Origin of the sequence: Rhizobium sp. ARZ01, from assembly GCF_014851675.1 — a bacterium.
Classification (GTDB): Bacteria; Pseudomonadota; Alphaproteobacteria; order Rhizobiales; family Rhizobiaceae; genus Mycoplana.
Window position 1 is genome coordinate 1 of record NZ_JACVAE010000002.1, and the last position, 55,948, is coordinate 55,948.

Here is a 55,948-nt window from a genome sequence, read left to right on the forward strand (position 1 = left end):
GTCAAAACCAGCTTCACTCAATCCGCATCCATTCGGAAACTTCAGAGCGAGTTCGTCAGTCGCTAGCAGCGCCGCCGCCCTCGTTGGTGAGGCGGTTTCTAGGCCCAACACCAAACCAAGTCAACAGACATTTTTCGGAAAAATGATCTTTCTTGTAAGTGATTGAAATAGCAGCGATAAATGTCTTGTTGAGCGTTGGCTGGCGCTGCCTCACAAGCCAGGCGGGAATTACATCGCCAATTCCGGCATTTTCTCATCTTCGACGTGTACGAATGCGAGTTCCCCGTCTCCCCGGGGCATGGCGAACGCATGAAAAAGGCGCCGTCGGAGATCCGCGGCGCCTTGATGGGGTCAGGCATTGAATGGGTTTGCGGCCCTTACGCCTTGATCTTGAGCTGCGCCATGATCTTTTCGAGGTAGCCGAGCAGGAGCGCCGAAATAACGAAGGCGAGGTGCATGAAGGTCAGCCACATCAACTGGGTATTGGTGTATTGCTGCGCATTCAGGAAGACCTGCAGCAGATGGATCGACGAGATCGCCACGATCGAGGAGGCGACCTTGATCTTCAGGCTGCCGGAATCGAGCTTGCCGAGGAATGAGACGTCGGCTTCGGCCACATCGAAACGGCTGACGAAATTCTCGTAGCCTGAGATCATCACCATCAGGATCAGGCTCGCCACAAGAGCTGCGTCGATCAGACCGAGCATCGCAAGGATCATTTCGGCATCGTCGAAAACGAAGACGTTCTTTGCGACTTTGAGGAACTTGTAGGCGAACGACACCGCGTAGACCGCAAGGGCTGCGACCAGGCCTAGATAGAAGGCGACAAGGATCCAGCGGGAAGAAAGGATGATCCGTTCGACCAGGATTTCGAGGGACTTCATGGGGCTGCGCTCCATCAGAATCTGCGGTTTGGTGCGCATTGCTTAATTAACGGCTCTCTCTGGAGCAAGTGTACTCCAAAGAATTCAATCAAGGGCTGCATTCAGCAGGTGGACAAAAGCGTTGCCGGCAATCTCGAGAGTGCCGCTGTTGTCAATGGTGACGGTGTCGAGTGCGACATCCGCGCTGCGGGCCTGGCGTTCGAGGCGCGCGGTGATTGCGGCACCGCTTTCTCGGCCGCGCTTTGCCAGACGCTCGGCCCTCACCTCGGCGTGCGCGGTTATCGTGACGATCTTCACGCGCGGGAACGTCGCCGCAAAGGCGGGCAACGCCTGGCGGCTGCCGTTGATGATCACGATGCTCCCCTGCCCGACAGCGTCACACGCTTCCCGGGGAACGCCGTACGACAGCCCGTGCGCCTCCCAGCAGACGCAGAAGGCTTCTTCGTGCTTCATGCGTGAAAACGTGTTCTCGTCGACACCGATATGCGCTTCGCTGCCGGCATCCGCCGGTCGGGTAATGACACGGCGCGCGAAGACAATCCTGTCCTTTCCGGCAAAATGCCGCGCGGCAAAGGTCATCACACTGTCCTTGCCTGCTCCACTTGGACCTACGACGATGACTGCCGTTCCGATTTCGGCGACAACGGCGGCTGGCTTGGCTGCCTCCGTCATGCAACCCGCCTGCCCTGGCGCCAGACGGAACGGACGATCGGCACGCCTTCCGGACGGCACACGCGGACGAGGTCGGCGCGAAGACCCTTTGCGATACGGCCACGATCATCGAGGCCGACAGTCTTTGCCGGCGTCGCGGAAACCATGGCGATCGCCTGCGGCAGGCTGATCTCCTCGATCTCGTCAGCAAGAATGAAGGGCGCATGCATGAGGCTGAGCGGCACGTAGTCAGAGGAAAGCACGTCGAGAACGCCCATCGCCGCAAGGTCGCGCGCAGCGATGTTGCCGGAGTGGGACATGCCCCTGACGATGTTCGGGGCGCCCATCAGTACGCTCATGCCCGCACCGTGCGAGGCCCTAGCTGCATCGAAGCTCGTGGGGAACTCCGCGAGCTTGGTGCCGTGGCCGATCGCCTCCTCGACATGCGCCAGCGTCGCGTCATCATGACTTGCGACGGTGATGCCACGAGCCGCGCAATGGGCAGCAAGCGCATCGCGATGCGGCCTGGCATAGCGGGCGGACTGGTCCTGCCGGCGCTTGCAGAACGCGTCGAAAGCCTCGTCGCTCAGGCCGCGCTTCGTCTTGTAGTAGAGCGTGTACTGCTCCATGGTCTGGAACTGCCGCTGGCCCGGGGCATGGTCCATCAGCGAAACGAGGCGAACCTGGGGATCGTTCTCGAACTCCTCGAAATGCTCCAGCACGTTGTCCGACGATACCTCGCAGCGCAGATGGAGGAGATGCTCGGCGCGCAGACGGTCCTCCCGGCCTGCGTCGGCGAGCGCATCGGCCATCGCCCGCATTTCGCCTTTCTCGAAGCCGCCGTCTTCATCGGAGCCCATGCGCAGGCAGTCGAAGACGGTGGTAATGCCTGACGTGACGACCTGCGCGTCATGCGCCTGGATCGCCGCCGTCTTGCCCCAACGCACGCCGGGGCGCGGCGAGTAGTGCGCCTCCAGATGGTCAGTATGCAGCTCGACGAGACCGGGCAGCAGATAGTCCCCACCCATGTCTTCTCCCGCCACTGTCGGCGCGCCGGATACGTCGGCGATGAGGCCGTCGCGGATCAGCACCGCACCGTGGACGACCTCGTCCTCCAGCACGATCTTGGCATTGGTGAGCGTCAGTTCGGTCGACATGTCAAGCGATCTTTCTGTTGGCCGTTCCGCCAAGCGGGAACAGCGAGTGTACGGTGAAGGCGGCGCCGCGGGAAGGTTCACGGAAAAGGGCAAGACCGTTGATGGAGAGGGGGCGGCCATGGAAATCGGCAAAATGCCGGATCAGCGCCTGCTCCATGGTGGACACGTGCTCCGCCGGAACACGGCCCGTCAGAGTCATGTGGAAGCGGAATGTGTCGAAGACGTAAGGGTAACCCCATTGAACTAGGTTCTGGCGCTCTTCGCTCGAAAGCTCGTCCCGCTTGCGCCTTGCGATATCGGCGGACGACAGGGGTGCACGGAAGCGATCGAAACGGCGCACCACCTCGCCGGCAAAGGTCTGCAAAGGCTCGCAATCGCTGCCAGGAACCAGGGCGAAGAAGGAGCCTAGCCGTCCAACGACCACCTCGGGAATGTCGAAGGCATCCATCTCACCCGCAAAACGGGCGAGCTCCGCCACAAATTCTGCCTCCGTGCATCCCTCCGCCAGTGCGAACGGTGCCTTCAAGGTCGCATGGAAACCGTAGCGGCGCGGATCGGCCGTCAGGGTAGCCAGAACATCCTCAGGAAACTCGGTGATGCCCGGCTGTTCGAGGGCTGCACCATTGAATGCGTTTCGACCCAGCCAGCGCGCAGCGGCGAGCGCAAGGCTATCGCTGGCGGCAGGTGTGAAATAGAGGGCGTAGCGCAAGTTCGTTGTTCCTATTCAATTCGGGGTGGCCGGGTCACAGTGGCGCAAGCATAAGGGGATTCGTGGCAGTATCATGCCAGCACATTCGACGATTTCCATTCCTCTCAATGGTGGCTTCGCCCGATCAGTCGTGAACGCAGTGCGTTCGAGATGCCGTCGAAGACAAAGACGACGATCAGGATAAGCAGAACCATGTAGGCAACGTTTTCCCAGTCCGAATTGGTGCGCATCGCCTCCCACAGCTTCAGGCCGATGCCGCCGGCGCCGACGGCACCGATAATCGTGGCCGAACGGGTATTGGACTCCCAGAAGTAGAGGGCCTGGGAGGCAAAGACAGGCAAGACCTGCGGCAACACGCCAAACCGCTGGACCGCAACGTTGGGCGCACCGACCGACTTGACCCCTTCACGCTGCTTGTCGTCAATGTTCTCGAGCGCTTCGGAGTAGAGTTTTCCGAGTGTGCCGGTGTCAGTGAAGAAGATCGCCGACATGCCGGCAAGCGGCCCGGGGCCAAAGGCGCGGGTGAAGAACAGCGCCCAGATCAGCATGTCGACGGAGCGCAGGAAATCGAAGAAGCGCTTCGTCAGCTGGTTCGAAAGCCAGTTGCGGGTGATGTTTCGCGCCGCCACGAAGGCGAGCGGAAAGGCGACGAGGGTCGCGAAGACAGTGCCGACGAAGGCCATGACGATCGTCTGCAACAGCTTGGTCCAGACATCGAGATGCTGCCACTCGCTGTTGTAGAGGATGTTGTTCCAGGCAAGCGAAAGGTTGGAGCGCGTGGGATCGATCCGCTCGCCCCCGGCTATCAGCGAGAGCACCTCCGCAGCCGACTTGCCGAAGAAGGGCGACTGGGTGTCGAAGATGAAGTTGGCCCAGCCGAGGAACCGCTTGCGGATGTTTACTTCGTCCGCCTCGATCTCGGCCCAGCCGGAGAGACCGAACGTCAGCATGATCTTCTCGCCCGGGTGCTTCTGAATGGCCCATTGCGGCAGTGTATCGCTGTCGGCTTCAACGGTTTTGCCACCCATGGTCACGCGCAGGCTTTCGCCGCCATGCTGCACGAGCACTTCACCTGGCAATACCTCGATCCGGCTTGAACGGCCCATCAGGATCTCGGCACGAGTGACCACCTCCTCGGTGCGGGTTTCGGTCTTCGTCGCGTTTACCGCTGCGACCGCTCCGGACGAATTGCCGACTGCTGCCCCTGGCGCCAGGAAACTGGTCGCGGACTTCTTTGCGACGGGCTGTGCACCAGTCGACGCCGGAATTTCGATGGTACGCGTGACCGTCTCGCGCGTTGCAATCAGCCAATCGGGATTGGGGTTGTCGCCCAGCGGTGAAAAGCGGGGGTACCGGATCTGCATCGTGCCGTCGGATGCCATGTGGATTTCGGGGCGGACTTCATAGGATACCCAGTCGGCAAGATAGGTGCCGGCAAGCGACCAATTGGCGTTCTGCAGAACCGTGCCGATGGCGAAGAACCACCAGCAGTAAAGCCCGTACAGGAGAGCACCGAAAACGATGATCGGCATGCGGAACCGGGACCAGACGGAGCGCTGGAAAATCTCCGGGTGCCGCGCTGCGATCTGTTCCATCTCGGACATGTGAAGCATGGTCATTTTATTGTTCCTCACTGTGCGAGCCGGAAGGCCTGATCACCGACGAGACGGCGCCGCGCCCAGGCGGACAACTGATCAACGGCGACGATCGTGCCGAAGAGCAGAAGAATGATCGCAAGCGTCTTGGCCTGATGGTTCTGGCCGATCGACAGGCGCAGCAGCTCACCGATGCCGCCGCCGCCGACCGCACCGATGATGGTGGAGGCGCGCACGTTGATTTCGAGGCGCAGCAGGAAGTAGCTGATGAAATTCGGCATGACCTGCGGGACGATGCCGAACCAGACGCGCTCGATCCAGTTGCCGCCGGCAGCGCGTAAGCCCTCTTCCGCCTTCATGTCGGCATTCTCGACCACTTCGAAGAAGAGCTTGCCCAGCGCGCCGACCGTGTGGATCGACACCGCGATCACCGCCGGCAGCGGCCCGACCGACAGAATGGCAAGAAAGAAACCAGCCAGCACGACCTCCGGAAAGGCGCGCAGGACCTCCATCATGCGCCGCACGAAACCGCGCACGAACCGGTTCGGCATCAGGTTGCGCGTTGCAAGGAAGCAAAGGATGAAACCGAAGACGGCGCCGAGGATGGTGGAGAAGATCGCGATGTTGAGCGTCTCCAGCATCTTGTAGAAGTACTCGGGGATGTAGAGGCTCTCAGTGAGATAGAGGCGGCCTTCTGGATAGTTGTACTTGAAGCTGCCGTCGTCATAGGGCGATGGGCGATCAAACAGGGCGCGGAACACCTCGAAACCGTCGCGCGGCACCATGTCGCCGACGAAATCGAAAAGGTGCGGGAGACGATCGAAGAACTTGCCCGCATTGGTGGCATTGGCGAACCACAGCGAGCCGGCGAGCCCAAGGAAGAGTATTCCGAGCCCGAGCCATGTGTAGAGGCGGCGCTTGGCGGAGAGTTCCTGCCAATGGCGCTCGATCAGCGTGCCGCTCTCGCTGAACTCTTTCGGAACGGTACCAATGGCCATCGCGCTGCCTCGCTTCGTGGGGCCGCCGCACCGAAATGCGAGGCATCATTCAAGAATGGCGCCGGCCAACACAGCGGCCGGCACCAAGGTTTGTCCGAGCCGGATCAGCCGCCGATCGTCGCCTTGCGGGCTTCGATGATCGGCTTGTAGAAGTCGGCGTTGACCTCGGTGAAATTGGTGAAATCGCCGCCCATGACGGCGGTGAAGCAGGCAGCGTCGGCCTTCGGCAGATCGAGCATGAACTGCTTGAACTTCGCCTTCATCTCGTCATCCATCGAGGAACGCACGACGATTGGACCGTTCGGGATCAGTGGCGAGCGCCACAGTTCCACGAGATCGTTCATGTCGAGAATACCCTTCTCTACCATCTTGTGCAGGTTGCCCGAGGTATAGCCGTCCTTGAACTCGCCGACACCCGACCCCCACGTCGTGCCAGCGTCGAACGTGCCCTTGACGACTTCGAGAACTAGGTTTTCATGGCCGCCGCCGAAGCCTGTCTCGCCGAAGAATTCCTTGACCGGTCCGCCAATGGACTCCGGCAGGGTGACGAGCGGAACGAGGTAGCCGGAGGTGGAGTCCGGATCGGCGAAGCCGAGCTTCTTGCCCTTCAGGTCTTCCAGCTTGGTGATGCCGCTATCCTTGCGGGCCACCATGATCGAGTAGTAGCCGGTGGATCCATCGGTCTGGACGGTCGTCAGGATCGGCTCGACCGCCTTGGGATCGGCGAGATAGATCTTGGCAAAGCCGGAAGCGCCGAGTTCGGCGTAGTCGAGCGTGCCGCCGAGCAGACCCTGGATGACGCCGTCATAGTCGGCAGCGGGGAAGAAGGAGACCTTCTCAAAGCCGAGGTCAGCCTTCAGCTTGTCGCCGAGGCACTGGAAGTTGCGCAGGCGGTCGGCTTCATTTTCGCCGCCGATGATGCCGACGCGGAATTCCTTCAGGTCTTCCGCCTGCACGTGGCCGACGAGCGCCAAGAGGGCGACGGCGCCGAAAAGAGCTTTCTTCAGCATGGACTTCTCTCCTGTTTGACCGGCCTCGCCGGCTTTGAGAATGGCTATGACCCTTGACGCGGGCCATTCGATCCCGGCAGGCTTCAGATGCCGGCCAGTGCCAGCGGTTGCACGCCAGCGGATTCCTTGATGTTGTCCTGCACGAGCGGCGCACGAACGCCGCTGATGCTCGTCGAGGTCATGGTCTCGTCGATCTCCGCACCGTCAGCGCCCGCGCCGTAGATCGCGCGCACCGCCGCGGCATCCAGTTCGCGCGCAGGGCCGTCGAAGACGATTCGGCCGGCCGACATGCCGATGATGCGTTCGCAGTAGTTCCGGGCCGTATCGAGCGTGTGAAGGTTGGTGATGACGGTGATGCCCTCGCGCTCGTTGATGTCGCGCAGCGCATCCATGACCACCTTTGCGTTGAGCGGGTCGAGTGAGGCGATCGGCTCGTCGGCGAGGATCATCTTCGGCTGCTGCATCAGGGCACGGGCGATCGCCACGCGCTGCTGCTGCCCACCCGATAGCGTGCCCGCCATCTGCAACGCCGTCTGCTCGATGCCGAGGCGCTCGAGCGCCGCAATCGCCATGATGCGCTCCTCGCGGGTGAACATATTGAGGATGCTGAGCGCCGTGGACCGATGGTTCAGGCGACCGAGCAGCACATTGGTCAGAACGTCGAGGCGCGGCACAAGGTTGAACTGCTGGAAGATCATCGCGCAGTCGCGCTGCCAGTTGCGCAAGGCCGCACCGCGCAGAGAGGATACTTCCACGTCGCCGAAGTGGATCGAGCCTTCGCTCGGATCGACCAGCCGGTTGATCATGCGCAGCAGCGTCGACTTGCCCGCCCCCGATCGGCCGATGACGCCGACCATCTGGCCCTGCGGGATGTCGATGTTGACGGCGTTGACCGCGGCATGTCCGCCGAACCGGCGCGTGACGTTCATCAGGCGAAACATGGCATCCCCTTTCGAGGGCTCGTCATTGATCTTGTTGGGGGCTTTACCGACGCCAGATGAAAGCCGAATGTCAGTTTCATGTCGGTTTGGTAACAATCCACAAAGCCCAGATTTCCAGGGCTTTGCGAGATCACGCGCCATAGCGGGCGAGGAAGTTCTCAGCGTCGAGCGCGCGGAAATCGTCGAGTGCAGAACGCAGCCTGGCATGATCCCAGTCCCACCAGGCGAGCTTCTCGAAGCGTTCGGCAACGTGCTTGCCGAAGCGGTCGCGGATCAGTTTCGCCGGCACGCCGCCGACGATGGTGTAGGGGGCGACGTCTTTCGTGACGACGGCGCCAGAGCCGATGACGGCACCGTTGCCGACCGTGACACCGGGAAGGATCGTCGCGCCATGGCCGATCCAGACGTCGTGCCCGATTGACACGCGGTGCGCCCGCCGCCAGGCGAAGAAGCCCTCCTCCTTGTCGGCATCCGGCCAGTAGTCGGCGGCGCGGTAGGTGAAATGGTGCAGCGTCGCCCGCCACATCGGGTGGTTCGTCGCGTTGATCCGCACCGACGAGGCGATATTTGCAAACTTGCCGATCGTGGCGCACCAGACGGAGCCGTCTTCCATGATGTAGGAGTAGTCCCCGAGCTCGGTCTCGCTGATGCGGCAGCGCTCGGCGACTTCAGTGTAGCGGCCAAGCGTGCAGTCGCTCACCCGCGCCGTCGGATCGACCAACGGCGTCTCTGACAGCTTCGTCATGCCGCTGCCCTCCTGGGCGAGAAGGCGGAAACGTCGACGACCCGGTCGGCCACCTTCGTGCGAACATCGTCGTCGTGGAAGATGCCGAGCAGAGCCACCCCTGCCCGCTGCTTCTCCTCGATCATACCGACGACGATCTCTCGGTTCTTCGCGTCGAGAGAGGCGGTCGGTTCGTCGAGCAACAGGATGCGGTGCTCGGTGATGAAGCCGCGCGCGATGTTGACGCGCTGCTGCTCGCCGCCGGAGAAGGTGGCCGGCGGCAGTTGCCAGAGCTCGCACGGCAGGTTGAGACGCGCCAGCATCTCCGCCGCCTTGTCACGGGCTACAGCCGGAAGCTCGCCATCTGCAACGAGAGGATCGGCAACGACATCGATCGCTGCGACGCGCGGCACGACGCGCAGGAACTGGCTGACATAGCCGAGCGTGACGCGGCGAACGGCGAGCACGGTGCGCGGATCGGCGCTGGCGAGGTCGATCACCTTGCCTTCGTGTTCGACGAGGATCTGGCCGCAGTCGACGCCGTAATTGCCGTAGACCATCTTCAACAGCGAGCTCTTGCCGATGCCGGACGGGCCGCCGAGGACGACGCACTCACCGGCCTTGACGGAAAAGTTGACGTCGGAGACGACCGGCAGGCGGATGCCGTCCCTCAGGTGCATGGTGAAGCTTTTTTCGACTTCGGAAACGACGAGTGGGGTCGCCATGTTGTAGTGTCCTTGTTCTGGGTGGGCGCAAGCGCGGCCCACCGGTCAAACCTGCAGGATGGAAGAGACGAGGAGCTGGGTGTAAGCCTCGCGCGGATCGTCGAGGACGCGGTCCGTCAGCCCCTGCTCGATCACATGGCCATCCTTCATCACCATCATCCGGTGCGACAGGAGGCGGGCGACGGCGAGGTCGTGGGTGACGATGATTGCCGAAAGCCCGAGGTCGTGAACGAGATTGCGGACGAGATCGAGCAGCCGCGCCTGCACCGACACGTCGAGGCCGCCGGTCGGCTCGTCCATGAAGACGAGGCGCGGGGACGTGACGAGGTTGCGGGCGATCTGCAGGCGCTGGCGCATGCCACCGGAAAAGGCGCGTGGCTGGTCGTCGATGCGGTCGACGCCGATCTCGACGCGCCGCAGCCAGTCACCGGCTGTGTCGCGGATGTTGCCGTAGTGGCGCTCGCCGACCGCCATCAGCCGCTCGCCGACATTGGCGCCGGCGGAGACCGTCATTCGCAGCCCGTCGGCCGGGTTCTGGTGGACGAAACCCCAGTCGGTGCGCATCAGGAAGCGCCGTTCGGCCTCGCCCATGCGGGCGAGATCCCGCATCTGCCCGTCGCGCATGCGGTATTCGATGGTCCCGGACGTGGCCATCAGCCGGGTGGCAAGGCAGTTGAGCAACGTCGTCTTGCCGGAGCCGGATTCGCCGACGATCGCCAGGACCTCGCCCGGCCAGAGCTCGAAGGAGACATTGCGGCAGCCGATGCGTGCGCCGTAGAACTTCGAGACGTCGCGGACTTTGAGAAGGGGGGCGTCGGTCATCCTGCAGCTTCCTTGTTGTAGGCGAGCATGGTGCCGCAATGGCCATGTTCGCGGCGGTCTTCGCAATGGTCGGTGTCGGAGCAGACGAACATCCGCCCTCCCCTGTCATCGAGCACGACCTCGTCGAGATAGACGTTTTCCGCACCGCAGAGCGCGCAGGGCTTGTCGAAAGCCTGGATCTCGAAGGGATGGTCTTCGAAATCGAGGCTGACCACCTCGGTATAGGGCGGCACCGCATAGATGCGCTTCTCGCGGCCAGCGCCAAACAGCTGGAGTGCTTCCGACATGTGCATCTTCGGATTGTCGAACTTCGGCGTCGGGGACGGGTCCATGACGTAGCGCCCCTCCACCTTCACCGGATAGGCATAGGTCGTGGCGATGTGGCCGTTCTTGGCGATGTCCTCGTAGAGCTTGACGTGCATCAGCCCGTATTCCTCGAGCGCGTGCATCTTGCGGGTCTCCGTCTCGCGCGGCTCCAGGAAGCGAAGCGGTTCTGGGATCGGTACCTGATAGACGAGCGTCTGACCGGCGGTCAGCTTCTCCTCCGGGATGCGGTGGCGCGTCTGGATGATCGTCGCCTCGCGCGTCTTCGTCGTCACCGCCACATTGGCGACCTTCTGGAAGAAGGCGCGGATGGAGACGGCGTTGGTGGTGTCGTCGGCGCCTTGGTCGATGACCTTCAGAACATCCTGCGGCCCGAGGATCGCCGCCGTCACCTGCACGCCGCCGGTACCCCAACCGTAGGGCATCGGCATTTCACGCGAGGCGAAGGGCACCTGGTAGCCGGGAATGGCGATCGCCTTCAGGATCGCCCGGCGGATCATCCGCTTCGTCTGTTCGTCGAGATAGGCGAAGTTGTAGGTCGCCAGTTCGGTCGATACGGCGTTCATTGTGCTGCCTCCAGCGTGTCTTCGCCCGGTTCTTCGCGATTGCGCTCGTCGTATTCGCGCCGCATGCGGCGGACGAGGTCGAGCTCGGCCTGGAAGTCGACGTAGTGCGGCAGCTTCAGGTGCTCGACGAAACCGGTCGCCTGCACGTTGTCCGAATGGGAGATGACGAATTCCTCGTCCTGCGCCGGCGCGACGATGTCCTCGCCGAATTCCTCCGCGCGCAGCGCCCGGTCGACGAGCGACATCGCCATCGCCTTGCGCTCGCTCTGGCCGAAGACCAGGCCATAGCCGCGGGTGAATTGCGGCGGGTTCTTTGCCGATCCCTGGAACTGGGCGATCATTTGGCACTCGGTGATCTGGATGCGGCCGAGCGAAACGGCAAAGCCGAGTTCCGGCAAGTCCAGCTCCACCTCGACCTCGCCGATGCGCACCTCGCCGACGAAGGGATGGGTGCGGGCATAGCCGCGCTGGGTGGAGTAGCCGAGCGAGAGCAGAAAACCCTCGTCGCCACGGGCGAGTGCCTGCAGGCGCAGGTCGCGCGCCATCGGAAACTCCAACGGCTCGCGCGTCAGGTCGCCGGGGACGTGGCCGTCCGGCAGGTCGCCGTCGTCCTCGACCAGCCCCTCGCCCGAAAGAATGTCGGCGACACGCATGACGGGCTCGGCCTCGCCCTCGCGCTGCAGCGCCTCGTCGACCGGTTCGTCGCGTAGCAGCGACGGGTCGAGCAGGCGATGCGTGTAGTCGAAGGTGGGACCGAGCAGTTGTCCGCCCGGCAGGTCCTTGTAGGTCGCCGAGACGCGGCGCTCGACCTGCATCTGCGCCGTCTCGATCGGCACTGAGTAGCCGAAGCGCGGCAGCGTGGTGCGATAGGCGCGCAGGATGAAGATCGCCTCGATCATGTCGCCGCGCGCCTGGCGGATGGCGAGCGCCGCAAGCGCGCGATCGTAGAGCGAGGCTTCCGCCATCACCCGGTCGACCGCGAGCCCGAGTTGGGCGACGATCTGTTCGATGGTGATGGACGGCAGGTTGCGATCGCCGCGTCGGCGGTCGGCAAGCAGGCGATGGGCGTTGGCAATGGCGGCCTCGCCACCCTTGACGGCAACATACATTGGCTCAAGCCTCTCCGTTTCGAATAATTGTGGTGCGCGGCAGGCAGACGACCGCGTCGCCCGCGACAAGGATCAGGTCGACGCCGCGGGGAAAGAGCGCCCGATTTGCCTGCGCCAGCGACAGGAAGGTTTCCGGCAGACCCTGCGGCGCAATCCGCACCTCGTCCCGAATACCTGGACCGGTCAGGACCAGCGGTCTGCCTCCCTCAAAACTCTCGATCTCGGTCACAAGTGTCGTCGAGCGATCCGGATACTCCTGCGTTCCTTGGCAGAACACACCAAAGCCCGGCACGATGGCGCCTTTTTCGATGAAGGCGAAGCGGGCATCTTGCTTCTCCGTCGTGACGGTCGCACCGGTGTGGAACGACAGCCAGCCGGGCAGCTTCGACTTGCCAAGCTGCGGCGTCAGCCAGACCGGCGTATCGTGGTCGCAGAGTGTCAACGCGACGGCACCGGCGGCACCCGACAGTGGTTGCGGCGGCTTTGCGGCGGCTGAAATCCTGCCGATCGTGCCCGGACGCGCCATGCAGTCCATCACCGTGCGGAACACCGCCTGGGCAGCGAACACCGGGGCAGCGAAACTGCCTGAAAAGATCTGCGTATCGGCCATCAGTCGTCTCCGCGAACCAAGGTGAAGAAATCGACGCGGGTGGCGGCCGTCTCGCGCGCCTTCCTTGCGTCATCGACCTCGATGCGGGCGGAAACCGCGCTCAGCAGGCGCTCGACAACGGGGGCATACTCGGGCACCTGCAGCAGCGCGTCGAATACGGCGGCCAGCCGCGCCTTTTCGCCGTCGGTCCCAAGCGTCTGGCCATGCCCGACAACGCCACCGTCGAGGCGCACACTCGCGCGCGTTGCCGTAACCTCCCCCAGGTTGAACGGCGCACCGCCGCCGCCAATGCGGCCGCGCACCATGACGAGCCCGGTCTCGGGGCCGCGCACCGGCGTTGCCACAGGCTTGGTCGCCAGTGCAGCCCAGGCACTCTCAAGTTCGACCCGCGTCGCCTTGGCGAGGATGTCCATCGCCCGCTTGCGCGCAACCGGCTCCGGGCCGGGCGCTGGCTGTTTTCGCAGTGGTGCCATTGCTTCGTCTCCATTCCATTGTTGTCTATTGATCTAGACAACTATACATCTTATGCTTCCCTCATAGTGAAGCAAGGTGACAGGGCTGTGACGGGATGGGTAAAACGATCGACCGCCGATCGGGCGTGGCGCTTTGGCGGCAGATCGCCGACCGGATGCGGCTTGCGATCAACAATGGTGATTTTGACGACAGCGGCATGATGCCATCGGAGACAACGCTCGCCAAGAAGTTCGGGGTCAACCGCCACACGGTACGAAGCGCGCTTGCCTCACTTTCAGATGAAGGAATGGTCCGAGCCGTGCAAGGCGTTGGCACATTGATCGAACGGCGCGACCGGCTCACATTTCCCATCTCCAGGCGAACCCGCTTTTCACAAGGACTCGGCGGCCAGGCGAAAGAGCTCGAGGGGCGGCTGGTGGAGCAGTCGATCGAGGCAGCCGCGCCGGTTGTTGCAAAGGCGTTGGGGCTTGCTGTCGGGGCCGAATGCGTGCGGCTGGAGACTGTGGGAATGGCCGACCGAAAGCCGATCTCGACCGCCACCAGCTTCTTTCCGGCCAATCGCTTCGCCGGGATCGGCGATATCTACGCGCGGACCGGATCCATCACAAAGGCCCTCGCTGAACTGGGTGTGCACGACTATGTGCGCCAATCGACCGAGATATCAGCCCTCCATGCGGAAGGCATCGATCTCAGGCTGCTAAAGCTTTCACCGGGGGCAATCCTGCTCGTCACGACGGCGATTAATGCCGATACTGACAGCCGGCCAATCCAGTATTCGCGGTCACGATTCGCCGCGGACCGAGTGAAGTTCTTTGTCGAAACTTGAAGGGGCGGCACCTCTGGCCGCCCCGATGGTCCGCCATCCTGCTCAAACCCGTCTCGACCATCCAAAGAGCAGTGAAAGAACAAGCAGCACCAGGAACACGAAGAACAGGATCTGGGCGATGCCTGCCGATGCACCGGCAATTCCGCCAAAGCCAAGCACGCCGGCAATGAGCGCAATGACGAGAAATACAAGCGCGTAGTAAAGCATTGTCAAACTCCTCTTTTGCCATCGTGACAAAAAACGGCGAGCTTCCTCGAAAGTTCCCGGAGAAGTTCTCGATCGAAGCTACCGCACAATACAAAACGCCGCCGCGTGCATGCGGCGGCGCTTGGCTGGTTGGCGAATCTGTTAGTGGCGGCGCTGCCATTCATCGATCTGCCGCTCGGCTTCGTCCTTGGCGACACCGTAGCGCTGCTGGATCTTTCCAGCGAGTTCGACCCGACGACCGTTGATCACATCGAGGTCGTCATCCGTCAGCTTGCCCCATTGTGCCTGGGCCTTGCCCTTGTACTCCGTCCATTTGCCTTCGATAATATCCCAGTTCATGGCGTATCCTTTCCTTTGGATTGCGAAGGCGGAACGCTTGCGATGCGAGATCGTTCCGACCGTGGAGCAAGCGACCGCGACAATCTGCAAGCAACCAATTGCCAATGGGAACAAAAGGCATCCGAACGCGTTCACCCAATCGGAAATTGAACCTTTTTCGGGAACGCACGATGCTCAGCACAATCCTGCTAATCATCCTGATCCTGCTCCTCATCGGTGCCCTGCCAAATTGGGGCTATAGCCGCGGTTGGGGATATGGGCCGTCGGGCGGCCTTGGACTTATCATTGTCATTCTGCTTATTCTGCTCCTGATGGGACGCATCTGACCTTTTGAAAGGAAAACAGAAATGAAGAAGTTGATTGTTGCGGCGGCACTCGCGCTCTCGGCGGTCTTGGCCACGGCATGCACTCAGACCGAAAAAGGCGCGGCGATCGGCGCAGCATCCGGTGCCATCATCGGTGGTGCCGTGACCAACAAGGTCGGCGGTGCGGCGGTCGGTGCAGTTGCCGGCGGTGCCATAGGCGCCCTGATCGGCAATGCAAACGAGCCGGGTCGGTGCATTTATCGCGACCGCTATGGGCGTCGCTATGAAGCACCCTGCCGCTAGAGCCATCGGGATTAACGAGAGAAGCGGGCCGCCAGCCCGCTTCTCTTCGTCGTGTTTGCTAGGCGTTTATGGCACCTTATGGCGCCTTCGCATTGCGCTCCGCCTCGTCCAGCCTTTCGAGAAGGTCGAGCAGTGCATCCGGAAGGGGTTCTGCTTCGATCGCATCGTAGAAGGACTTGAGCCTACGGCCGACCACGCTGTTCGGATCCAGCGCACCCCCCTGCTTGCGGCCACTGACAGCCGGCTTGCTCATGCAATATGCTCCTTGCCGCCAAGACGCTTTCCTCGTTTCGCCCCAAAAGCCGCCTATTCAATGGGATTCGAATTCGCACCAAAGTCGTTTCGTTTGCTTAATTTTACAGCAAACGAACCGGTTTCGGAACTTATTCAGGGAGAAGTCCATGCCGCTATCCACCCGAATTGCACCTCACCTGCCCTTGCTGCGAAGATTTTCGCGCGCGGTGACAGGGTCCCAAACCTCCGGCGACGCATATGTGGCAGCGATGCTCGAGGCGCTGATCGACAACATCGCGCTTTATCCGGAGCGCCCCGACGACCGAATCAGCATCTTTCGGCTCTATTGCTCGCTGTTCGACAATCTCCACGTTTCCATACCTCAGCCGCCGCAGTCGCCCTTCGGTTGGGAACGGCAGGCCGCTGCCAATCTTGCCCACGTCGCGCCGCTCGCCCGCAAGGCGTTCCTGCTATGCGCCGTGGAGGGCTTCGAGGTCGCCGAATGTGCCGACATTCTTGATGTTTCCGAGGACAGGGTGAACGGGCTACTGGGTCAGGCCGCCAGCGAAATTTCGCAGCAGGTCGCCACAGATATCCTCATCATCGAGGACGAGCCGCTCATCGCGATGGACATCGAGAACATGGTGACGGAGCTTGGCCATCGCGTGACCGGCATCGCCAGAACGCACGGTGAGGCGATTGAGCACTTTCGCCGTTCACCGCCGGGCATGGTGCTGGCCGATATCCAGCTTGCCGATGGCAGCTCGGGTATCGATGCGGTCAACGACATGCTGAAGAGCAGCAGCATCCCGGTGATCTTCATCACGGCATTTCCGGAGCGGTTGTTGACCGGCGAACGACCGGAACCGGCCTTCCTCGTCACGAAACCATTCAACCCGGACATGGTGAAGGCGCTGATCAGCCAGGCGCTCTTTTTCGATGAGCACGCGCGGCTGGCAAAGAGCGCCTGACCACCCGACAGCACATCAAAGCGGGCCTGCCTGGCAGGCCCGCCTTTTTTTGACAGCGTCAGTTTCAGGCTACTGCGGCCGTGACGATGATCTCGACGAGATATTCCGAGGTCGCCAGCTTGGATTCGCCGGTTGCGCGCGCAGGAGCATGACCGGGGGCGACCCAAGCGTCCCAGACAGCGTTCATCTTCTGGAAGTCGGCCATGTCGGCCATCCAGATCTGGGCGGAGAGGATCCGGGTCTTGTCGGTACCAGCCAGCGCCAGAAGACGATCGATCTCGGCCAGCACCTGCTTCGTCTGGGTGGCGACGTCGGCGCCGGCTTCGCCGACCTGACCAGCGAGATAGACGGTGCCGTTGTGGATGACGGCCTGGCTCATGCGCGCGCCGGTTTCAAAGCGAGTAATGGTCATGGGTGCATTCCTGTCGTTTTGTCGATCAAGCCCTGTGGCCGGCGTCCATCACGGACGCAGCAACCACCCGCCAGCGGGCATCTGGTGCGGCGAATGGTCTATACGATTGCGCCGATCGCTTTGCCAGTGCGGATTGTGAAAGGGTTGCTCATCCGAGCGACACACCGCACTCTTTCAGGCACGCTAGGCTAGGGAAAGTTTCCTGATGCCGTTCTCGACGATGGTTTCGAGAGGCGCGTCGATGCTGACCGTCACCACGCCCCGCTCGCCTGTCGGGTCTTCCAGTGTCGCGAACTGGCTGTCGAGGAGGCTCGCCGGCATGAAATGGTTCCGCCGCGCCTGCATGCGTGCGAGCAGCAGGTCGCGGCTGCCGTCAAGAAACAGAAAACTGAGATTGTCGCCGGCAGCAGCCCGAAGCCGGTTGCGGTAGGCGCGTTTGAGCGCCGAGCAGGACACGACGATCCCCTCCCCGGCTGCGGATGCCGCGTGAAGGCGGTCCCCTATTCGATCGAGCCACGGCCAACGGTCCGTGTCGGTGAGAGGAACACCTTTCGACATCTTCTCGACATTTGCGGGCGGATGCAGTTGGTCGCCTTCAAGGAAGGGCAGCGATAGCCGCTGCGCCAGGGCTTCGGCGACGGATGTCTTCCCCGAGCCGCTGACGCCCATGACGACGATCAAGCGACCCGGCGTTTCCGCCGCGTCGCTCAGATGTTCGCCGCCCGCCGTCATCGCTTAGAGCGGATGGTAGCAGGCGTGGCTGTGGGTTGCATCGCCTTCGACCGGCGGCATCGTCTGTCGGCACTCGTCCGTCGCCCGCCAGCAACGCGGGTTGAACGGGCAGCCCATCGGCGGCTTCAGCGGCGAGGGAAGCTCGCCCTGCAACTGGATGCGCTCGCGCTTGCCTTCCGGGTCGGCAACCGGCGTGGCCGACAGGAGTGCTGCCGTATAGGGATGCTTCGGATGAGCGAAGACACTCTCGGCCTTTCCAGTCTCAACCGGACGGCCCAAATACATGACCATCACGTCATCAGCGATGTGGCGTACGACGGACAGACCGTGCGAGATGAAGAGATAGGCAAGCCCCATCTCCTTCTGCAGGTCCATCAGGAGGTTCAGCACCTGCGCCTGGATCGAAAGATCGAGCGCCGAGACCGGCTCATCCAGCACCAGCACCTTCGGCCGCAGCATCAGCGCGCGCGCAATCGCGATGCGCTGCCGCTGGCCGCCGGAGAACATGTGCGGGTAGCGGTCATAGTGCTCGGGCCGCAGGCCCACCTTGGTCATCATCTCCTCGACCTTGCGACGCCGTGTGGCCGCGTCGTCCTTGGTGTTGATGACAAGGGGCTCCTCGAGAATCGTCCCGACCTTCTGGCGCGGGTTCAGCGAGCCGTAGGGGTTCTGGAAGACGATCTGCACAAGGCTGCGCAGCGACTTGTCGCCGACATGCGCCGGCTTGCCGTCGATGAGCAGCGTACCGGCAGTCGGGTCCTCGATCATGGTGACGAGGCGGGCGAGCGTGGACTTGCCGCAGCCGGATTCACCGACCACCGCGAGCGTCTTGCCGGAGTGCAGCTCGAAGGTAACGCCGTTGAGCGCCTTGACCGTCGCTTCCGGTTTGAACATGCCGCGCTTGACGGAATAGAAGCGGGAAAGATCCTTTCCCTGGAGAACAGGCTGGCTCATCAGGCACGCTCCTCGGCCAGTTCGGCAGTCTTGCCGGGGTGATTCTGCGGGACACCGCCCACGAGCGGGTAGTTGCACAGCGCATTGCCTAATGCCGGCGATTGCAGCGTCACCGACTTGCGGCACTGGTCCGTCGCAAACGTACAGCGTGGAGAGAAGAGGCAGCCGGTCGGACGGTCATGCTGGCCGGGGACCACGCCTGGGATCGACGGCAGACGACCGCCGACGGTGGCGCGCTCCGGCAGCGAGGACAGAAGTGCCGCCGTATAGGGATGGTGCGGGTCGCGAAAGAGCTCCGTGACCGGCTGCTCCTCCACCTTCTGGCCTGCATATTGCACCTGTACGCGCTCGGCGGTTTCCGCAACCACGCCCATGTCGTGCGTGATCAGCACCAGCGCCATGTCGTTCTCCTTCTGCAGGCGAACGAGCAGATCGAGGATCTGCGCCTGGATCGTCACGTCCAGCGCTGTTGTCGGCTCGTCGGCGATGAGCAGTTTCGGATTGCAGGCAAGCGCCATGGCGATCATCACGCGCTGGCTCATGCCACCCGACATCTGGTGCGGGAAGTTCGACAGCCGGTCTTCCGGTGCCGGAATACCCACGAGACGCAAAAGCTCGATAGACCGCTGGCGCCGCTCGGCCCGGTTGAGACCCATGTGGATGCGGAGCGTCTCGCCAAGCTGAAAGCCGACCGTAAAGCACGGATTGAGGCTCGACATCGGCTCCTGGAAGATCATCGCGATATCCTTGCCGATGATCTTGCGCCGCTCGCGGGCCGACATTTTCAGCAAGTCCTTGCCGTCGAAGGCCATGCGGTCGGCGGTGATCTTCGCCGTCCACGGCAGAAGTCCCATGACGGCCAGCATGGAAACGGACTTGCCCGAACCGGACTCGCCAACGATCGAGAGGATTTCACCCTTGTCGCAGGAGAGCGAGACGCCGTCCACGGCCCTAAACAGGCCGGATGACGTCTCGAACTCGACGGTGAGGTTTTTGATTTCGAGAAGGGGCATCGCGATCACGACCTCTTCAGCTTGGGGTCGAGGGCATCGCGCAGGCCGTCACCCATCAGGTTGATGGCAAGCACGGTGATGAGGATGGCAAGGCCGGGGAAGGTCACGACCCACCAGGCGCGCTGGATGAACTCACGCGCTTCAGCGAGCATCGTGCCCCACTCAGGTGTCGGCGGCTGAGCGCCCATGCCGAGGAAGCCGAGCGCAGCAGCGTCCAGGATCGCGGCCGAGAAGGCAAGCGTTGCCTGAACGATCAACGGCGCCAGACAGTTCGGCAGGATCGTCTTGAACATCAAACGCAGCGTACCGGCGCCGGCGACCTGGGATCCGACCACATAGTCCTTCGTTCGTTCCGTCATCACGGACGCCCGCGTCAGGCGGACGAAATGCGGCTGGTTGACGAGCGAGATCGCGATCATGGCGTTGACCAGACCTGGCCCGAGAACAGCCACGAGCACGAGTGCCAGCAGCAGCGACGGGAACGCCAGGATGATGTCCATAATGCGCATGATGAAGGTATCGACCTTGCCGCGGAAATAGCCCGCGACCAGACCGATCAGCACGCCCGAGATCACCGACAGCGTCACGACGACGAGACCGATGAAGAGCGAGAACCGCGCGCCGTAAATCAGGCGCGAGAGGATGTCGCGGCCGACAGCATCCGTGCCGAGCACATGCGCCCAACTGCCGCCCTGTTGCCATGCCGGCGGCAGGAGCAGGAGTTCGCGGTTCTGGGCGCTCGGGCTGTGCGGCGCCACGAACGGCGCGAAGATCGCCACAAACAGGATCACCAGAAAGATGACAAGGCCGATCACAGCGCCCTTGTTGCGGGAGAAGTAGAACCAGAACTCCGACAGCGCGGACGGGTGTGCGGTGGCTTTGGCTTCCACGGCCTTGGGCTCGGCGGCCTTAGTATCAATTGCAGTCATTGCGCCACCTCCTAGTGCCGGATACGCGGGTTAATGAACCCGTAGGTGAGGTCGACGAGCAGGTTGACGAGCATGATCACGCCGGCAATCAGCATAAGCCCGCCCTGTACCACAGCGTAGTCACGCTTGAAGACGGAATCGACCATCCACTTGCCGATGCCCGGCCATGAGAAGATCGTCTCGGTCAGGATTGCGCCCGCAAGCAGCACACCGACCTGAAGGCCGATCGTCGTGATGACCGGGATCATCGCGTTGCGTAGCGCATGCACCCCGACTATCCGGAACGGCGACATGCCCTTGGAACGCGCCGTGCGGACATAGTCCTCGCCCAGCACCTCAAGCATCGCCGAACGGGTCTGACGCGCGATGACGGCAAGCGGAATGGTCGCGAGAACGATGGTCGGCAGGATCAGATAGGTCACGGCCGACTTGAAGGCGCCGGCCTGTCCCGACAGCAGGCTGTCGATCAGCATGAATCCGGTGACGGGGGGGAAGAAGTACATCAGCGAGATGCGGCCCGAGACGGGCGTCCAGCCAAGGTAACCGGAAAAGAAGATGATGAGCAGCAGGCCCCACCAGAAGATCGGCATCGAATAGCCGACGAGGGCACCGCCCATGATGGTCTGGTCGAGCCAGGAGCCGCGCTTGACTGCCGCCAGCACCCCGGCCGGGATACCGAGACAGACCGCGAGGATGATCGCGCAGAGCGACAGCTCGAGCGTTGCCGGGAACAGCTGCAGGAAGTCTTCCAGAACCGGGCGCTTGGTGACGATCGAGCTGCCGAAATCGCCGGTGAGCAGCCCGCCCAGATAGTCGAAGTACTGGATGTACATCGGACGGTCGAGGCCGAGCTGGTTCATCAGTTCGGCGTGGCGTTCGGGCGACATCACGCGCTCGCCGGACATCAGCATGACCGGATCGCCGGGAAGAAGCCGGATGAATGAGAAGGCGATGAGCGATACCCCGATGAAGGTGGGTATCAGGACGGCCAGGCGGCCGAGAATAAAACGTAGCATGGGAGCCAATCCCTTATTGGAAAACCGGCGGCCCGAATGTCTTCGGACCGCCGGCCATTGCACGCTCTTTGCGGCGTAGCGTTCTCGTAACCGATATTACTCGGCGATGTCTACGCCGTCGAAGATGAAGTCGCCAAGCGGCGACTGGACGAAGCCCGAAACCTTCTTGCTCATCGGAACGACGGCAAGCGAGTGGTCCAGCGTGTTCCAGGGCGCCTCGCGCTTGAAGATGACCTGGGCCTCTTCATAGAGCTTCGTGCGCTCGGCAACGTCGGCGGTTGCCTTCGCCTTCGTCATCAGGTCGTCAAACTCCTTGTTGCACCACTGCGCGCGGTTGTTGCCGCCCACGGCATCGCAGCCGAGCAGTGTGTCGAGGAAGTTGTCCGGGTCGCCGTTGTCACCCGTCCAGCCGAGGATGGCCGCACCGTCGCGGTCCTTGGCGGAGGAGAGCTTCAAGTACTCGGCCCACTCGTAGGAGACGATCTCGACCTCGACGCCGATCTTGGCGAGGTCAGCCTGCATCAGTTCTGCTGCACGGCGGGCGTTCAGCATGTACGGACGCGCGACGGGCATAGCCCAGATCTTCATCTTGAGGCCCGAAACACCGGCGTCCTCAAGCATCTTCTTGGCCGCTTCCGGATCGTACTTGTCGTCTACGACGGCGTCGTTATACGACCACATGGTCGGCGGGATCGGGTTCTTGGCGACGGTTGCCGCGCCCTGGAAGACCGCGTCGACGATGGCCTGCCGGTTGATCGCCATGTTGAGGGCCTTGCGGACCTCCACCTTGTCGAACGGCGGAACGAGCGTGTTGTAGGCGAGGTAGGCGACGTTCAGGCCGGCCTGCTCGGAGATGTGCAGGTTCGGATCGGCCTTCAGTTCGGCGACGTCAGCTGCGTTCGGATAGGACATCAGGTGGCATTCGCCGGCCTTCAGCTTCTGGGCGCGAACAGCGGCGTCCGTGGTGATCGCGAAAACGAGGTCGTCGATCTTCTGCTTGTCGCCCCAATAGTCCGGGTTTGCCTTGTAGCGGATCGCGGCATCCGGCTGGTAGGCGACGAAGGTGAAGGGACCGGTGCCGAGCGGCTGCTGGTTCATCAGTTCCATCTTGCCTTCAGCCTGAAGCTTGTCGGCATATTCCTTCGACACGATCGAGATGAAGGGCATACCGAGGTTGGCCAGCAGCGGCGCTTCCGGACGCTTCAGCGTGATCTTGACCGTCAGGTCGTCGACCTTCTCGATCTTTTCGATGACATCGGGCAGGCCCATGCCGGCGAAGTATTCCCAGGATGCACCCGGAACATACTTGTTCCACGGGTTGTCAGCCTTGTACTGGCGCTCGAAGGAGAAGATCACGTCGTCGGCGTTCAGTTCGCGCGTCGGCGTGAAGTAGTCGGTCGTCTGGAACTTCACGCCCGGACGGAGCTTGAAGGTGTAGACGGTGCCGTCTTCCGAAATGTCCCAGCTCTCGGCCAGCGCCGGCTCGACTTCCGTCTTGCCGCGCTTGAATTCCACCAGCCGGTTGTAGACCGTGTGCGCAGCTGCGTCGAAGGTCTGACCACCCGTGTAGAGACCGGGATCGAAGCCTTCCGGCGACGCTTCCGAGCAATACACGAAGGTCTTCGACCAAGCGGCCGTCGCCATCATGGAGGCGAGTGCGGTCGCCGCGAGTAGAGTAGTCAGCTTTTTCATAGCGAGCTTCCCAGGTTTGCTTTTTGTTCTCTCATGTCCGGACACGGGTGCATTGAGGCCCCGGCCTTGCGCGGATGGAACGATATTTGCCGCTGGAATGCAATAAGTCCGCGAATAAATTTATCCAAATGTAGAACAGTAGGGAAAAATCATCTTCTAAGGACCTATTTTGACTTTTTACACACCAATGCCGCGCTGACGCGCGAATCGCACATTTGCGCCAAATGCGGTGTCAATCCCGACGTTGAACGATAGCTCGGGCATTCTCATCTGTGGCAGTTGCCCCCGAGGCAGGAAGGGCTGCATTCCGCCGCGCCCTGTGGCGGCAAGGCGACCGCGTGTTGAGCGCAGCTCTTCCGGCTTCTGCCCTGCCCCTCCCATCGAGCTGAGCAATGCCGGCGACGGAAAAAGCGCTGGCACATCCAAAATGTGGCGGAATTGCCCTTTGCTCGCGACGCATGGAGCGTTAGACTCACTGCATGGCTCGATGGTTGGGGAGGCCACGTGGCCGCACTTTCGCAGCATCATCGCCGGTACGATTTCGAAAGCGATTTGGGAAAGGCTCTCAATCGGGTCGATTTCTTTCGGATGTTTCACGGCACGGCCCTCCGTTACGGATTCGAGCATTTCGGCGTGCTGCAGCTCGCCGCCGAACAGGAGGGCAGCAATCTCTCCAGCAAACTCATTCTGCACGACCTGCCCGCCGGGCTTGCCGAATCCTACGACAAACGCCACCGCTTCAGCGATTCGGATGTGTTCAGGAGTTTGCATCGCTCAGTGATCCCGACCGTGTGGCGCTCCGGAGCCCCGGAACAGGGGGAAGGCGGCAACAACCTGCTTGACCAGCTCGGATTCGGCCTGGCGGCATGTGTGCCGGTCCATGCAACCACGGGCGCACGCTATGCAGTGCTTTTTCTCGGCGACAACGACGACATCGGCCGCCAACAGCACATGGAACTCTGCTACGAGTCAGTCACGGTCTTCGATTGCTTTTACCGGATTGTACTGTCGATCAGGACCGGGATGGGCTTGACGCCTCGCGAGACCGAGATCCTGCGGTGGATATCCCACGGCAAGACGGCCAGCGAGATCGCCCTTATCGTTTCCGTTTCCGAGCACACCGTAAACTCGCACACCGCGACGATCCTGAAGAAACTCGACGTGGTCAATCGCACGCAAATGGTGGCAAAGGCGATCCGCGAACAGATCATCATGTAAGGCGCTGTCGATTTCCTTGGTTAACGTTGCGTTAACTGGCATATTCGCAACCAGAGGGGTTGTGAAGCACTACCGCCTGAACCAGAGTGAGACCGGACAAGACGCCAGCCGTCGAAGCGTTATGCAACATCCACTCGATACATTCTTGGTTCCAAGATCAGCCTGAGATCGCCATGACCGTCACAGTGAATATTCTGCTTGTTGACGACGATCCCGCCGAAAACGTGATCATGCGGGCACTGATGCGCAAGGTGGCCAACGTCGCGATCAAGTTGCACTATGTTGAAACCGTCGAAGCCGCCCTCGAGTTCATCCGCAGCGGCGAACCACGGCTCGACATGATCCTTATGGACAACCGCCTTCACCCGCAGGCCGATTTTCGGGAGACGGTGCCCGAACTGCGCCAGAACGGCTACATCGGGCCGATCGGCGTGATCTCTTCCTCGATCTCGGACGCCTATTTCCAGACGATCGACGACTACGGTGTCGACTTCCGCATAGACAAGACCGAGTTGGATCCAACCGCAATCGGCTTCATCATTCAGGAATTCATCGACAGGGATACAGGAACAGGCAGATAGCCGGCCTTACGGCGTTTGCAAAGGCGCCCGCGATTGTGGCTATAGAAAGGATTCGACGTCTCGCAGCACCCCGCGTCTACCCGCAAGAACGCTACCCCGGCATTCTAGACAAAGCGGCAGGTTTCCGGCACTGATCGGTTCAGGCCGCCGGTTGGCGTTGGCCGCGCGCCTCGTCGATCCCAAGCAAGAAGCTGATCTGCGGGCGGGCCTTGACGAGATCGTCGATCGTGTACTGCTGAAGGACCTCGAAAAAGGCGTTGAGTGCCTTGCGCAAGGCTGCATTGAGGCCACAGCTGTCCACGAGCGGACATTCGATTTCCCCCGCCTCGAAGCACTCTGCCATCGAAAAGGAATCTTCGGTCACACGCACGACATCGAAGAGCGTGATGTCGGAAGCGGGCTTAGGAAGCCGCACGCCGCCATTGCGACCACGCACCGTCTCGACAAGGCCTGCACGCGTCAGAGGCTGCAGGATCTTGAAAAGAAAGAGTTCCGACACCCCGTAGGCCTTGGCAATTTCCGGGACACGGCTCAGCTTCTCACCGTTTGCCGCACAGTACATCAACAGCCGCACGGCATAGTTCGTCTGTTTCGTCAGGCGCATCTCTGGCTCCGAATCCGATCTGGTGGCCTACATATAGGCCGGATCAAAGTTTGGAACAATTCCAAAAAGCGGAAAATCACATTCATGTTATATGCAACATGCCAGTTGACTGTCCGAAAAGCTGCCTTAAAAGATGAGCCGCAGAGTTAAGAATAAGGAGGCAAACCCTTGGCCCATCTCAAAAAGCTCGCACTCGCATTGTCGCTTGCCGCAAGCACCGCAGTTCCCGCACTGGCGGACGGCGAGGTCAACATCTATTCCTATCGCCAGCCAGACCTGATCCAGCCGCTTCTCGATCGCTTCAAGGCCGAGACCGGCATCGCGACCAATGTCCTGTTTCTTGACAAGGGCCTCGTCGAGCGCATCCAGGCAGAAGGCGAGAACTCCCCCGCCGACGTCATCCTGACCGTCGACATCAGCCGCCTCACGGAAGCCAAGGACGCCGGCATCACCCAGCCGATCAAGAGCACAGTGGTCGACACCGACATCCCTGCGCAGTATCGCGATCCGGACGGAGCATGGGTTGGGCTCACCACACGTGGGCGCGTTGTGTATGCCTCGAAGGATCGGGTCGCCCAGAACGACATCACCTACGAGGAACTGGCTGACCCGAAGTGGAAGGGCAAGATCTGCACCCGCGACGGCCAGCACTCCTACAACATCGGCCTCTTCGCCTCGATGATCGCCCACCATGGCGAGGCCGAGACCGAAAAGTGGCTGACTGGCCTGAAAAACAACCTCGCCCGCAAGCCCGATGGCGGCGACCGTGATCAGGCAAAGGCGATCTTCGCCGGCGAATGCGACCTGGCGCTCGGCAACTCCTACTATGTCGGCCTGATGCTGACGAACGAGAAGGAGCCGGCACAGAAGGAATGGGCCAACTCGATCAAGGTGCTGTTCCCGAATGCCGCGGACCGCGGCACGCACGTCAACGTTTCCGGCGTGGCAATGGCCAAGCATGCGCCGAACAAGGACAACGCCCAGAAGCTGATCGACTTCCTGGCTTCCGGCGAAGCCCAGGAAATCTATGCCGAGCAGGTATTCGAATATCCTGTTATGCCGGGCAAGGAGCCCTCCGACGTCGTGAAGTCATTCGGCTCGATCAAGCCGGACGCGCTTCCGCTCGCCGACATCGCCGCCAACCGCAAGAAGGCCTCCGAGCTGGTCGACAAGGTCGGCTATAACGACGGACCGACGAACTGATCCGCGCTCGGCTTCGCGCCATCGCAGCGCGAGCCTGTAGGTAGTTGCTTACCCAATTACCAACCCCGCCAGATGCTGGCGGGTTTTCTTTGTGACCATGCAGCTCCCGCCCCGGCGGAAAGTTCGGCATAACGAAAAAGGGCCCCTTGCGGGGCCCTTTCTAATTTTTTCTGAGCCGATCACTTCATCGTCGGGATGACAAACTCGGCGCCGTCCTTGATGCCCGACGGCCAGCGGCTCGTGACCGTCTTGGTGCGGGTCCAGAACTTAAACGAATCCGTGCCGTGCTGGTTGAGATCGCCGAAGGAGGACGCCTTCCAGCCGCCGAAGGAGTGGTAGGCCAGCGGAACCGGGATCGGCACGTTGATGCCGACCATGCCGATGTTGATGCGCGAGGTGAAGTCGCGGGCCGCATCACCGTCGCGGGTGTAGATCGCAACACCGTTGCCGTATTCGTGCTTCATCGGAAGAGCGAGCGCTTCCTCGTAGTTCTTGGCGCGGACAACTGACAACACCGGCCCGAAGATTTCGGTCTTGTAGATGTCCATGTCCGGCGTGACGTGGTCGAACAGGCAGCCACCGACGAAATAGCCGTCCTCGTAGCCCTGGAGCTTGAAGTTCCGACCATCGACCAGCAGCTTGGCGCCCTGCTCGACGCCGCTGTCGATCAGCCCCTTGATGCGTGCCTGGGCTTCCTTGGTGACAACAGGCCCGAGATCGGCCTTCTCGTCGGAATACGGGCCGATGCGCAGGCTCTCGACCATCGGCACGAGCTTGTCGATCAGGCGGTTGGCGGTGTCCTCGCCGACCGGGACGGCCACCGAGATCGCCATGCAGCGCTCGCCGGCGGAGCCGTAACCGGCGCCGATCAGGGCGTTGGCGGCCTGGTCGAGGTCGGCGTCGGGCATGATGATCATGTGGTTCTTTGCGCCGCCGAAGCACTGGGCGCGCTTGCCGTTCATCGCCGCGGTGCCATAGACATAGCGGGCGATCGGCGTGGAGCCGACGAAGGAAACGGCACCGATATCCGGATGCGTCAGGATCGCGTCAACCGCGCCCTTGTCGCCGTTGACGACGTTGAGGACGCCCGCCGGCAAACCGGCCTCGATCATTAGCTCAGCGAGGCGGATAGGCAGGGAGGGATCACGCTCGGACGGCTTCAGAATGAAGGCGTTACCGCAGGCGATCGCAGGCGCAAACATCCACATCGGAATCATGCCAGGGAAGTTGAACGGCGTGATGCCCGCACCGATGCCGACCGGCTGGCGGATCGAATACATGTCGATGTTCGGGCCGGCGCCTTCGGTGAATTCGCTCTTGGAGAGATGCGGAACGCCGATGACGAACTCGCAAACCTCAAGGCCGCGAATGATGTCGCCCTTGGAATCCTCGATCGTCTTGCCATGCTCCTTGGAGAGCATCTCGGCCAGTTCGTTCATGTTGTCGTTCAGAAGCTGAACGAACTTCATGAAGACGCGGGCGCGGCGCTGCGGGTTGGTCGCTGCCCAGGCGGGCTGGGCAGCCTTGGCGACTTCGACGGCGGCGGCGAGTTCGGCTTCGCTTGCGAGCGCCACCTTGGCCTGCACTTCGCCGGTTGCGGGATTGTAGACGTCGGCCGTGCGGCCGCTCTTGCCGGCCACGTGCTTGCCGCCGATGAAATGTCCGATCTCACGCATGGGGTATCCTCCAGATGTTATGTCAGACATGATCGCACTACAATTTGCTCAACTCAATCGTCTGATGTAAGCAACCGTTGTGCAGAAATTATAGCCCATCAGCCCATCGAAGGCGAAGAAATGAACTGGGACGACGTTCGCATGTTTCTCGCCGTCGCACGAACCGGGCAGCTGCTGGCGGCCTCGCGCCGGCTCGGGGTGAATCATGCCACGCTCAGCCGACGCGTCAGTGCGCTGGAACAGGAGATGAAGACGCGCCTTCTGGTGCGGCGAACCAACGGCTGCGACCTGACGGCCGAGGGCGAAGTTTTTCTGCACGCGGCCGAACGAATGGAGACGGAGATGCTGGCGGCGCAGGCGAAGATCGGCCGGATTGACGCAGCGGTGGCTGGCACCGTGCGGATCGGCGCGCCGGACGGCTTTGGCGTCTCCTTCCTCGCCCCGCGCCTCGGCCGGCTGACGGCGCGCCATCCCGAACTGAAGATCCAACTCGTGCCCGTGCCGCGCTCCTTTTCCCTCTCCCAGCGCGAGGCCGATATCGCCATAACGCTGGAGCGCCCGGAACAGGGCCGCCTGGTCTCCTCCAAGCTGACCGACTACACGCTTGGCCTCTATGCCAGCCGGGCCTATCTCGCCGCCCACGGCGAGCCGCAGGACGTCGAGTCCCTCAAGCATCATCGGCGCATCGGCTACGTGGAGGACCTCCTCTTCACCGCCTCGCTCGATTTTACCGGCGAGGTGATGCGCAGCTGGAATGCCTCGTTCGAGATTTCCAGCGCCACGGGGCAGACGGAAGCCGTCCGCTCCGGGGCCGGCGTCGGCATCCTGCACAACTACATCGCGCGGCTCGACCCGGAGCTGGTACGCATCCTGCCGGAAACGACGATCCGCCGCGCCTACTGGACCACCTATCACGAAAGCGCCCGCGACCTCGCCCGCGTCCGCACCGTCACCGCCTTCGTGCAGGAACTGGTGGAGCAGGAGCAGGGCATCTTTCTCTGAGAAACGGGCAGATGCACGTGTTGCTCTGATGGGCGCGGCGGTGATGCCGATCGCTGAACCAATGGCGAACGTGACATCGTCTTCCATGCTATGTTGACTAAAAGAGGCCACGACCATCGGCGAGGAGGGCGGAGCCATGCGTGAGATCCTGGGAAGTTATCGCGTTGCGGTGGAGACCGCGGCAATCGTCGTGGTCCTCATCGGGGTCCGAGCCTTGCTTTGGGCCATCGGGGTCACCGGCATGTCGACCACTCCGCTGATCTCCAGCGTCATCAGTGGCGGCATATTCGTCATGGGCCTTGTGCTTGCCGGCACACTGGTCGACTACCGCGACGCTGAGCGGGCGCCGACGGATGTCGCCGCCAGCCTCTATGCCTTGCTGCGGGAAACCGAGTCGATGAATCGGATCTGGGGAAAGCCGGATATGGTCGCAGCAAGGGCCCGCCTGATAGCGGTCGTCACGTCGCTGCGGGCCGACATCACCAGCGGCAACACCCGGGAATGCCAGGCGGCAATCGAGGACCTGTCGCAGACACTGGAAGAGCTTGAAGGGTCCGACGTTCCAGCGAACTATATCGTCAGGCTGCGGTCCGAGCAGGCCGCCCTGCGCAAGGCGGCGTTGCGGGTGTACCACATCCAACGCGAGGAATTCTTGCCGTCGGCCAAGGCGATGATCACGAGCGTCGTCGCCGTCATCATGTTGATCCTGCTGTTCACCGACATGGGTGGCCTCTTGGAGTCCCTGGTGACGGTCGGCTTCCTGGCCTTCTTCTTCATCTACCTGCTTCGGCTCCTCGGCGTCATCGACAAGCCGTTCAAGGCTGGTCACGAGCGCACGGACGATGATGTCAGCCTGTTCCTGCTGACGGAGTTCATGGTGCATGCGCAGGCGAAGGGCACTGACGCAATGCCACCAGAGGCCCTCGCGGCCAAGGTCGAAGAGCTTGAGGAGCGGATGGCGGACGTGGAACAGGCTCACTCTGAAGGCGAGTTTGGAGACGCGGCAGTGGCCCTCGAAGAAGTTGCTAGTCCCGTCAAGAAGGACGGCGCGGGGCGAAAGGCGCGCTAAGCGGGGGACACCGTGCAGGCAAACGGCTCCTATGTCGCTTGCCCCATCCGCCGTCGTTCAACTTGAGCGCGGCTGCCGCGGGTGGTAACTTGCGATCATAATATCCCAGTGTGGTTCAATTCTGCATTCTGCGCCTTGGCTGCGGGCTTTGAGCATTGCTCGGCGGCTCGGAAAGGAGCTCGCGAATGAACACGACGGCAACGGCCGCAATAGACGCGGTCGAAATCAAGATTACGATCCGCCCCGACCAGGAGCTTCTCGCGGAACGCGCGATGGAGGTCAACGAGGATACGGCCGAGGTCCGACTCATCTACTTCTACGACACACTCGATCTGCAACTGTTCGATGCAGGTGTTGTTTTACGTGGCAGACTCGTCAAGGGCGACGACGATGATTCCACCGTCAAGATCCGCCCAGTCGACGCGGCGTCAATTTCGGACGATTGGCGGCAATTGGACGATTTCAAACTGGAAGCTGATTGGGTCGGCGACGGCGCCGTCTGCTCGGCGTCGCTTACGGCCCCGCAGAAGCGCGACGAAATCGAGGAAGTTGCAAAAGGAAAACGCGCCATCGGCAAACTGTTCAATGGTGACCAGGAGCGCTTTCTCGGCGCGTTCCACAAGAACCCGGTGAAGTTCGGAGAGCTTCGCGTCCTCGGCCCAATTCGCGTGCTGCGCTGGAAACCCGAGCAAAAGACCTTTCCTCATGAACTGACACTTGAGGAATGGAGACTTCCCAACGGCGACGATCTGGTCGAGGTTTCGATCAAAGCACCGCCGGACGAAGCGGATCAGGCTCGGAAGGATTTCGACACGCATCTGAGGAAACTCGGGCTAGACCCGGAGGGCGCTCAAGAAACCAAGACCCGCGCCGCCCTGGAGTACTTCGCCAAGACTCTCAAGGAGACTGAGGCATAGCGCTCGACCGCCCCATGAGGGCAAACCTGGAAGGACGTCCACCATGGCCGCAATCGTTCCGCGATGGGAATGGCGCACGTTTGGCGCCCATTTCGGGATTGCGGAGACCCGGTTCGCAGCGTTGACGCCGGGAGCAATACAAGAGAGCGACGAGTTGTACTTTCTCGGCGGATCCGGTGCGAACGTGAAAGTGCGCGACGATCTCATGGATATCAAGGTCCTGCGGGAGGTGAACGCCGACGGTCTCGAGCGCTGGGAGCCGGTCATGAAGCAGCCGTTCCCGCTGCCGGCTGCCGAAGCGGCCAAGGTGTTCGAGTCGCTTGGCCTGGCGGCACCCCAGCTTGCCCGGGACGCATACAGCCTCGACGAGTTTGTCGCCGAGGTTGTCGTACCGAGCGGCGCGCTGCGCCCGGTCGGGGTCCACAAGCGCCGGGTGCGCTACACTGTCGGGGGGTGCACCTCGGAACTCACTGACGTCCAGTCGGAAGGCAGGTCTACCCGCACCATCGCGATTGAAGGAGAAGACGCGGCCGCTGTCGTTGCGGCCGTCGAGTCGATCGGCCTCGGCGGTTACTTCAACACCAACTACGCACTGGGCCTGCAGGCGCTGCTCGAGGACACGCCGGAACGGTTCGCGGTGATCGACGTAGGCACGAATTCGGTCAAGCTGCATGTCGGCGAGCGCGACAGCACCGGGTCGTGGCGCACGATCGTCGATCGCGCCGAACTAACGCGTCTGGGCGAAGGTCTCGAGAAGAGCGGCGAGATCGCGCCTGAGGCTGCCGCGCGGACCGCCAGCGCGATTGAAGACATGAGCGACGAGGCGAAGCGCAACGGCGTGCGGGCGATCGCCGCCGTCGGCACGGCCGGCCTGCGGATCGCCCGCAACAGTGCAGCGGTCCTCGACATGATCCGGACCCGGACGGGGATTTCGATTGAGGTGATCCCGGGTGCAGACGAGGGCCGGTTGGCCTATCTTGCTGTGAAGGCGTGGCTGCGCATGCCGGAAGGCGCGCTGGCTGTCTTCGACACCGGCGGCGGCAGCACGCAGTTCACGTTCGGCCAGGGCTCACGCGTCGACGAGCAGTTCAGCGTCAATGTCGGCGCCGTCCGCTACACGGAACGGTTCGGGCTGGCCGGCACGGTCGCCCCCGACGTGCTGCGCGACACGTTCGCCGCGATCACGGCCGATCTGTCACGCATCGAGGGACGCCCGTCGCCGGACGTCCTGGTGGCAATGGGTGGCGCCATCACAAACATCGCAGCGGTGAAGCACAGTCTCGACCGGTACGACGCGGATATCGTTCAGGGCACCGTGCTTGACCGGGCTGAAATCGACCGCCAGATCGAGATGTTTCGCTTGCGCAACGCGGAGGAGCGGCGGACGATCGTCGGCCTGCAGCCAAAGCGCGCGGACGTGATCTTGGCCGGCGCGTGCGTCGTCAGGACGGTGATGGACATGCTGGGGCAGAACTCGCTCACCGTCAGCGACCGCGGCCTCCGTCACGGTGTCCTGGTCGAGCGGTTCGGTGGCTGATCGCACCGGCCGGCCGGCGACCACGCGTCGGCATCTGGCCTTCCGTGGGAAGTGCCTTCCTCCATCACCTCGACTGGAGATTGCGTGCAATCTGAACCAGAGCGACGTCGCTGGCATCTGCCCCCTTCGTCTGTCGTCCGGCCTTCAGCCAGGCTTGGCTCATGGCGCTCAGAATCTGCTCGTCGGACTGAACCACGCCCGCGGCCTCGAAGTCCTTGCGAAGGATCGCAAGCACGTCATTGCATTCCACCTCAAGCGCGCCCCTGGCAAGGCCATCCGAATAGGCCTTGGCGTTTTCGCCGGTGAGCCCCAATTTATCCGCCGCCCACATGCCTACCAGCTTGTTGCGTCGTGCCATTCTCAAGATGTCCGTTTGGAAGCTGTTCATTGGGCTTCTCCATGGCGCCTGGGCGGAACAGTACCAGCAACGCGCCCGAGAGGATATCGCTGTTGCCCGCCGGCGCTCCTGATGCCCTGTGCCACAAGGCCTCTCTTGCCTTGTTCATTGCGGCAGCGGTCCGCCTGCCTGTTCCTGCACCATGAATTCGGCATACCAGGCCGGCCAGTCCGCATCGCGCTGGCCGCCCATCCGCTTCTCATGCTCGCCGTGCGCGGCCTCCGCCCGGCGAAGCGCTGCCGCGAGCTCGGTCGGCGAGGTGAAATTCGTGTCATTCGCGTCCACCCGCCCCGGCAAGCGCGCAGTGATCTCCTGCAGCAGCCAACTGTTGCCGTCCGGATCGCTGAAGGTGGCGTAGGAGAAGTAACTGCGGTGCTCCGGGTCTCGGCCCTTGACCGGCGGCTTTCCTGGACCGGCACGGTGAAACACGTCGCTCACATCGACGCCGCGAGCAATGAGGTCGGCGCGTGCAGCCTCGATGTCGGAGACTACGAGGTAGGTTCCAGTTGCCGAGCCGGGAGCGACAGCCGTAATCCCGGCGCCGAAATGGATCGAGCACCGCGAGCCCGGCGGCGTAAACTGCACAACCCGAAAAGTATCACCGACCGGGAAATCCACGTCGAGCCGCCAGCCCAGCTTGCCGTAAAAGTCCTTGGCACGATCGACGTCCGAAACAGGAATCACGACGACCTCGATCTTCATGTCGCCGTTGGCCTTTGGGGAGGTGACTGCCGCGTCGCTGGTTTTTGCCGATTGGGACATCGTCGTTCCTTTCCTGTCAGGTGCGCTGGTGGGCCGTCGGTTCAGCCAAGCCCCCGCAGCAGCGTCGGGATCACCTCCGAGACCGTTGGATGGATCGGCACCGCCCACTGCAGATCGGTGTAGCGTGTCCCGGCGTTCATGGCATCGATGACGCCGTGAATGGCTTCGTCGCCTTCAATGCCCAGAATCGCGGCACCAAGAATCTCCTTGCTATCGGCATCGGCTATCACCTTCATGAAACCTCTGGTCTCGGCGCGCTCCTTTGCTCGGCCGACCCGCTCCATCGGTCGCCTAGAAACAAGGATCTTGCGGCCCGATGAGGCCGCCTCCCTCTCGGTCATTCCGACGCGGCCGAGCGGCGGATCGATATAGAGGGCGTAGGCCGGGATCCGGCTCGATACCCTGCGGTCCTCGCCGTCGAGAACGTTTGCGGCGACGATCTCGAAATCGTTGTAGGACGTGTGGGTGAAGGCTCCGCGCCCGTTGCAGTCGCCGAGCGCCCAAATCCCCGGCACGTTGGTCGCCAGCCTGTCGTCGACGACAATGTAGCCGCGGGGATCCACGACGACGCCCGCGGCGTCGAGATCCAGGTCATCCGTGTTCGGCTTGCGGCCGGTCGCAACGAGAACGTGGCTGGCATCGATATCGCCCCCATTCAGGGACACATGTATTCCGTGCCCGGCCCGCGAAAACGAAATGCGCTCCACCTGCGTACGGACGTCGATACCCTCAGCCACGAGGATATCCCGGATCGCGTCCGAAACATCTTCGTCCTCGCGTGAGGCAAGGCGGGCGCCGCGCTCGACCACGGTGACGTTTGCGCCGAACCGCCGATACATTTGCGCGAACTCCAATCCGATGTAGCTGCCGCCGATGATCGCAAGGTGGCGGGGCAGCGTGTCGAGCTCAAGGATCGAGGTGCTGGTCAGGTAGTCGATGTCTTCGATACCAGGAAAGTCGGGGATTACCGGGCGGGCGCCGACATTGAGAAATATCCGCGGGGCAGAGAGGGTGTCGCCGTTGACCGTGACCCTGTCGGCCGCAACGAAGCGCGCGTGGCCAAAAATGATGGACACGCCGTCCATGCTGCCTAGCCAGTCCGCCAGTCCGTTGCGGGCGTCCATGGTTATCTGGTGCGCACGCCGGCGAACGACTTTCATGTCGACCGCGACTTCACCGGCAATCTTCACGCCCCAGTCGGCGCCGCGGCGGCCGATATGCGCCGCCCGCGCACTGGCCACCAGCGTCTTGGTCGGCATGCAGCCGGCGTTCACGCAGGTGCCGCCAAGGAACTTTCGTTCGATGATCGCAACCTTCATGCCGCGCTCGGCCATCCGCGCCGCAAGGAAGGGGCCCGCCTGGCCGGCGCCGATGAATATCGCATCGAACTGTCGCATCAGACCGCTCCGAAACGAACTCCGGGCGTTGATCACGATGGGAGCGTCCCGCACCATCCCGCAGTCGCGCGGGCAATATAGCACGTTGGCCTGCCGGAGCGCACTGCCGGAGCGCCGGGCTCGTGACCTTGGCAGAATCGGAAGGGCCCGCACCCTGTGTTCAGCAGGATGCGGGCCCTGTCGTTTACGTCGCTGGCATCGACTCAGAGAGTAGCGCCAACCTTCCGCAGGTCCGCCAGGATCGGTGCCTGCGGCAGCCAGATTTTGTCGTATTCAGCGATGATCTTCTCCGCATCGGCAACCTGCACGTCCTTGATCGGTATCGATGCAGCGGCAAACTGTTCGAGCAGCTTCGGCTCGTTGTCCACCGTCGCGTCGATCTGGGCGTCGAGTGCCGTTTTGGTGACCTTGCTGATCAGTTCGCGGTCGGCTTCCGGCAGGGTCTTCCAGACGCGACCGGAGGCGAGCGCAACGACGGGCATGAAGATCGCATTCATCTTCAGCATGGTCTTGGCAACCTTGTCGAAACGCTGGTTCCACGAGAGGTCCAGGTCGGCCTCGAGACCGTCCACCTGGCCGTTGGACATGGCGTCGAATACTTGCGGGGTCGGGATCGGCGTCGGTGCTGCGCCCAGCAGCTGGTAGAAATCGCGGTAGGCGGGCGTCGTGTTGATGCGCAGCTTCATGCCCTTGAGATCGTCAAGGCCGTTGATCTCCTTGGCCGAGAAGACCACGCGCATGGTGGTGATGCCCCAGGCCAGCCCGATCGTGCCGGTTTCCGCCGGCAGAACGTCGAGCAGCTTCATGGCGATCGGATCACGGACAAGCTTGGCGACCTTGGCAGTGGAATCGACAACCCACGGGGCGTTGATCGCGGCAACCGTGGGAATGCGCGAGCCGAGTTCGGCCGTCATGATCCAGCCGAGGTCGAGGGCGCCGCTCTGCATCTGCTGCAGCATGGCTGCTTCAGTACCCAACTGGTTGGCCGGGAAGACTTCGATTGACAGACGGCCGTTGGTTTCGGCCTTGAGCGCCTCGCCGACTTTCAGAGCGGCATTGTTCCAGGGGTGGCCAGGAGGGGTGGTAATGCCGAGGCGGAGAATGCGCGCCTCCTGGGCGCGCAGCACCGACGGTGCGCCCAGCGTGAAGGCGGCGGCACCGAGTGCGGAATTGCGGATCAAAGTACGGCGTGTAAGCGTCATATCAACTTCCTCTGGTTGGATCGCTTTGATTATCGGGACATGAAGGTCGAGAGTGCCGGGAAGACCGAGAGAAGGACGAGCACCAGGCACGACACGAAGAAAAAGGGCAGCGTGACGATGAACATCTTGCCAGGCTTGGCCCCCGTCACGGCAGCGGCGACGAAGAAGCACAGCCCGACCGGCGGCGACAGGAAGCCGAGCACGAGGTTGATCACCACGACCACGCCGAAATGGATCGGGTCGATACCATAGACCTCGGTGGCAATCGGCAGCAGGATCGGTACCGTCATGATCAGGCCGGGCGCGCCGTCGATGACAGTGCCGATGACCAGCAGGATGACGTTGACCAGCAGCATGAAGGTGATCGGGTCGGATGCAATGGTCTGGACCCAGCCCGCAACCTGCTGCGGCACCATGCCGTAGACGAGCACCCACGAGAACACACTGGCCGCAGCGACGAGGAACAGCACGACAGCGGAGTAGATCCCGGCCCGCAGCAACATGGTCGGGAGTTGAGACAGCTTAAGTTCGCCGATCCAGAAGCGGCCGACCAGCACGGCGGCGACGGCGCCGACGGCGGCAGCCTCGGTGGGATTGGCCAGGCCGCTCAGGATGGAACCGACGATGATCACCGGGATCAGCAGCGTCGGCAGCGCATTGAGAACCGTGCGTGCACGTTCGCGCAAGGTTGCCCGTTCGCCACGCGGATAGTTGTAGACAAAGCCCATCGCCGCAATGATGAAGCAGAACGCGATCGTCAGCAGGACGCCCGGCACGATGCCGGCAGCCAGCATGTCGCCGACGGGTACCTGGGCGAGAACACTATAGACCACGAACATGATGGACGGCGGAATGATCGGGCCGAGCATACCGGCATAGGCCGTAAGGCCGGCGGCAAAGGTCTTATCGTAGCCCTTCTTCTCCATTTCCGGCACCATCATCTGCGCCATAACGGCGACCTGCGCCGTTGCCGAACCGAGGATCGAGGCCACGAACATGTTCGCGATCAGGTTCACATAGGCGAGACCACCCTTCATGGAGCCGATGAAGGCCATGGTCATCTCGATGATGCGCTTGGTGATGCCGCCGCCGTTCATGACCTCGCCGATCAGCACGAAGAGCGGAATGGCGATCAGCCCGTAACTGTCGACACCGCCGAAGAGCTGCGTCGGGAAGCTCTGAAAGAGCAGCGGATTGCCGGAGGCGAAGATGTAGACCACGCTGACGAGGCAGAGGCAGATGCCGATCGGAACGCCGACCAGCATGAACACAAGAAATGCGGCGCTCGTAATCATCAGTTGATCCCCTCGGCAGTCTTGAATTCCGGATGCGTCCGCCGTTCAGACCAACCGAGATCCTCCACAATGTTGGCAAGGCCATGCAGCGTCATGGTGATTGCAAACAGCGGAACCACGAGATTGACCGCCCAGGTCGGCCAGCTCAGTGTCTGCGTGCGCTCGGTGTAGAGGAAGTTGAAGCTCTCGGCGGCATAGGCCTTGGCATCAAAGCCGGCCCTGGCGATCCCAACGGGATCGAGCCAGACGTAGCACATGGCCGCCAGGGCGATTGCAAATGCGATCAGCAGCAGGGATGCCACAATCTGCATGCGGCGCGCCGCCGGGGGCGAAAGCCGCTCCGTCAGCAAGGTCATGGAAAAATCAAGGCGCAGGCGCGTGAGCGCAGAGCCACCAATGAAGGCCAGCCAGACCATGGCGTACACGGCCGCCTCATCGACCCAGTAGAGCGGCATGCCGGTGTAGCGGGTGACGACGTTCATCAGGATCAGGCCGGTCAGCACGGCCATGAGGCCACCGACGGCGACCTTCTCGATCGCAAGGACACCTTCCGAGAGACGCACGACGAAGCGTGCCGCGGGCGCGATTATTCCGCCTGCGGCGGCCGGTTTAGTCATGGATATTCCCCCAAAGATGGTATAATGTAGATTTTATACATTTTGCGAGTCAACCGATTTTTTGCCTTTTCCCTGTAGCGGATACGTCATGGCTACGACTCTGAAACACCGCACGCTTTCTGGCGCACTGCTCGAGGAAATCCGGCAGGCCATTCTCTCCGGCCACTATTCTGCGGGAAGTCAGCTGCGGCAGGACGCGCTGGCCGAAGCCTATGGCGTCAGCCGCATCCCCATCCGCGAGGCGCTGTTCCATCTCGAGGCGGAGGGGCTGGTGCGGATCGTGCCGCAGAAGGGTGCGGTCGTCTCAGAGCTCTCGCAGGCGGAGATCGACGACGTATTCGAGCTGCGCGCGCTTCTGGAGCCGCGGCTTTTCCGCCGCTCCGCCCCACTATTGTCGAGCGCGGATTTCCAGCAACTGGAGGAGATCCAGGCAACCTACGTCGGCGCGATCAGGGGTGGGGAAATCAATCGGTATGGGCAACTGAACGCCCAGTTGCATGTCGCACTTTACCAGCGCGCAAACCTGCCCCGCACACAGCAGATCGTCGCGTCGCTTCTTCAGACCAGCGACCGGTACACCCGGGTTCAGCTATCGAGCGCCGATGCGATGAAGCGCGCAATGGAAGAACACGCAGAGCTCATTCGCCTGAGCCGGGGCGGCGACTTCGAGGTGGCGGCACAGCTTTTGGAAGCCCACCTCGTTGCGGTCAAAACCGACCTGCTGGCGGTTCTCAAGGGGCAGAACTGACCTCGCCGCGCGCGGACTTCACCGATGATGCTAATCGACGTGGTCGAACATCGACGCATCTCGAGGTCCGGAGCGAGGAAATCAATGCTTTACAGGGAAGAGAAATGGTACGGTTGGGGGGTCTCGAACCTCCGACCTCAGGTGCCACAAACCTGCGCTCTAACCAACTGAGCTACAACCGCACTTCAAGCGCATCGCGCTTGGGGGCTCACATACGGGCACGTCGCCGAGAATGCAAGTCCCTTGTTTGCCCTTCCATATTAAAAAGGGCCGGACAACGCGTCCAGCCCTTTTTGGTCCGCCACACACCCGCCCCCACCCGGATCGAACGGGCGCAGGTGTATGTAAATGACGATGGTCAGGCGACCTTGAAGGTCTTCAGCGCCTTTTCCGCAGCCGACTTGCCGGGCTCGGCAACCTTTTCGGCAACCTTCTTGGTGGCTTCCTGCATGCTCTTTGCCTGCTCGACGACGACTTCAGCTTGCTTGCGCAGGAAGGCAGTCTGGAGCTCGAACAGTTCAGAGACGGACTTTACGCCGAGCAGCGCCTCCATATGCGAAAGCGAGTTCTCGGCATTGGTGCGCAGCGCCTCGATCGCGGCAAGGCCGAGCTCGACGGTGCCGGTCTGGGCGTTCTCGAGCGTCGCCTCAACGACCTTCGTCGCATCCTCGGCGGCGGTCTTCAGCTTGGCATAGGCTTCCTTCGACTGGGTCGCGCCCTTTTCGGCGAAGTCGCGGAAGCTTTCGGATACCTTTGCCGGGTCGAAAGCGGCAATGGAAAATACGTCATCGGTCTTCTTGGCAGCCATTTCAATCATCCTTGATGTGGCCCTCTTCGTGAGGCTCCGAATTGCATGATGGACCGTGTATAGCCGATTTTATTGTGCATTGCAACATGATTGTGCGCCGCACAATGTTAACCCTTCCTCCCAAAAGAGCTGGGGTCTCAGGGGGCAACGCTGGACCGGCCGAAACCGGGTCGCTATTAATAAAGCGTTAAGCGTGCGGCGGGAGCCGCTGGGAACCCATGACAGGCTGCCGATGTCCGCTCATCAGTACCCCTTTATAGATGTCGCCGTTCACGAACGGGTGCGCCTGCCGTTCGCCCGTGGCGAAGCTGTGGTGCTGTTTTCGACAGACATGAAGAGTGTGCTGTGGGCGAACGGACGCGGGGCCGCCCTTTTTGGCTATGCCTCGATCTACGACTTCCTCGATGCACCGACGCCTGTGGACGTCGTCTTTCGTCAGCTTGCTGCTGCTGCACGTCAACTTCCCCACAAGGGCCTGGGGCGGGACTTGTTGCTTCGCATCGGCTCCGGCTTCAGAGGTCTGCCGGTCAGCGCCCATATCGAGCGCATCGCGCTCGCGCCCTGGCAAGACGCCATCCTGTTCAGCACGCCGGTCGCGCAGAAGGACGAGTCCGCGGCTGCACGCGCTGCGTCGATGCTTGCCGGCTTCGACGATCCGGACACGCACATGGCGGTGCTCGACGGCGAAGGCGCTATCGTCGCCGCCTCCCCCGGCTTTGCCGGCCTCGGCATCAGCGAGGATGCACGCCGACGGATGATCGAAACAGCACGCCGCGAAAGCGACGGGCTGGTAAAGCGGCCCATTCCCACCGGCAAGGGGTTGCTCCCCGCAGCGCTCGGTCGGGTTTCGCTGGAACCTGCGCTCAACCTCCTGTTCGCTGTGGAAACGATCCTCGGGCACCTGGATGCGGATCAGGAAGAGATCGCAGCGAGCCCGACGGGAACGCAGGACGAGGACACTGCTGGTCAACTGGCTGAAGCGACAGCGGTGATCGCTGCCGAACCTCCGGCTCCGACAACCTCACAGTCTGCTGAGGAGGCACTGCTGGAGGGTGCGATCTCCATTTCATCACCAGAGCCGGAAGGGGTTTCTTCGAGCGCGCAGTCAATTGAGGCTCAGACCGCGCCCGATGCGCAGGCTGATTCTGCGTCGGCCGCAGATGATGAAAGCATCGAGGTCGCTGCCGAACCGCAGTCGGCGCAACCTCCCGCAGCAATAGAGTCAGAAGAGACCCCGTTCGTCTTCAATCCCGCGGCCCGCCCCGTGCGCTTCGTCTGGAAGATCGACGCCGACGGTATTTTCAGCGAAATTTCCGAAGAGTTCGCCCAGGCGGTTGGTCCGCGTGCGGCTGCGGTGACCGGCCAGCCCTTTGTCGACGTTGCGCACCGTTTCGACTTCGATACCGATGGCACCATCACCGAACTGCTGCGCCGGCGCGATACCTGGTCGGGGAAGACGATCCATTGGCCGGTCGAAGGGACGAACCTGGTCGTGCCGGTCGATCTTGCAGCCCTTCCGACATATTCGCGCGATCGCGAGTTTGACGGCTTTCGCGGCTTCGGCATTGTGCGCACGACGGACGCCGTCGAAGATTCGCATGGCCGCGGCCTGAAACTTGCAGAGCCCGCACAGACCATAGAACGTGAGTCTGTCGCGACTGGTTCGGAGATCGGTGCGCCGGCGGATACAACAACAATCGATGTCGAAGCTTTGCCGGAGGCCGAGGAACAGGACGGGCACGAGGCGGCTGTGACGCCACCATCGCTACTGGACGAATTGCTCGCGGAAGAAGAAGCAGACGGGCCGCCCGAAGCATCCGAGGCATCGCCGGAAAGCCTGCTGAGCGGCCACGGCACACCCGAACCGGAAGACGAGTTCCGCGGCGAACGCCCTGCACTGCGGCTGGTGGAGACGCGTGGAAGACGGCATTCCGAAAAGATCGTCCAACTGGATGACCGGCGCGGCCACTCCGGCACGCTTTCCAGCGGCGAACAGGCGGCGTTCCGGGAGATTGCCCGACAGCTCGGCGAGAGCTTCGGCAAGCGCAAGCCGGAAGACAAGCCTGCAGCCTCCAGCGAGGCCGAAACCCAGCCGCTGGTCGAAAGCGAAAGCACTGCCCCCCTATCGATCGAGCGCAAGGACGACGACCTCGTCGGCGGCGCAAGGCTTGATGACGAAACGGGCGCGGCAACATCAGTTTCATCTGCAGGCAAGACAGTAGACGACCAGGACGAGATGCCTGGCCTCGAGGTCGGCGAGCACGCGAATGATATTTCCCCGAAGCCCGCGACGATAACACCGCCGCGCACAGCGATGGATTACGGCCTGACCGCTTCGATGGTCGACACGCTCCCGGTCGCGCTGCTGATACATGCAGGGGATCGGCTGATCCACGCAAACCCGGAGTTTCTGACCCTCACCGGCTTCTTTTCGCTTGCAGAACTCGAGCGGGCTGGCGGCCTGGACGTGCTGCTCGACCAGCCGGAATCGGAAGACGGGGAGCATTCCGGAACGATGTTGCTTCGTCACGCCGACGGCGAGAGCACCTTGCCCGTCAATGCCCGGCTGCAATCCGTGCGCTGGGAAGACGGCACGGCCTTGATGATGGCCATCCTGCCGACGGCCGCTGCCAAGCGCTCCACGGATGCCTCCGCCAAGGCGATCGAGCCTTTGACGCAATCCTCCGACCATGACGAGATGGAGGCGCTGCGCGACGAGGCAACCGAACTGCGTTCGATACTGGAGACCGCAACGGATGGCGTTGTCATCGTCGGACACGAAGGCGAAATCCGCTCGATCAACCGCTCTGCCAGCGCGCTTTTCAACTATGACGACGACGAGATCCGCGGAAGACCCTTCGCCATGCTCTTCGCCCACGAGAGCCAGAGAGCGGTGCTCGACTATCTGGCCGGCCTTTCCGGCCACGGGGTGGCGAGCGTACTGAACGACGGGCGGGAAGTTATCGGCCGCGAGGCCTCGGGCGGCTTCATTCCGCTCTTCATGACGATGGGGCGACTTTCCTCGACGAGCGGCTTCTGCGCCGTCATTCGTGATATCACACAGTGGAAGCGCACCGAGGAAGAGTTACGCAACGCTAAACGGGCGGCGGAAACTGCCAACGCCCACAAAAGCGAGTTTCTCGCCCGCGTGAGCCATGAAATCCGCACGCCGCTGAACGCGATCATCGGCTTCTCCGACATGATGGCCAGCGAGCGCTTCGGTCCGATCGGCCATCCGCGCTACGTGGAATACGCCAACGATATCGGCCGGTCGGGCCGGCACGTGCTCGACATCGTCAACGATCTTCTGGACATCTCCAAGATCGAGGCCGGGGAGATGGAACTCGATTTTACCGCCGTCGGCCTGAACGAGACCGTTTCTGAAGCGGTATCGCTGGTGCAGCCCCAGGCGAATGGCCAGCGCGTCATCATTCGGACGTCGCTTTCGACGGCTGTTCCTCCGGTCGTTGCCGATCTGCGTTCGATCAAGCAGATCGCGCTCAACATCCTGTCGAATGCGATCCGCTTCACGCCGTCCGGCGGCCAGATCGTCGTATCGACGTCCTATGAGACCAACGGCAGCGTCGTGCTTCGCATCCGCGATACCGGCGTCGGTATGACGCGGAGTGAACTGGAGCAGGCCATGAAGCCGTTCCGGCAGGTGACAACGGGACCGCGCAAGCGTGGCGACGGTACCGGGCTCGGCCTTCCGCTGACCAAGGCGATGGTCGATGCAAACCGTGCGAACTTCTCCATCAGTTCCAGCCCGAACGAGGGCACGCTCGTCGAGGTTACCTTTCCCTCGCCGCGCGTGTTGGCAGTCTGAGACAATTGCGCTACTTCAGGGCGCGCATGGAACACGCCAGCCTTTGATCGGGGATCCCGAATGCAGGCGGCGCGCCGTGCCAGCCGACGCCGTAGGCCGCCCGCCTTGGCGCGGTTGAAGGCCACGGAAAGCCGCACACAAGGAAGATAGCGTTGCAAGTATTTGCTCGTCTCGCCCTGGTAAAGGATCGCAACAGGCCAGGTGCAAATGCGCATCGCACTTTGGTCGGCGCGGCGCTCTTCACCTCCCTCATCGTGCTCATGCCGATCATCGCAATCGTCCTGATCGCATCTGGCGGTTCGGGCAGCGACTGGCCACACCTCTTCAACAATGTCCTGCCGCGCGCGACCCTGCGAACATTGCTGCTCCTTGCCGGCGTCGCGGCCGCGACCGCGGTGACCGGCGTGATAACGGCATGGCTCACGGCCAGTTGCGAGTTTCCGTTGCGCCGCCTGCTCTCGGTGTTCCTCGTACTACCGTTGGCGATACCGTCCTATCTTTCCGCATACGCCTTCGGCGAGTTCCTGGACTACACCGGCCCGGTGCAGACCGCCTTGCGCTCCATTTTCGGCTTCACGACCAGTCGGGATTACTGGTTCCCAGAGATCCGAACGACCGGTGGGGCCGTGCTGGTCCTCGGGTGCGTGCTTTACCCCTACATCTACCTCGCCGCGCGGGCGATGTTCCTGATGCAGGGGCGCGCCGCCGCCGATGTTGCGCGCACGCTCGGAGCCAGCCCCCTCGCCGTCTTCGCCAAGGTGCAGATCCCGATGGCCCGTCCGGCTATCATGGTCGGCCTGACGCTCGTTTCCATGGAAACGCTCAACGACATCGGCGCCGTCGAATACCTCGGCGTGCAGACGCTCACCTTTTCGATATTCGACACCTGGCTCAATCGCGGCAGCCTTGCCGGTGCCGCGCAGATTGCCTGCGTTATGCTCGTCTTCGTCGCCGCCCTGCTTTTCATCGAGCGCGCCGCACGCCGCAGTCAACGCTTCACCAGCAGCAAGACGACAGCCGCGGTCGCCGACTCGATCCGGCTGAACCTTCTTGGCTGGAAGCGATGGGCCGCCATGATCGCCTGCCTGCTTCCACCACTGTTCGGTTTTGCGATTCCGGTTCTCGTCCTCGGCTCCTATGCCATAAAGCGACTGGATCAGTTCGCCTCGCTCCGCCTCCTGTCGGCACTCTGGCACAGCGTGCTGATCTCATTTTCAACCGCATGCGTCGCAGTCCTGCTCGCCTTTCTGCTCGCCTATGCGGCGCGCGCGGCGCGATCTCCGCTCACAACGATCGCCGGGCGCCTCGCCTCGTTCGGATACGGCGTGCCGGGAACCGTGCTCGCCATGGGCGTGCTCATCCCGCTTGCGCGGTTTGATAACGGCATCTCTGCGCTGACGCGCGACTGGTTCGGCTTCTCGACAGGGCTGCTGCTTTCCGGCAGCGGATTCGCCATCATCTATGCCTGTACCGTTCGTTTTCTCACCATGGCCGAGGGGACGATCGACGCCGGCTTCCACAAGCTCTCCCCACACCTCGACATGGCCGCGCGAACCTTGGGCCGGACAAGCGCGCAGGCTTTCCGTTCCGTCTTGCTGCCAATGATGCGGCCGGCGACGCTGACGGCAGCATTGCTCGTTTTCATCGAAGCAATGAAGGAACTGTCGGCAACGATCATGTTGCGGCCCTTCAATTTCAATACGCTGGCGACACTCGTCTACGAGGATGCCTCGCGGGCAAAGGTGGAGGATGCGTCGGTTGCAGCGATCATCATCGTCGCGGCTGGACTTGTGCCCGTATTCCTGGTGTCGCGCTCACTGAGCGCCGACAACGACGGTCGATAAAAAGAGGGCGACCTTTCGGTCGCCCACAACAATTAGATGCTGTCCAACTAAAGCGTCAGGAAACGACGTCATGCCATGAAGGCGGCTGGGCCGCCGAAACCGTCCTCACATTGGACGTGCTCAAGTCAGGTAGACCATGGCCGTCCGGGCCTTAACAAATCCTTACCTCGCGATCAGCAAGCCGCCGGCACCATTCACTTCTTGTTGAAGTTGGTTAATCCGGGCGGTTTGAAATCGTTAACGTCGCCAGAGGTTTGCCCGATCCCGGAACCCGTTAGATCTTGAGCGCCGCAAGGTTGGCGAAGAGTTCCAGGGCTTCCGGATTTGCGAGTGCCTCCTTGTTCTTGACCGGCCGCCCGTGGACGACCTCGCGCACGGCGAGCTCGACGATCTTGCCTGACTTTGTCCGGGGGATGTCGGCCACCGCGACGATCTTCGCCGGCACGTGACGCGGCGAGGCGCCAGTGCGAATCCGGGTCTTGATCGCCTTCTCCAGAGCCTCATCGAGAACCGATCCGGGTGCCAGTCGCACGAACAGGACGACACGCACGTCGTCATCCCAGTCCTGACCGATGCACAGCGCCTCGAGCACTTCTTCCATCTGCTCGACCTGATTGTAGATCTCGGCCGTTCCGATCCGCACCCCGCCGGGGTTCAGCGTCGCATCCGAACGCCCGTGGATGACGATGCCGCCGTGTTCGGTCCTTTCGGCGAAGTCGCCGTGGCACCAGACGTTGTCGAAGCGCTCAAAATAGGCCGCGCGGTACTTCGCACCATCCGGATCGTTCCAGAACATCACCGGCATCGACGGGAACGCCCTAGTGCAGACGAGTTCGCCTTTCTCCTGGCGGACCGGCTGGCCCTCCTCGTTCCAGACATCGATGGCAAGGCCAAGACCCGGCCCCTGGATCTCGCCGCGCCAGACGGGCTTGAGCGGTACGCCGAGCACGAAACAGGAGACGATGTCGGTGCCGCCGGAAATCGAGGCAAGCTGCACGTCCGGTTTGATCCCCTCGTAGACGAAGCTGAACCCCTCCGGCGACAGTGGCGAGCCGGTCGAAGTCAACAGGCGAAGCTTGGATAGATCATGGCTGTTGTGCGGCGTCAGTCCGCTCTTCCTCAGAGCGTCGATGTATTTGGCCGACGTGCCGAACACGGCAAAACCTTCGTCAGCGGCATAGTCGAACAACACGTTTCCGTCGGGATGGAATGGCGAACCGTCGTAGAGGCAGAGCGTGGCGCCGACGGCAAGCCCAGAGGCCAGCCAGTTCCACATCATCCAGCCGCAGGTGGTGAAATAGAAGAGCCGTTCACCATCTGTCAGGCCGCAGTGGTACCGATGTTCCTTCAGGTGCTGCAACAATGTGCCGCCGGCCGAATGAACGATGCACTTGGGAACCCCCGTCGTTCCGGAGGAAAAGAGGATGTAGAGGGGGTGGCTAAATGGCAGGCGGCAGAAGGTTACGGGCGCAGCAGCAAAAGGAGCGACAAAATCAGCAAGCGTCTTGCCGTTTCCGACCGAAGCCGCGACCGCGACGGCATCGCCGGCATAAGGCATGACGAGCACCGGTACGTTCAGTTTCGCGGAAACGGCCTTGATCTTGGCACCAACGTCCTGGAGCTTGCCGTTGTACCAGTAGCCGTCGCAGGCGATGAAAAGCTTCGGCTCGATCTGGCCAAAACGATCCAGGACGCCTTGTTCACCGAAATCTGGAGAGCAGGACGACCAGATGGCACCGATGGACGCGGCGGCGAGCATGCAGGCGATCGTCTCGGGCATGTTCGGCATCATCGCCGCAATCCGATCGCCTTCCCCGATTCCCATAGCGGTGAAGGCCTGCTGCAGCCGCGAGACCTGCGCATGCAACTCATCCCAGCTCCAGCGATAGGCGGCCTTGTCCTCCCCGCGGAAGATCAGCGCATCGTCGCGCCCCGTATTGCGGAGCAGGTTTTCCGCAAAGTTCAAGGTCGCATCGGGGAAGTAGCGGGAAGTCAGCATCCTGTCATCATTGATGAGCGCCCGCTCGCCGCGATCGCCGATGACATGGCAATCCTCCCAGACGGCTGACCAAAACGCGCCGCGGTCATCAACCGACCAGGCGTGGAATGCGTCGTATCCGTCGAACTTGCGTCCGGCGCGCACCCCACAGGCCCTCATGAAGAGAGCCATCGGGCTCTTTTCCAGCACCTCGCGCGACGGCTCCCAAAGCGGCATTTCAGGGTTCATTGCTTCCTCCACTCCATTGATGCCTCTATATCATTTTGCGCCGCAGTATAAAGCGAGCAGAACCGCAAGCGCGTGCATAAGCGGCATTTTCATCTCTGCCCCATTTGATTTCCCGGGCCCGAAAGCCTATCCCCCTTAGCCGGGCGGGGCGCGCCCCATCGTCAATGGCAGTCACCGCAATGGGGTCCTTCAACTTGGTTCATCCGAGAAATCTGCTGCGGCTCTTCGCGGCAATGGCCGCTCTCGCGCTGATCCTGCGTCTCGCGGGCCCATTCCTTGTTTCGACCGATCGTGTGGAGCGCGAGATCGAAGCCAAGCTTTCAGGCTGGATGGATACGCAGATGAGCTTCTCCGGCACGCCGAGCTTTACCGTCTGGCCATATCCCGAGATCGGATTCGAACACGTGCGACTGCGCAATTCTGATGGAGGGAGCGGCGAAGATGCGGATCTTGTCACCGCGGAGCGTATCTCCGCCAGCATCAGCCTGATCGGCTACCTGTTTGGCGCCCCCGATCTTGGTGACATCGAGATGATCAGGCCAACCTTCCATTTCCGCCGCTATGAAGACGGCGCGCTGAACTGGCGCGCTGGCAGCACGCTCGAAGGAGAACTTACGGAGACGCAGAGCAAGCAGCAGCGTATCGACACTCCGCCCGATTTCGGCACTGTGGTCATTCGCGACGGCACGGTAGTCGTCGACGATCTCACGAGGTACGAGCGCTACAACATTGCGAACGTCGAAGGCAGCGTCGCCTGGCCAAACGCATCCTCGGATCTCGAGATCTCACTACAGGGGGTCCTCAATGGTGAGGCCGCCACATGGACGTTCACGACAGATGAACCGATGAACCTGCTCGACGGACGGGATGCGGCAGTTCGCACTTCGCTTGCCTCCGACCCGCTGACGATCGATTTCGAAGGTACGGCAAATCTCTCGAAAGGCGCCTTCACCACCGGCAAGATCAGGATTGGCACCCCCTCGTTCGGCGATCTCCTCGCGTGGCGCGGGACAAGTTTTACGCCTGGGAGCAGGATAGGCAGCGTAGCCCTCGAGGGCACGGTCACAACCAGCGGCCATGCGGCGCGCCTCGACAATCTCGCCCTGACGATCCAGGGTTCGAATGCGACCGGCGTCCTCGACATTAGTATTCCGCCACGCGACACCCCCAGCATCGCAGGAACGCTTGCGTTCGACCAAATCGACCTGTTGTCCATGATTGATGCTTACGCACCACTCGCTCGTGAAGACGATGGCTCGCTTCCATTGTCGGTCGTGGCAGCCAAGGGCATTGACCTTGACATGCGCATTTCCGCGAAGGAGGCCACGTTCGAGCCGCTGTTGCTAACGGATTTCGCCGCAGGCATCCGCTCAGTGGATGGCGAAGCATCGCTCGACATCGGCGACGGGACGTTGCTGGGTGGAAATATCAGCGGTCGGATAGCGGCGAGAAATCAGGAGCTTAAGCAGGACGGCGAACTTCGGCTGTCGCTCCGGGACGTCGATCTCGGCGAACTTGTCAGTCTGTCGGGCCTCACTGGACCGCTGCCGACCGGACGGGGCGCAGCCGACATCGACCTTTTCACAGACCAACGCCTACAGCGACTTAACAAGGCGGATGTAACCGGAACCTTCAGGCTCAGTTTTCAAGACGGATCAGTCACGAATTTCGATCTCCCTGCCTTCGAGCAGCGTGCACAGGGCGAGACCGTCTTCAAGTTGGAGGAAACGTCCGGCGGATCGTTCGAGTTTGCCACCGCCACCCTCGAAGGGCACGTGGATCGTGGCATCGCGGAACTCAGCAAGGCGATATTCGAGGGAGCGGAGAAAACGCTGTCGATTTCTGGAATAGTCCCTTACCGCGACGGCAACGTCGCGCTCGCCGGCTCGCTTGCCGATAGCACCCCGCCAGATGCGGCGATCGTCAAGCCCGCCGTCAACTTCCTCGTCGGCGGTTCCTGGCCCAAACTGGCCATCTCACCAGTAGGTATCCTGCTGCAGAGCCCTGCGAATTGAAGGCGGTGACTGGCGGTCGATTGGACCGCCAGTCACTGTTCTTAAGTTGAAGCTCGCTCCCGCCCGAACTAGCGACCGGCGAAAGCCGCCTGCTCGTCTCGTTGACGCTGCAGTTCACGGCGTTTGGTCGTGATCGAGGCAATGATCACACCGATCGTCACGAACCCGATGAGGATCGTACAGGCGGCGTTGATCTCCGGCGTAACGCCAAGGCGCACCTGGCTGTAGATTTTCATCGGCAGCGTGGTTGCTCCAGGTCCGGTGGTGAAGCTCGAGGTCACCAGGTCGTCAAGCGACAGGGTGAAGGCCAGGACCCAGCCGGAAAACACGGCGGGCGCAATAATCGGCAACGTCACTTCAAAGAACGTCCGAAGCGGCGTTGCGCCGAGATCAAGCGCTGCCTCCTCGATCGATTGATCAAAGGAGAGCAGACGCGACTGGACGACAACGGCAACGAAACACATCGTGAAGGTGATGTGCGCCAGCGTCAGCGTCCAGAAGCCGCGATCGAGACCGATCGCAACGAACAACAACAGCAGTGAAAGACCGGTGATGACCTCGGGCATGACAAGCGGCGCGTAGACCATGCCTGAGAAGAGAAGGCGACCACGAAAGCGCGTGTAGCGAACGAGTGCTATCGCCGCCAGGGTGCCGAGCACAGTTGCAACCGTCGCGGAAATCAGACCGACGCGTATCGTCACCCACGCGGCATCGAGCAGACCCTGATTGTGGAACAGCGCCACGTACCATTTCGTCGAGAACCCGGCCCAGACAGTGACGAGCTTGGACTCGTTGAACGAATAGACAACCAGCAGAATGATAGGCAGGTACAGAAACGCAAAACCGAGAACGACAGAGGCAATGTTGAAGCGGGACCATCTTGTCATGATTATCTCCCCTGCTCGTCGGCTTTCGCCTGCATGTTCTGGAAAAAGACGATCGGGACGACAAGGATCAGCAGGAGAACGGTCGCCACCGCTGCCGAGACCGGCCAGTCACGGTTGGCGTTGAACTCGGTCCACAACGTCTTGCCGATCATCAGCGTTTGCGAGCCGCCAAGCAGGTCGGGGATGACGAACTCGCCCACGGCTGGAATGAAGACGAGCATGCAGCCCGCCACGACGCCCGCAAGCGACAATGGAAACGTTACCTTCCAGAAGGCCGTGATGGGCGGGCAGCCGAGGTCTTGCGCGGCCTCGATCAGCGAATGGTCCATCTTCTCCAGGGCCGAATAGATCGGCAGAACCATGAAGGGCAGATAGGAATAGACGATGCCGATGTAGACCGCTGTGTTCGTATTGAGAATGATCAATGGATCGTCGATCACGCCGACCGCCAGCAGGAACTGGTTGAGCAACCCCTCCGGCTTGAGGATCGCGATCCAGGCGTAGACGCGGATCAGGAAGCTTGTCCAAAATGGCAGGATCACGAGCATCAGCAGCGTTGGACGCCAGGTGCGCGGGGCCTGCGCCATGCCGTAGGCGATCGGATAGGCGATCAGTAGCGTCAGGAACGTGGATATGATCGCGATCTTCAGGCTCGACAGATATGCGTTCATGTAGAGCGCGTCTTCCGTCAGCCAGATGAAGTTGTCGAAGCTCAGTTGCTGAAGGCTTGCCCAGATGCCGGCAAGACCGTCGGACAGGGAAAAGACCGGTTCGTAAGGAGGTTGGGCAACCGCGGTCGTCGAAAGCGAGATGCGGAAAACGATGGCGAACGGGACCAGGAAGAAGAACAGCAGCCAGGCATAAGGGATAATGATGACCAGGCGGCGGAAGATGGCGGAGCCGAGCTTGGTCATGGTTTCAATCCCTCAGGACAACGCCGGCAGTCTCGCCGAAGGAGACCCAGACTTTCTCGTCATAGCCGATCGGATTTTCCACCTCGCGCTGCGCATTGAGCATTGAGGTCTTTATGACCTTGCCGCTCGGCAGCTTTATGCGCAGCACGGTCATGTCACCCAGGTAGCCGATGTCCCAGACCTCGCCTTCGGAGGTATTGACCGTCGGATCTGCAGGTGCCGTACGGCTGATTTTCAGCTTTTCCGGGCGAATGACAAATGCCGCATCTGCCCCGGCAGCGGGTGCGGCCTCGCTCACCGCGCGAACCGTGAAGTCGGCATCGGCGATCTCGATCCTGCCATTTCCAGTCGTCTTGACCTTGCCCTCCAGGATGTTCACGTCGCCGATGAAGTCGGCAACGAAGCGCGAATTCGGCGCTTCATAAATTTCCGCAGGCGTTGCGACCTGAATGACCTTACCGTGGCTCATCACCGCGATCCGGTCGGCCATTGTCATCGCTTCTTCCTGGTCGTGCGTGACGACGACGAAGGTCAGGCCAAGCTCCTGCTGCAGGTCCATCAACTCGAACTGCGTTTCTTCCCGCAGCTTCTTGTCGAGCGCGCCGAGCGGTTCATCAAGCAGCAGAACCTTCGGCCGTTTCGCGAGCGATCGCGCCAGCGCCACGCGCTGGCGTTGGCCGCCGGAGAGCTGCTGGGGCTTCCGTTTCGCGAACTGTTCGAGCTTGACCAGCTTCAGCATCTGCGCGACGCGTGCGGCGATCTCGGGCTTGGGCATGCCGTCCTGCCTGAGGCCGAAAGCGATGTTGCTTTCCACCGTCATGTGCGGAAACAGCGCATAGGACTGGAACATCATATTGACCGGCCGCTTGTAGGGCGGGATCGCGGCAATGTCCTGGCCATCGAGGATGATCTCGCCCGAGGTCGGGCGCTCGAAGCCTGCAAGCATCCGCAGCAGCGTCGACTTACCGCAACCGGATGCTCCGAGCAGTGCAAAAAACTCGCGATTGTAAATGTTCAGGGTCAGATTATCGACGGCAACAAAATCGCCGAACTTTTTCGTCACATTGCGGAACGTTATAAACGGCTTCTCGCTCGGATCCGCCCACGGCGTGAAGGAACGACGGATATTGCCAAGAGATTTCATTGCTGTCCCCATCTCTTTTTCTTGCAGTCGAAACGAAATTGCCCGGAAAGTGCTTCCGGGCAATCCCTCTTCGACCGGTTACTGACCGGTCACGACCCTCGTCCACGTCCGCGTGAACAGACGCTGCGTCTTGGCGTCCAGCGTCGTGTTGGTGAAGAGTTTCTTCAGCGTTGCCTCGTCCGGATAGATCGTCGGATCGTTCACGATTTCCGGAGCGAGAACGGCCTGCGAGGCCTTATTGCCATTGGCGTAATGTATGTAGGTCGAGGCCTTGGCAATCACTTCCGGACGCATGATGTAGTTCAGGAACTCGTGCGCTTCCTCGACGTGCGGTGCGTCTGCCGGAATGGCCATTTGGTCAAACCACATCTGCGTGCCTTCCTTCGGGATCACGTAACCCACGTCGACGCCGTTGTTGGCTTCCACAGCCCGGTCGCGCCCCTGGAAGATATCGCCCGACCAGCCGATGGCGATGCAGATATCGCCATTTGCGAGGCCGTTGATGAATTCCGACGAATGGAACTTGCGCACGAATGGCCGGATCTTCATCAGCGCTTCCTCGGCCTTGGCGACATCGGCCGGGTCATGGCTGTCGGGGTTCAGGCCGAGAGAGGCGAGCGTGACAGGGATGATGTCCGTCGGCGAATCCAGCATGTTGATGCCGCAATCCTTGAGCTTTTCAGCATTTGCCGGATCGAAGATCACGTTCCAGCTGTCGATCTGGTCAGTGCCGAGGGCTTCCTTGACCTTGGCCTTGTTGTAGCCAATGCCGATGGTGCCCCACATGTAGTTGATCGAGTACTCGTTGCCGGGATCGAACGGCTCCATGCGCGCGCTGATCATGTCCCACATGTTCTTCAGGTTCGGCAGCTTCGACTTGTCGAGCTTCTGGTACACGCCCGCCGCAATCTGGCGCTGCAGGAAGGTGTTCGTCGGAACAACGATGTCGTAGCCCGTGCCACCTGTGAGCAGCTTTGCTTCCACGGTCTCGTTTGAGTCGAAAACGTCGTAGACGACCTTGATCCCCGTTTCGTTGGTGAAATCTGTGAGGATCGACTCGTCGATGTAGTCTGACCAGTTATAGACATTCACGACCCGTTCCTGCGCCATAGCCGGAAAGCCGGCAATACCAGACAGGGCCGCAATGGCGACAGTCGCCAAAAGGTTACGTGTTTTCATGAACATGGCTCCCAGTTTTCTATTTGTCGTTCCCGAAAGGCGGTCATGTGCAATTATGTTTTTTTTCCCATGCACGACAAGCTTCATTCTCATGTGAAACTTTGCCACGACATTGGTATCACATTTTGACCATTCCTATCATATTTGAAATCGCATCCGTTGCGGAAAGCAAGCGGAATCTTACTGGAAATCAAAAAGACTGAGGCCCGTCACCATCTCGTCCAAACCAAGCGGACGCGTTACGGGCGGCTCCGCGCGCGCCAAACATCCCTGCCGCTCGCAAAGCCGGCAGGCGGTGCCGACGGGGATTGATGCAGGTTGCCCGCCCGCTTCTCCATAAACGGTTTCTGCGGCCGATCCCGCGTCACAACCGATCAGCAGCGCCGTACGGCGCACGCGCTCACCGAAGGCCGCCTGCGGCCCCTCGAGCGTTCTGGACACAACGAGGAATTTCGCACCGTCCGGCATCTCGACGTGATCGGTCAGGATCTGCCCTGGCTGGGCAAAAGCAGCATGGATATTGAGCTTCGGACAGCCGCCGCCGAAGCGCGCCTGCGGAAACCCCTGTGCACCGGCCCTGCGGAACCGATGGCCGGCGCTATCGATTTCAAGCAGGAAGAAGGGAATAGCCGAACGTCCTGGCCTCTGCAGCATCGTCAGCCGGTTTGCCGCCTGCTCATAGGAAACGGAAAAGCGCGAACGGAGAACATCAATATCGAAACGCGCCCGCTGTGCCGCGGTGCAAAACGCCTCATACGGCATCATCAAGGCATGCGCCGCGTACCGCGCCAACTCGAAGCGAGCGATGCGGCGCGCCTCGTTTCCCAAGAGCTTGAGGTCATTGAGTTCCGCCATGATCTCATCCTGCAGGACGATCTGCACGGTCTCCATGGCAATTTCCCGCAACTGGTCATGCATCGACAGGCGCTCGGAGAGGAAGAGCCGCATGGAATGCCGATCGAAGCGACGGCGCAAGGTCGGCATGGCGTGAATTGGCAGGAGGCGCACAACAACGCCATGCTCCTTCTTCAACCAAGCCTTCAGTGCCCCCAGAAGATCGTCGCTGGGCGCAAGCGCTTCATGGAAACGCTCTGCGGCCACATCGATCCCATCGAAGTAGTTGGGGCGCTGCTCGAGCTTCTCGCGCACTTCATCCATAGGCAGGCGCGCCCCGGCAAGCGATGTCGCATGCCCCTCGCGGGACAGAAGCTCCGCGAGATCAGTAAGGCGCGACGCCTGTTCGCGGTATGCGCGATAGAGCTTGAGAATGCCGCCGGCGACGTTCGGCGCGACGTCAGCGACCTCGACCAGTTCCTGGTCGCCAGGCAGTTCGCCCGTAAGCAGCGGATCGGCAAACACCTCCCGCAATTGCCGGGCGCTGCCGGTCGCCTCGCCCTGCAGGTCCTCCAGATCGACCTTGTAGACGGAGGCGAGGCGCAGAAGAAGTTGCACCGTCAGCGGACGCTGGTTGCGCTCGATCAGATTGAGATAAGAGGGCGAGATGGAGAGTGCCTCCGCCATCGCAGTCTGAGTCAGGCCGAGCGTGTTGCGAATACGGCGAACCTTCGGGCCCGCGAAGATCTTGTTCTCAGCCATTTGTCAATCCATTGACACGCGGAAGCCTTCAATGAGGGCGTAAGCGCTTTT

Annotated in this window: 55 protein-coding genes and 1 tRNA gene; 15 read left to right on the forward strand and 41 right to left on the reverse strand. The window is 61.8% G+C overall.

The window, feature by feature from the left end; genetic code table 11:
• Nucleotides 1-377: 377 nt before the first annotated feature.
• The 15 genes from IB238_RS14120 to phnG form a co-directional block, all read right to left on the reverse strand.
• A complete protein-coding gene (locus IB238_RS14120; RefSeq protein WP_192247870.1) occupies nt 378-884 on the reverse strand; it encodes a TIGR00645 family protein in 507 nt (168 codons plus the stop codon).
• A gap of 84 nt (nt 885-968) precedes the next feature.
• Nucleotides 969-1,556: a phosphonate metabolism protein/1,5-bisphosphokinase (PRPP-forming) PhnN gene (gene phnN / locus IB238_RS14125; protein WP_192247873.1), complete on the reverse strand. Its 588-nt coding sequence runs from the start codon at nt 1,554-1,556 to the stop codon at nt 969-971.
• Nucleotides 1,553-2,692, reverse strand: coding sequence for an alpha-D-ribose 1-methylphosphonate 5-triphosphate diphosphatase (locus IB238_RS14130; RefSeq protein WP_192247876.1), 1,140 nt, complete (start codon nt 2,690-2,692; stop codon nt 1,553-1,555). The genes phnN and IB238_RS14130 overlap by 4 nt, the downstream gene beginning before the upstream one ends.
• 1 nt (nt 2,693) lies before the next feature.
• Complete coding sequence (locus tag IB238_RS14135) at nt 2,694-3,401, reverse strand: DUF1045 domain-containing protein (protein WP_192247879.1); 708 nt, start codon at nt 3,399-3,401, stop codon at nt 2,694-2,696.
• A gap of 104 nt (nt 3,402-3,505) precedes the next feature.
• Nucleotides 3,506-5,020, reverse strand: coding sequence for a phosphonate ABC transporter, permease protein PhnE (gene phnE, locus IB238_RS14140; RefSeq protein WP_192247882.1), 1,515 nt, complete (start codon nt 5,018-5,020; stop codon nt 3,506-3,508).
• 11 nt (nt 5,021-5,031) lie between these two features.
• Entirely contained in the window at nt 5,032-5,994 is a 963-nt protein-coding gene (phnE, locus tag IB238_RS14145; RefSeq protein WP_192247885.1) for a phosphonate ABC transporter, permease protein PhnE, read from the reverse strand.
• Between the two features lie 104 nt (nt 5,995-6,098).
• On the reverse strand, nt 6,099-7,004 hold the full coding sequence (gene phnD / locus IB238_RS14150; RefSeq protein WP_192247888.1) for a phosphonate ABC transporter substrate-binding protein: 906 nt from the start codon (nt 7,002-7,004) through the stop codon (nt 6,099-6,101).
• Between the two features lie 83 nt (nt 7,005-7,087).
• Nucleotides 7,088-7,945 (reverse strand): phosphonate ABC transporter ATP-binding protein, encoded by an 858-nt coding sequence (phnC, locus tag IB238_RS14155; RefSeq protein ID WP_192247891.1) that lies wholly within the window; start codon nt 7,943-7,945, stop codon nt 7,088-7,090.
• 130 nt (nt 7,946-8,075) lie between these two features.
• Nucleotides 8,076-8,690, reverse strand: coding sequence for a DapH/DapD/GlmU-related protein (locus tag IB238_RS14160; protein ID WP_192247894.1), 615 nt, complete (start codon nt 8,688-8,690; stop codon nt 8,076-8,078).
• Nucleotides 8,687-9,394: a phosphonate C-P lyase system protein PhnL gene (gene phnL, locus IB238_RS14165; protein WP_192247897.1), complete on the reverse strand. Its 708-nt coding sequence runs from the start codon at nt 9,392-9,394 to the stop codon at nt 8,687-8,689. The genes IB238_RS14160 and phnL overlap by 4 nt, the downstream gene beginning before the upstream one ends.
• Before the next feature lie 45 nt (nt 9,395-9,439).
• On the reverse strand, nt 9,440-10,216 hold the full coding sequence (gene phnK / locus IB238_RS14170; protein WP_192247900.1) for a phosphonate C-P lyase system protein PhnK: 777 nt from the start codon (nt 10,214-10,216) through the stop codon (nt 9,440-9,442).
• On the reverse strand, nt 10,213-11,106 hold the full coding sequence (locus IB238_RS14175; protein ID WP_192247903.1) for an alpha-D-ribose 1-methylphosphonate 5-phosphate C-P-lyase PhnJ: 894 nt from the start codon (nt 11,104-11,106) through the stop codon (nt 10,213-10,215). Before IB238_RS14175 ends, phnK begins: the two co-directional genes overlap by 4 nt.
• Nucleotides 11,103-12,215 carry a carbon-phosphorus lyase complex subunit PhnI gene (locus tag IB238_RS14180; protein WP_192247906.1) on the reverse strand — a complete coding sequence of 371 codons (1,113 nt, stop codon included), beginning with the start codon at nt 12,213-12,215 and terminating at the stop codon, nt 11,103-11,105. The genes IB238_RS14175 and IB238_RS14180 overlap by 4 nt, the downstream gene beginning before the upstream one ends.
• 4 nt (nt 12,216-12,219) lie before the next feature.
• Nucleotides 12,220-12,828 (reverse strand): phosphonate C-P lyase system protein PhnH, encoded by a 609-nt coding sequence (phnH, locus tag IB238_RS14185; RefSeq protein WP_192249629.1) that lies wholly within the window; start codon nt 12,826-12,828, stop codon nt 12,220-12,222.
• Nucleotides 12,825-13,298 (reverse strand): phosphonate C-P lyase system protein PhnG, encoded by a 474-nt coding sequence (gene phnG, locus IB238_RS14190; protein WP_192247910.1) that lies wholly within the window; start codon nt 13,296-13,298, stop codon nt 12,825-12,827. Before phnG ends, phnH begins: the two co-directional genes overlap by 4 nt.
• A gap of 95 nt (nt 13,299-13,393) precedes the next feature.
• Between phnG and phnF the strand changes: the two genes are divergently transcribed.
• On the forward strand, nt 13,394-14,125 hold the full coding sequence (gene phnF / locus IB238_RS14195; RefSeq protein ID WP_192247913.1) for a phosphonate metabolism transcriptional regulator PhnF: 732 nt from the start codon (nt 13,394-13,396) through the stop codon (nt 14,123-14,125).
• A 42-nt stretch (nt 14,126-14,167) separates the two neighbouring features.
• On the opposite strand, the gene IB238_RS14200 is transcribed toward phnF, so the two are convergent.
• Together IB238_RS14200 and IB238_RS14205 are read right to left on the reverse strand one after the other, a co-directional pair.
• Nucleotides 14,168-14,332, reverse strand: coding sequence for a DUF1328 domain-containing protein (locus IB238_RS14200; RefSeq protein WP_192247916.1), 165 nt, complete (start codon nt 14,330-14,332; stop codon nt 14,168-14,170).
• Nucleotides 14,333-14,473: 141 nt separating this feature from the next.
• The gene (locus tag IB238_RS14205) at nt 14,474-14,671 is read right to left on the reverse strand and encodes a CsbD family protein (RefSeq protein WP_192247918.1); all 198 of its coding nucleotides are present in this window, start codon (nt 14,669-14,671) and stop codon (nt 14,474-14,476) included.
• 170 nt (nt 14,672-14,841) lie between these two features.
• On the opposite strand from IB238_RS14205, the gene IB238_RS14210 reads away from it, so the two are divergent.
• Together IB238_RS14210 and IB238_RS14215 are read left to right on the forward strand one after the other, a co-directional pair.
• Complete coding sequence (locus tag IB238_RS14210; RefSeq protein ID WP_192247920.1) at nt 14,842-14,997, forward strand: DUF3309 family protein; 156 nt, start codon at nt 14,842-14,844, stop codon at nt 14,995-14,997.
• 21 nt (nt 14,998-15,018) lie between these two features.
• Nucleotides 15,019-15,279, forward strand: a complete 261-nt coding sequence (locus tag IB238_RS14215; RefSeq protein ID WP_192247922.1) for a glycine zipper domain-containing protein — start codon at nt 15,019-15,021, stop codon at nt 15,277-15,279.
• Between the two features lie 76 nt (nt 15,280-15,355).
• On the opposite strand, the gene IB238_RS14220 is transcribed toward IB238_RS14215, so the two are convergent.
• Nucleotides 15,356-15,532 (reverse strand): NepR family anti-sigma factor, encoded by a 177-nt coding sequence (locus IB238_RS14220; protein WP_192247924.1) that lies wholly within the window; start codon nt 15,530-15,532, stop codon nt 15,356-15,358.
• A 148-nt stretch (nt 15,533-15,680) separates the two neighbouring features.
• Here IB238_RS14220 and IB238_RS14225 point away from each other — a divergent pair, with 148 nt between their 5' ends.
• Nucleotides 15,681-16,484, forward strand: coding sequence for a response regulator (locus tag IB238_RS14225; protein WP_192247926.1), 804 nt, complete (start codon nt 15,681-15,683; stop codon nt 16,482-16,484).
• Between the two features lie 64 nt (nt 16,485-16,548).
• Here the strand turns inward: IB238_RS14225 and IB238_RS14230 are convergent, their stop codons facing one another.
• The 7 genes from IB238_RS14230 to IB238_RS14260 all read right to left on the reverse strand — a co-directional run bounded on the left by IB238_RS14230 (nt 16,549) and on the right by IB238_RS14260 (nt 23,232).
• The gene (locus IB238_RS14230) at nt 16,549-16,896 is read right to left on the reverse strand and encodes a RidA family protein (RefSeq protein WP_192247928.1); all 348 of its coding nucleotides are present in this window, start codon (nt 16,894-16,896) and stop codon (nt 16,549-16,551) included.
• 183 nt (nt 16,897-17,079) lie between these two features.
• Nucleotides 17,080-17,628 (reverse strand): gluconokinase, encoded by a 549-nt coding sequence (locus IB238_RS14235; RefSeq protein WP_246723670.1) that lies wholly within the window; start codon nt 17,626-17,628, stop codon nt 17,080-17,082.
• Nucleotides 17,629-17,631: 3 nt separating this feature from the next.
• Complete coding sequence (locus IB238_RS14240; protein WP_192247931.1) at nt 17,632-18,582, reverse strand: peptide ABC transporter ATP-binding protein; 951 nt, start codon at nt 18,580-18,582, stop codon at nt 17,632-17,634.
• Entirely contained in the window at nt 18,582-19,595 is a 1,014-nt protein-coding gene (locus IB238_RS14245) for an ABC transporter ATP-binding protein (protein WP_192247934.1), read from the reverse strand. The genes IB238_RS14240 and IB238_RS14245 overlap by 1 nt, the downstream gene beginning before the upstream one ends.
• A 5-nt stretch (nt 19,596-19,600) precedes the next feature.
• Entirely contained in the window at nt 19,601-20,524 is a 924-nt protein-coding gene (locus tag IB238_RS14250) for an ABC transporter permease subunit (protein ID WP_192247937.1), read from the reverse strand.
• An 11-nt stretch (nt 20,525-20,535) separates the two neighbouring features.
• On the reverse strand, nt 20,536-21,540 hold the full coding sequence (locus tag IB238_RS14255) for an ABC transporter permease subunit (RefSeq protein WP_192247940.1): 1,005 nt from the start codon (nt 21,538-21,540) through the stop codon (nt 20,536-20,538).
• Between the two features lie 96 nt (nt 21,541-21,636).
• A complete protein-coding gene (locus IB238_RS14260) occupies nt 21,637-23,232 on the reverse strand; it encodes an ABC transporter substrate-binding protein (RefSeq protein WP_192247943.1) in 1,596 nt (531 codons plus the stop codon).
• 588 nt (nt 23,233-23,820) lie between these two features.
• Between IB238_RS14260 and IB238_RS14265 the strand changes: the two genes are divergently transcribed.
• Nucleotides 23,821-24,450 (forward strand): LuxR family transcriptional regulator, encoded by a 630-nt coding sequence (locus IB238_RS14265; RefSeq protein WP_246723698.1) that lies wholly within the window; start codon nt 23,821-23,823, stop codon nt 24,448-24,450.
• A gap of 173 nt (nt 24,451-24,623) precedes the next feature.
• Nucleotides 24,624-25,031, forward strand: a complete 408-nt coding sequence (locus IB238_RS14270; RefSeq protein WP_192247949.1) for a hypothetical protein — start codon at nt 24,624-24,626, stop codon at nt 25,029-25,031.
• Between the two features lie 139 nt (nt 25,032-25,170).
• Here the strand turns inward: IB238_RS14270 and rirA are convergent, their stop codons facing one another.
• Nucleotides 25,171-25,635 (reverse strand): iron-responsive transcriptional regulator RirA, encoded by a 465-nt coding sequence (gene rirA, locus IB238_RS14275; RefSeq protein ID WP_192247952.1) that lies wholly within the window; start codon nt 25,633-25,635, stop codon nt 25,171-25,173.
• Nucleotides 25,636-25,803: 168 nt separating this feature from the next.
• Between rirA and IB238_RS14280 the strand changes: the two genes are divergently transcribed.
• Nucleotides 25,804-26,838 (forward strand): Fe(3+) ABC transporter substrate-binding protein, encoded by a 1,035-nt coding sequence (locus IB238_RS14280; protein WP_192247955.1) that lies wholly within the window; start codon nt 25,804-25,806, stop codon nt 26,836-26,838.
• Between the two features lie 179 nt (nt 26,839-27,017).
• Here IB238_RS14280 and IB238_RS14285 read toward each other — a convergent pair whose 3' ends face one another.
• On the reverse strand, nt 27,018-28,514 hold the full coding sequence (locus tag IB238_RS14285) for a CoA-acylating methylmalonate-semialdehyde dehydrogenase (RefSeq protein ID WP_192247958.1): 1,497 nt from the start codon (nt 28,512-28,514) through the stop codon (nt 27,018-27,020).
• A 120-nt stretch (nt 28,515-28,634) separates the two neighbouring features.
• On the opposite strand from IB238_RS14285, the gene IB238_RS14290 reads away from it, so the two are divergent.
• The 4 genes from IB238_RS14290 (at nt 28,635) to IB238_RS14305 (ending at nt 33,039) form a co-directional block, all read left to right on the forward strand.
• Entirely contained in the window at nt 28,635-29,516 is an 882-nt protein-coding gene (locus tag IB238_RS14290) for a LysR family transcriptional regulator (RefSeq protein ID WP_192247961.1), read from the forward strand.
• Between the two features lie 136 nt (nt 29,517-29,652).
• Nucleotides 29,653-30,585, forward strand: a complete 933-nt coding sequence (locus tag IB238_RS14295; RefSeq protein WP_192247964.1) for a hypothetical protein — start codon at nt 29,653-29,655, stop codon at nt 30,583-30,585.
• A gap of 185 nt (nt 30,586-30,770) precedes the next feature.
• Entirely contained in the window at nt 30,771-31,502 is a 732-nt protein-coding gene (locus tag IB238_RS14300; protein ID WP_192247967.1) for a hypothetical protein, read from the forward strand.
• 43 nt (nt 31,503-31,545) lie between these two features.
• A complete protein-coding gene (locus tag IB238_RS14305) occupies nt 31,546-33,039 on the forward strand; it encodes a Ppx/GppA family phosphatase (RefSeq protein WP_192247970.1) in 1,494 nt (497 codons plus the stop codon).
• 64 nt (nt 33,040-33,103) lie between these two features.
• Here the strand turns inward: IB238_RS14305 and IB238_RS14310 are convergent, their stop codons facing one another.
• The 6 genes from IB238_RS14310 to IB238_RS14335 all read right to left on the reverse strand — a co-directional run bounded on the left by IB238_RS14310 (nt 33,104) and on the right by IB238_RS14335 (nt 38,709).
• A complete protein-coding gene (locus tag IB238_RS14310; protein ID WP_246723671.1) occupies nt 33,104-33,427 on the reverse strand; it encodes an ATPase inhibitor subunit zeta in 324 nt (107 codons plus the stop codon).
• 114 nt (nt 33,428-33,541) lie between these two features.
• The gene (locus IB238_RS14315) at nt 33,542-34,198 is read right to left on the reverse strand and encodes a VOC family protein (RefSeq protein WP_192247973.1); all 657 of its coding nucleotides are present in this window, start codon (nt 34,196-34,198) and stop codon (nt 33,542-33,544) included.
• Between the two features lie 41 nt (nt 34,199-34,239).
• The gene (locus IB238_RS14320) at nt 34,240-35,595 is read right to left on the reverse strand and encodes an FAD-containing oxidoreductase (protein WP_192247976.1); all 1,356 of its coding nucleotides are present in this window, start codon (nt 35,593-35,595) and stop codon (nt 34,240-34,242) included.
• Between the two features lie 203 nt (nt 35,596-35,798).
• On the reverse strand, nt 35,799-36,797 hold the full coding sequence (locus tag IB238_RS14325) for a TRAP transporter substrate-binding protein (protein ID WP_192247979.1): 999 nt from the start codon (nt 36,795-36,797) through the stop codon (nt 35,799-35,801).
• Between the two features lie 29 nt (nt 36,798-36,826).
• Entirely contained in the window at nt 36,827-38,092 is a 1,266-nt protein-coding gene (locus IB238_RS14330) for a TRAP transporter large permease (RefSeq protein WP_192247982.1), read from the reverse strand.
• Nucleotides 38,092-38,709 carry a TRAP transporter small permease subunit gene (locus IB238_RS14335; RefSeq protein WP_192247985.1) on the reverse strand — a complete coding sequence of 206 codons (618 nt, stop codon included), beginning with the start codon at nt 38,707-38,709 and terminating at the stop codon, nt 38,092-38,094. Before IB238_RS14335 ends, IB238_RS14330 begins: the two co-directional genes overlap by 1 nt.
• A gap of 88 nt (nt 38,710-38,797) precedes the next feature.
• Here IB238_RS14335 and IB238_RS14340 point away from each other — a divergent pair, with 88 nt between their 5' ends.
• On the forward strand, nt 38,798-39,457 hold the full coding sequence (locus IB238_RS14340; protein WP_192247988.1) for a GntR family transcriptional regulator: 660 nt from the start codon (nt 38,798-38,800) through the stop codon (nt 39,455-39,457).
• Nucleotides 39,458-39,562: 105 nt separating this feature from the next.
• On the opposite strand, the gene IB238_RS14345 is transcribed toward IB238_RS14340, so the two are convergent.
• Both IB238_RS14345 and IB238_RS14350 read right to left on the reverse strand, forming a co-directional pair.
• Nucleotides 39,563-39,639, reverse strand: a tRNA-His gene (locus tag IB238_RS14345).
• Nucleotides 39,640-39,815: 176 nt separating this feature from the next.
• Nucleotides 39,816-40,265, reverse strand: a complete 450-nt coding sequence (locus IB238_RS14350; RefSeq protein WP_192247991.1) for a phasin — start codon at nt 40,263-40,265, stop codon at nt 39,816-39,818.
• A gap of 232 nt (nt 40,266-40,497) precedes the next feature.
• Between IB238_RS14350 and IB238_RS14355 the strand changes: the two genes are divergently transcribed.
• Entirely contained in the window at nt 40,498-44,091 is a 3,594-nt protein-coding gene (locus IB238_RS14355) for an ATP-binding protein (RefSeq protein ID WP_192247994.1), read from the forward strand.
• 260 nt (nt 44,092-44,351) lie between these two features.
• Nucleotides 44,352-45,935, forward strand: a complete 1,584-nt coding sequence (locus IB238_RS14360) for an iron ABC transporter permease (RefSeq protein ID WP_192249635.1) — start codon at nt 44,352-44,354, stop codon at nt 45,933-45,935.
• A gap of 274 nt (nt 45,936-46,209) precedes the next feature.
• Here the strand turns inward: IB238_RS14360 and IB238_RS14365 are convergent, their stop codons facing one another.
• The gene (locus IB238_RS14365; protein ID WP_192247997.1) at nt 46,210-48,162 is read right to left on the reverse strand and encodes an acetoacetate--CoA ligase; all 1,953 of its coding nucleotides are present in this window, start codon (nt 48,160-48,162) and stop codon (nt 46,210-46,212) included.
• A 179-nt stretch (nt 48,163-48,341) separates the two neighbouring features.
• Between IB238_RS14365 and IB238_RS14370 the strand changes: the two genes are divergently transcribed.
• Nucleotides 48,342-50,177, forward strand: a complete 1,836-nt coding sequence (locus tag IB238_RS14370) for an AsmA-like C-terminal region-containing protein (protein WP_192248000.1) — start codon at nt 48,342-48,344, stop codon at nt 50,175-50,177.
• 68 nt (nt 50,178-50,245) lie between these two features.
• Here the strand turns inward: IB238_RS14370 and IB238_RS14375 are convergent, their stop codons facing one another.
• The 5 genes from IB238_RS14375 to IB238_RS14395 form a co-directional block, all read right to left on the reverse strand.
• Entirely contained in the window at nt 50,246-51,064 is an 819-nt protein-coding gene (locus IB238_RS14375) for an ABC transporter permease subunit (protein ID WP_192248003.1), read from the reverse strand.
• A 2-nt stretch (nt 51,065-51,066) separates the two neighbouring features.
• Complete coding sequence (locus IB238_RS14380) at nt 51,067-51,978, reverse strand: ABC transporter permease subunit (RefSeq protein ID WP_192248006.1); 912 nt, start codon at nt 51,976-51,978, stop codon at nt 51,067-51,069.
• Nucleotides 51,979-51,982: 4 nt separating this feature from the next.
• A complete protein-coding gene (locus IB238_RS14385) occupies nt 51,983-53,122 on the reverse strand; it encodes an ABC transporter ATP-binding protein (RefSeq protein WP_192248009.1) in 1,140 nt (379 codons plus the stop codon).
• 78 nt (nt 53,123-53,200) lie between these two features.
• Entirely contained in the window at nt 53,201-54,307 is a 1,107-nt protein-coding gene (locus tag IB238_RS14390) for a polyamine ABC transporter substrate-binding protein (protein WP_192248012.1), read from the reverse strand.
• A 174-nt stretch (nt 54,308-54,481) separates the two neighbouring features.
• Nucleotides 54,482-55,897, reverse strand: a complete 1,416-nt coding sequence (locus tag IB238_RS14395) for an XRE family transcriptional regulator (RefSeq protein WP_192248015.1) — start codon at nt 55,895-55,897, stop codon at nt 54,482-54,484.
• Nucleotides 55,898-55,948: the final 51 nt, after the last annotated feature.

What these genes read in the sequence shown, in the direction of transcription:
- IB238_RS14120 (WP_192247870.1), bottom strand. Translation starts at nt 884, where the DNA reads ATGAAGTCCCTCGAAATCCTGGTCGAACGGATCATCCTTTCTTCCCGC.
- phnN (WP_192247873.1), bottom strand. Translation starts at nt 1,556, where the DNA reads ATGACGGAGGCAGCCAAGCCAGCCGCCGTTGTCGCCGAAATCGGAACG.
- IB238_RS14130 (WP_192247876.1), bottom strand. Translation starts at nt 2,692, where the DNA reads ATGTCGACCGAACTGACGCTCACCAATGCCAAGATCGTGCTGGAGGAC.
- phnE (WP_192247882.1), bottom strand. Translation starts at nt 5,020, where the DNA reads ATGACCATGCTTCACATGTCCGAGATGGAACAGATCGCAGCGCGGCAC.
- phnE (WP_192247885.1), bottom strand. Translation starts at nt 5,994, where the DNA reads ATGGCCATTGGTACCGTTCCGAAAGAGTTCAGCGAGAGCGGCACGCTG.
- phnD (WP_192247888.1), bottom strand. Translation starts at nt 7,004, where the DNA reads ATGCTGAAGAAAGCTCTTTTCGGCGCCGTCGCCCTCTTGGCGCTCGTC.
- phnC (WP_192247891.1), bottom strand. Translation starts at nt 7,945, where the DNA reads ATGTTTCGCCTGATGAACGTCACGCGCCGGTTCGGCGGACATGCCGCG.
- IB238_RS14160 (WP_192247894.1), bottom strand. Translation starts at nt 8,690, where the DNA reads ATGACGAAGCTGTCAGAGACGCCGTTGGTCGATCCGACGGCGCGGGTG.
- phnL (WP_192247897.1), bottom strand. Translation starts at nt 9,394, where the DNA reads ATGGCGACCCCACTCGTCGTTTCCGAAGTCGAAAAAAGCTTCACCATG.
- phnK (WP_192247900.1), bottom strand. Translation starts at nt 10,216, where the DNA reads ATGACCGACGCCCCCCTTCTCAAAGTCCGCGACGTCTCGAAGTTCTAC.
- IB238_RS14175 (WP_192247903.1), bottom strand. Translation starts at nt 11,106, where the DNA reads ATGAACGCCGTATCGACCGAACTGGCGACCTACAACTTCGCCTATCTC.
- IB238_RS14180 (WP_192247906.1), bottom strand. Translation starts at nt 12,215, where the DNA reads ATGTATGTTGCCGTCAAGGGTGGCGAGGCCGCCATTGCCAACGCCCAT.
- phnG (WP_192247910.1), bottom strand. Translation starts at nt 13,298, where the DNA reads ATGGCACCACTGCGAAAACAGCCAGCGCCCGGCCCGGAGCCGGTTGCG.
- phnF (WP_192247913.1), top strand. Translation starts at nt 13,394, where the DNA reads ATGGGTAAAACGATCGACCGCCGATCGGGCGTGGCGCTTTGGCGGCAG.
- IB238_RS14200 (WP_192247916.1), bottom strand. Translation starts at nt 14,332, where the DNA reads ATGCTTTACTACGCGCTTGTATTTCTCGTCATTGCGCTCATTGCCGGC.
- IB238_RS14205 (WP_192247918.1), bottom strand. Translation starts at nt 14,671, where the DNA reads ATGAACTGGGATATTATCGAAGGCAAATGGACGGAGTACAAGGGCAAG.
- IB238_RS14210 (WP_192247920.1), top strand. Translation starts at nt 14,842, where the DNA reads ATGCTCAGCACAATCCTGCTAATCATCCTGATCCTGCTCCTCATCGGT.
- IB238_RS14215 (WP_192247922.1), top strand. Translation starts at nt 15,019, where the DNA reads ATGAAGAAGTTGATTGTTGCGGCGGCACTCGCGCTCTCGGCGGTCTTG.
- IB238_RS14220 (WP_192247924.1), bottom strand. Translation starts at nt 15,532, where the DNA reads ATGAGCAAGCCGGCTGTCAGTGGCCGCAAGCAGGGGGGTGCGCTGGAT.
- IB238_RS14225 (WP_192247926.1), top strand. Translation starts at nt 15,681, where the DNA reads ATGCCGCTATCCACCCGAATTGCACCTCACCTGCCCTTGCTGCGAAGA.
- IB238_RS14230 (WP_192247928.1), bottom strand. Translation starts at nt 16,896, where the DNA reads ATGACCATTACTCGCTTTGAAACCGGCGCGCGCATGAGCCAGGCCGTC.
- IB238_RS14235 (WP_246723670.1), bottom strand. Translation starts at nt 17,628, where the DNA reads ATGACGGCGGGCGGCGAACATCTGAGCGACGCGGCGGAAACGCCGGGT.
- IB238_RS14240 (WP_192247931.1), bottom strand. Translation starts at nt 18,582, where the DNA reads ATGAGCCAGCCTGTTCTCCAGGGAAAGGATCTTTCCCGCTTCTATTCC.
- IB238_RS14245 (WP_192247934.1), bottom strand. Translation starts at nt 19,595, where the DNA reads ATGCCCCTTCTCGAAATCAAAAACCTCACCGTCGAGTTCGAGACGTCA.
- IB238_RS14250 (WP_192247937.1), bottom strand. Translation starts at nt 20,524, where the DNA reads ATGACTGCAATTGATACTAAGGCCGCCGAGCCCAAGGCCGTGGAAGCC.
- IB238_RS14255 (WP_192247940.1), bottom strand. Translation starts at nt 21,540, where the DNA reads ATGCTACGTTTTATTCTCGGCCGCCTGGCCGTCCTGATACCCACCTTC.
- IB238_RS14260 (WP_192247943.1), bottom strand. Translation starts at nt 23,232, where the DNA reads ATGAAAAAGCTGACTACTCTACTCGCGGCGACCGCACTCGCCTCCATG.
- IB238_RS14265 (WP_246723698.1), top strand. Translation starts at nt 23,821, where the DNA reads ATGTTTCACGGCACGGCCCTCCGTTACGGATTCGAGCATTTCGGCGTG.
- IB238_RS14270 (WP_192247949.1), top strand. Translation starts at nt 24,624, where the DNA reads ATGACCGTCACAGTGAATATTCTGCTTGTTGACGACGATCCCGCCGAA.
- rirA (WP_192247952.1), bottom strand. Translation starts at nt 25,635, where the DNA reads ATGCGCCTGACGAAACAGACGAACTATGCCGTGCGGCTGTTGATGTAC.
- IB238_RS14285 (WP_192247958.1), bottom strand. Translation starts at nt 28,514, where the DNA reads ATGCGTGAGATCGGACATTTCATCGGCGGCAAGCACGTGGCCGGCAAG.
- IB238_RS14290 (WP_192247961.1), top strand. Translation starts at nt 28,635, where the DNA reads ATGAACTGGGACGACGTTCGCATGTTTCTCGCCGTCGCACGAACCGGG.
- IB238_RS14295 (WP_192247964.1), top strand. Translation starts at nt 29,653, where the DNA reads ATGCGTGAGATCCTGGGAAGTTATCGCGTTGCGGTGGAGACCGCGGCA.
- IB238_RS14300 (WP_192247967.1), top strand. Translation starts at nt 30,771, where the DNA reads ATGAACACGACGGCAACGGCCGCAATAGACGCGGTCGAAATCAAGATT.
- IB238_RS14305 (WP_192247970.1), top strand. Translation starts at nt 31,546, where the DNA reads ATGGCCGCAATCGTTCCGCGATGGGAATGGCGCACGTTTGGCGCCCAT.
- IB238_RS14310 (WP_246723671.1), bottom strand. Translation starts at nt 33,427, where the DNA reads ATGAACAGCTTCCAAACGGACATCTTGAGAATGGCACGACGCAACAAG.
- IB238_RS14315 (WP_192247973.1), bottom strand. Translation starts at nt 34,198, where the DNA reads ATGTCCCAATCGGCAAAAACCAGCGACGCGGCAGTCACCTCCCCAAAG.
- IB238_RS14320 (WP_192247976.1), bottom strand. Translation starts at nt 35,595, where the DNA reads ATGCGACAGTTCGATGCGATATTCATCGGCGCCGGCCAGGCGGGCCCC.
- IB238_RS14325 (WP_192247979.1), bottom strand. Translation starts at nt 36,797, where the DNA reads ATGACGCTTACACGCCGTACTTTGATCCGCAATTCCGCACTCGGTGCC.
- IB238_RS14330 (WP_192247982.1), bottom strand. Translation starts at nt 38,092, where the DNA reads ATGATTACGAGCGCCGCATTTCTTGTGTTCATGCTGGTCGGCGTTCCG.
- IB238_RS14335 (WP_192247985.1), bottom strand. Translation starts at nt 38,709, where the DNA reads ATGACTAAACCGGCCGCCGCAGGCGGAATAATCGCGCCCGCGGCACGC.
- IB238_RS14340 (WP_192247988.1), top strand. Translation starts at nt 38,798, where the DNA reads ATGGCTACGACTCTGAAACACCGCACGCTTTCTGGCGCACTGCTCGAG.
- IB238_RS14350 (WP_192247991.1), bottom strand. Translation starts at nt 40,265, where the DNA reads ATGGCTGCCAAGAAGACCGATGACGTATTTTCCATTGCCGCTTTCGAC.
- IB238_RS14355 (WP_192247994.1), top strand. Translation starts at nt 40,498, where the DNA reads ATGTCCGCTCATCAGTACCCCTTTATAGATGTCGCCGTTCACGAACGG.
- IB238_RS14360 (WP_192249635.1), top strand. Translation starts at nt 44,352, where the DNA reads ATGCCGATCATCGCAATCGTCCTGATCGCATCTGGCGGTTCGGGCAGC.
- IB238_RS14365 (WP_192247997.1), bottom strand. Translation starts at nt 48,162, where the DNA reads ATGAACCCTGAAATGCCGCTTTGGGAGCCGTCGCGCGAGGTGCTGGAA.
- IB238_RS14370 (WP_192248000.1), top strand. Translation starts at nt 48,342, where the DNA reads ATGGGGTCCTTCAACTTGGTTCATCCGAGAAATCTGCTGCGGCTCTTC.
- IB238_RS14375 (WP_192248003.1), bottom strand. Translation starts at nt 51,064, where the DNA reads ATGACAAGATGGTCCCGCTTCAACATTGCCTCTGTCGTTCTCGGTTTT.
- IB238_RS14380 (WP_192248006.1), bottom strand. Translation starts at nt 51,978, where the DNA reads ATGACCAAGCTCGGCTCCGCCATCTTCCGCCGCCTGGTCATCATTATC.
- IB238_RS14385 (WP_192248009.1), bottom strand. Translation starts at nt 53,122, where the DNA reads ATGAAATCTCTTGGCAATATCCGTCGTTCCTTCACGCCGTGGGCGGAT.
- IB238_RS14390 (WP_192248012.1), bottom strand. Translation starts at nt 54,307, where the DNA reads ATGTTCATGAAAACACGTAACCTTTTGGCGACTGTCGCCATTGCGGCC.
- IB238_RS14395 (WP_192248015.1), bottom strand. Translation starts at nt 55,897, where the DNA reads ATGGCTGAGAACAAGATCTTCGCGGGCCCGAAGGTTCGCCGTATTCGC.